Source organism: Paenibacillus sp. FSL W7-1332 (assembly GCF_037969785.1).
GTDB lineage: Bacteria > Bacillota > Bacilli > Paenibacillales > Paenibacillaceae > Paenibacillus_AQ.
On the sequence record NZ_CP150209.1, the window covers coordinates 15,001 to 72,671 of the forward strand.

Here is a 57,671-nt window from a genome sequence, read left to right on the forward strand (position 1 = left end):
AACACACTTCGAAGGCGGAGTGAAGTCGATTCAGGGGTAGGGGAGCGTTGTATGCAGGTTGAAGGTGTACCGTAAGGAGCGCTGGACAGCATACAAGTGAGAATGCCGGTATGAGTAACGAAAAGATCAGTGAGAATCTGATCCGCCGAAAGCCCAAGGTTTCCTGAGGAAGGCTCGTCCGCTCAGGGTAAGTCGGGACCTAAGGTGAGGCCGAAAGGCGTAATCGAAGGACAACAGGTTGAAATTCCTGTACCACCGTAAACCGTTATGAACGATGGGGTGACGCAGGAGGGTAGTGACGCGGACTGATGGATGTCCGTCCAAGCAGTGAGGCTGATGTGTAGGCAAATCCGCACATCGATAAGGCTGGGCTGTGATGGGGAGTGAAAATTATAGTAGCGAAGGTCATGATCTCACACTGCCAAGAAAAGCCTCTAGTCAGGTGAAGGTGCCCGTACCGCAAACCGACACAGGTAGGCGAGAAGAGAATTCTAAGGCGCGCGGAAGAACTCTCGTTAAGGAACTCGGCAAAATGACCCCGTAACTTCGGGAGAAGGGGTGCCTCGGTAGGGTGAATAGCCCGAGGGGGCCGCAGTGAAAAGGCCCAAGCGACTGTTTAGCAAAAACACAGGTCTGTGCGAAGCCGTAAGGCGAAGTATACGGGCTGACGCCTGCCCGGTGCTGGAAGGTTAAGGGGAGCGGTTAGGAGCAATCCGAAGCTGTGAACCGAAGCCCCAGTAAACGGCGGCCGTAACTATAACGGTCCTAAGGTAGCGAAATTCCTTGTCAGGTAAATTCTGACCCGCACGAATGGCGTAACGACTTGGGCGCTGTCTCAACGAGAGATCCGGTGAAATTTTAATACCTGTGAAGATGCAGGTTACCCGCGACAAGACGGAAAGACCCCATGGAGCTTTACTGCAGCTTGATATTGGATTTGGGTACGATCTGTACAGGATAGGTGGGAGCCTAAGAAGCATGAGCGCCAGCTTGTGTGGAGGCGACGTTGGGATACCACCCTGATCGTATCTAGGTTCTAACCTGGTACCGTGATCCGGTACGGGGACAGTGTCAGGCGGGCAGTTTGACTGGGGCGGTCGCCTCCTAAAGAGTAACGGAGGCGCCCCAAGGTTCCCTCAGAATGGTTGGAAATCATTCGAAGAGTGCAAAGGCATAAGGGAGCTTGACTGCGAGACCTACAAGTCGAGCAGGGACGAAAGTCGGGCTTAGTGATCCGGTGGTACCGCATGGAAGGGCCATCGCTCAACGGATAAAAGCTACCCTGGGGATAACAGGCTTATCTCCCCCAAGAGTCCACATCGACGGGGAGGTTTGGCACCTCGATGTCGGCTCATCGCATCCTGGGGCTGAAGTAGGTCCCAAGGGTTGGGCTGTTCGCCCATTAAAGCGGTACGCGAGCTGGGTTCAGAACGTCGTGAGACAGTTCGGTCCCTATCTGTCGTGGGCGTAGGAAATTTGAGAGGAGCTGTCCTTAGTACGAGAGGACCGGGATGGACGTACCGCTGGTGCACCAGTTGTTCCGCCAGGAGCATGGCTGGGTAGCTACGTACGGACGGGATAAGCGCTGAAAGCATCTAAGCGTGAAGCCCCCCTCAAGATGAGATTTCCCAATTAGTAAGACCCCTTGAAGACGACGAGGTAGATAGGTTGGAGGTGGAAGTGCAGCAATGCATGGAGCTGACCAATACTAATCGGTCGAGGGCTTATCCAAATGACCCCAAAAAGTGAAGCGAAGCTTTGGAGCAACGCCGAATACTTTTCGGGGACCCCGATACCACATCGGGTAATGCTACGGATTCTAATCAACGCAAATTTCGTTTCGTATCTAGTTTTCAGGTGATCAAGCATCTGAGCCGTTTGGTGGCGATGGCGGAAGGGTTCCACGCGTTCCCATACCGAACACGACCGTTAAGCCTTCCAGCGCCGATGGTACTTGGACCGAAGGGTCCCGGGAGAGTAGGACGTCGCCAAGCGAAAAACCACTGTCGATGTAATCGATGGTGGTTTTTATTTGTGTTCATCGAAGTTTTGATGAAGTGCAGATTTAGAGATTGTCCGACTAATGATAGATGCTGCAGCGTGATGTCAGCAGCTTCTCTGTTATATAACATGATCCTAAAATTGACGTAAACAGATGAAGATTTTGTTACCGATACCATGCCAAAAATCAGTATAATAGAATTAGGTATAATCGGGAATGTGATTACCGATATGCGCAGGCAGTAGGAAATAAGGCCTGATTGGAAGGTTCTCCATTAACCAACCAACTATGAATACTCATCTGGAGACCGGTTATTGTGGGGGAAGGAGGACAATTACATGTTGTGTAAACGTGGTCTGCATGTGGCAGGGATGATCTGTGCGGTTACGATCGTGTTGATCGGATCCGGATGTGGGGCATCCACAAAACCAAGCTGGGAAACCTTTGACGGCGCGGCGAATGTGAAGTCATTCCCGGTTCCGAAGGAAGCGAATAAAACGGAGCAAACCACAGGCATTAGTGACTTGGATTATGTACGGTATGCGCTTCCGGGCTTAAAGGGAGACGACAGCATTCCTGAAGCCTACCTGGAAGAGATTGAGTCGTGGGGATGGAAGCAGAAAGAAGTTGAAGATAACGGTTCTTCTTTAGTTTTTGAAAAAGGTAAAAGTATCGTCCACCTATCGGTGCATGACGATTTTCTTATAATCACGGTTCCGGCACAGCTAAAAAAACAAGCCATACAAGGATTGGAAAGCAATAAAGCAAATGAATAAAGACCTCGTTCCGACTTCGGAATGAGGTCTTTATTTAGTTTGAAACGGAAAATCGGGTTTATAGCGCTATGTAGTGATGGATGCAGAAGCTTCAACATTATTGCAGGTAGTAGGAGATGTCCTGTTCATTCATTTTCAACATGCCATCTTTACGCTGGCCGCTCAGACGCAGCATCGTATAGCCGCGCGGGAGAAGGAGCCAAAGATGCCAGAACAGAAGCGTAATGGCAAAAGGCAACGGAGACCAGAAGGCCATGATAGCGCTTAAGACAATCCCCACCCAACAGGTATAGAACTGCACTAAATTAAATACGCGACGGCTGACGTGTTGATCCGGAATATAACCAAGCCAAGGCAACCTCAGACGGAAGCGCCAACGTTTACGGTAGCTTGCTCCCAATAGGACGAGCACGGTATGTCCGACGACATACTGGATCCATAACATAAGCGGAAAGGCGATTAGCAGATAGAGCAGGAAATACGGTGACACCCAAAATGCACCTGCAGCCGCTGCTAGCCAAGGCAAACTTAAGTAGAGGATGAGCAAGCTTTTGGGAATTTGGATTTTCTTAATTAATCGATAGTGATAAAAGGTGGCTTGACCATGTGGATCTGCCATTGGGCTATGCCGTCCCCCTTTAAGTAGAAGTGAATTTCGATAGACGAGAAGATTAAGTCTTTTATGTCTTTATCGGACAAAATCATATTTTTATTAAGCTGAAAAAAAAGGTACAGACACAAGGGCACCAAGGGGTACATATACATAAAGCGTAGACCGATATCCTATGAAAAGGTTTAAAATAATAGAAACTGTGTCATACTAATAGGAAAAGGATCAAGGTGGGATGGTTATGGAAGAATTGACCGAACACGTGTGTATCATATGCAATCAGACGAAGACAGAGGGAATCACCATTGTCTCGCAATTCGTATGCGAGGAATGTGAGTCCGAAATCGTTCATACCAGTGCGGAAGATGCCAAATATCATTTTTTTATTCGTCAATTAAAACAGATTGCCATGCCGAAAAATGCATAGATGCGGGTACACGCGTCAAATGGGCCTGAATGAAAGGCCTTTTTTTGTTTAGAGGGGGCTTTCCGTGCATGGAGACGTAGGCGTAGGTTTCAAATTGCGTTAAAATAGGTTAGAGAATGTAATCCGAAGGGATATGTCGATGACTACACATAGAGAGCGTGCCCCACTTGCAGAAGCTTTAATATGGTATCGAGAACGTGGGGCTTCATCTTTTCATGTACCTGGTCATAAAAATGGCAGGGCATATGCAGAAGAAGGTAACGCTGCGGAGATGCTGCAAGAGGCCATGCGCATTGACGTGACGGAAATTACCGGAACCGATGATTTATTTCATCCGGAAGGCGTTATTCAGGAAGCACAGGAGCTGGCTGCAGATTGTTTTGGCGCAGAGGAAAGCTTCTTCCTGGTGGGGGGAAGTACAGCCGGCAATTTGGCGCTAATCCTGACGGTTTGCCGTGAACCGGGCGATATCGTGCTTGTACAGCGGAACGTACACAAGTCTGTGTTGAACGGATTGATGCTGGCGGGTGCAAGGGCGGTGTTTCTTCAGCCAGAGATGGACAAGCCAAGCGGTTTAGCCATTGCTCCATCTGCGGCTACGCTGGCAGCGGCTCTTGAGGCCTACCCTGAGGCACGTGGGGCGATCGTCACGATGCCGAACTACTACGGGATGGGGAGCGACTTAAGGCCGCTCGCGGAAGCGTGCCATAAGCGCGACATTCCACTGCTGGTGGACGAAGCGCACGGAGCTCATTACGGACAGCATCCCCAGCTGCCGATGAACGCTTTGTCATGCGGGGCGGATGGTGTGGTTCAATCCACACACAAGATGTTAGCCGCCATGACGATGGGAGCCATGCTGCATGTACAGGGCGGGCTGCTGGACCGAAGCCTGCTGCGCCAGCGGCTGGCCATGGTGCAGAGCTCCAGCCCCTCGTACCCGCTCATGGCTTCGCTGGATCTGGCGCGGCGGTTGCTGCACACGCAGGGCGCAGGCGCCTTTACGGCTGGCCTGGCCGCCGTGGAGACCTTCCGGCGCGGCCTCGCGAAGCTGCCGCGCTTCGGGCTGCTGCAGCCACCGCAGCCCGGGGGCCACGCCGCGGGCACGGCCGCTGCGGCGTATACCCGCCAGGACCCGTTCAAGGCGGTCATCTATGACCGCACCGGGTCCCTGAGCGGGTATGCACTCCAGCGCGCACTAGAGGCGTGCGGCTGTGTGCCGGAGATGAGTGACGAGCAGCGCGTCGTCTTATTGTTTACGCTGGCATCGACTCGGGAAGATGCGAATCACGTCTTATGGGCTCTTGTGCATATTGTAGAGCAGGGGGAGAAGACAGAAGGGATCGGAACCGAACCAGGCGCTACGGCAGAGAGCACGGAATTACTGATCCGGACACTGCGGGATCAGGGGGATTTCATGAGCTATGAGCCGCGAGAGGCCCACGAGGATATGGATTCCAATCATTTCGATACCGATGATAAATTGTTAACTGACGCAAGACTGATCTCCGATGTTTCCACGTGGAACAATTTGTCCGCAGAGACTCCTTATTCGGCCCCAATTCCTTTCTCACTCAAGCCGATTGACAGGGGGAGGTTGGAATCGGTGCCGTTAGCGAAGAGCGCTGGGCGAAAGGCGGCGGAGATGGTTATTCCCTACCCGCCAGGCATACCGATCTTATACCCAGGCGAAGACATCACAGCGGAAATGGAACAGAGGCTCCTGGTATTAAGGCATGCAGGGGCGAAATGCCAGGGGATATCCGATCCAACGCTGCAAACCATTGTCGTTTATAAGGAAACGTGAAGGAAGGAACTCCACTTTACGCTGGTATACCGGAGTGTATAACTTAGAGCTCCTCGATCAACAAATGATGAAAGCAGGATACGCTATGAATAATCGCAGACCACTATTTATTACCATCGAAGGAGGAGACGGATCCGGAAAAACGACCATGATGGGCAGACTCGCTGCCTTTATGCAGAACCATTCGATTCCGTATCTGATTACACGGGAGCCCGGCGGCATTGAGATTGCGGAGAAGATCCGCTCCATTATTCTCGATCCGGAGCATACCGCGATGGATGCACGCACCGAAGCATTGTTGTATGCGGCAGCCCGCCGTCAGCATCTTGTGGAGAAGGTGGAGCCGGCTTTGAGCCAGGGCTTGACTGTACTGTGTGACCGGTTCGTGGACAGCAGTCTGGTTTACCAGGGATATGCACGCGGACTGGGCATGGAGGAGGTATGGAACATCAATCAATTTGCGATTGATACCCGCATGCCGGATCTAACGCTGTTGTTTGATGTGGAGCCGAAGATTGGCATGTCCCGGATCACGGCAAATGCAGAACGGGAATTGAATCGGCTGGATATGGAGACCATGGCATTTCACGAGAAAGTTAGGGAAGGCTATCTATTGGTAGCAGAACGTAATCAGGATCGAATTCGCATTGTGGATGCTTCCAAAACGCCGACTCAGGTGGAAAGAGAAATGATTCGTCACTTGGAAGACGCGATATTAAAGGATTTTTGAGGTTGTTTGTCAAATAAGTACTGTTAAGGACATACGATGTCCAAATAAACAAGGAGGGTTTACCATGAAATTGATAGTTGCGATTGTCCAGGATAAAGATAGCAACCGTCTCTCCGCCGCATTGGTCAAAGCTAATTTTCGGGCAACAAAGCTTGCAAGTACAGGCGGCTTCCTGAAGGCGGGGAACACCACCTTTATGATCGGGGTAGACGATTCACAGGTTGAAAGTGTGCTCAGTGTCATTCGCACAAGCTGTAAAGTTCGTGAACAGCTGGTCACCCCGGTAACCCCTATGAGTGGTACAACCGATTCCTACTTGCCGCTTCCGGTCGAAGTGCAGGTTGGTGGCGCAACCGTGTTTGTTCTCCCTGTAGAACGATTCGAGCATTTCTAAATTCATTTTCTGGATCTGCGATAGATACGTAACGGATGTTTTTATTGGGATATTTGACGGCTGTGTTCTCCTGTCACCAAAGTCTTCTGAACCACTTCTGTATCATAATAAAAATAGTTACCGTAGATCGCCGCACTCGGGAGATGATCTTAATAGATGGATGATTTCAATGAATTCCGGATAATCGTCCAATTTATCGATAATTGTTAGTAAATCGCTTGACAAGCAATCCATTTCAAGGTACGTTCACGTGAGGCACAGGTTTGTTCGATATGAACGTACCGATGCCTCCGTTTTATTAGATGCAAGAAATAACGCAATAGGCGGTGGATTCAGGTGAAGATCAATCCGGGCTTTCGGCCCATGAAAAGCGAACTCACGGTGCCGGATGGCAACGCCAGACCGATTCAGAAGCGATCGTTCTCGGATATGATGCAGCAGCAGGGAGAACGTGCGACCCATGAAGAGCTGAGTCGTCAAATGCGTGAAATTGCAATGCAAGGTGATCGATTGGCTAAGGCGATGACCGTTCGAGAGCTCAAAGCGTATAAATTGATGGTTCGCCGATTCCTGGAGGAAACGGTACGTCGCGGTGTGAAAATGAAAGAAACGCGCGGCTGGGACCGCCGGGGACGCGGAAAGCGGTATAATGTAATCGATGAAGTCGATTCTGCGCTGCTCGCAATGGCGGATGAACTGCTGGATACGGAGCAGGGGAGAATTGATCTGCTGAACCGAGTTGGTGAAATTCGAGGCATGCTGATCAATCTTGTATTCTAGCTGCAAAAAGCAAGGAAGCGTATCGTAATTCATGACTGCTCCACATGGAGGAGGATCATGAAGGATTGATAGAAAGTGAGGACTTATGTCTTTTAATGATATCGTAGGTCAAGAGACTGCGAAGCAACTGCTGCAAAATGCCTTGCGCCGTAATGCGGTCAGTCATGCCTATCTGTTTAGCGGCCCTCATGGTGCCGGACAGATGCAGACGGCGCTTACGTTTGCCAAGGCTTTGTTTTGTACGGAACTTGAAGACGATGCCTGCGGCCAATGTTTGGAATGCCGCAAGGTAGATCATGGCAACCATCCCGATCTTACATTGGTTGAGCCTGATGGAGCAAGCATTAAGATCGATCAGATTCGCGATCTTCAGCGTATATTCTCTTATCGATCGGAGAATCGCAATCCTAAGGTTTATATCATTGACCGGGTGGAGAAGATGACCACACAGGCAGCCAACAGCCTGCTGAAATTTCTGGAGGAACCCCAAGCGCCGGCTGTAGCGATTCTGATTGCCGAGAACGGACAGGCCCTTTTGCCCACCATTCAATCGAGATCCCAGCAGGTTCCGTTCAGGGCTTTAGATCCGCAGATGATGGAGAAGGTTCTTGTAGGGGAGGGTTATCCTGCCGCACTTGTACGCTGCGCAGTTCACCTTTCATCAGGACTTGATGAGTGCAGGAAAATATTGAGTGAGAATTGGTTTGCAGAAATTAGAAACGTAGTGTTACAATTAGGGAAGGAGTCTTTGAACCGCAGCGGCTCAGCGATCATCACAGCGAGTCAAAAAGTGTTCAAAACCGAACTCTCAGATCATCTGGACCTATTGTTCAGTATGTTTCATTTATGGTTTAAGGACATGATCCATGTCCAGTATGGAAGGAAAGAGTCTCTCGTTTTCATAGATCAGGCAGAGTATATCTCTGGTCATGCATCAGCCCGCAGCACAGCACAGTGGGTGTCATACATGGATTTGGCCGCAGAGTGTCAGAAGAAGTTACGCTATAATGTCAATGGACAGCTCAGTTTAGAGCAGTTATTGATGGGTTTGGGCGGTAACACTCCGGCGTGAGAAGACCCCCAGGCCCGCAGAATGGCCATTATGTACAGGCACAAGGGGGTTTATTTTTGTACAGTGTAGTAGGTGTCCGCTTTAAGAAGGCGGGCAAAATATATTACTTTGATCCGCTCGACCTGCCAGTGGAGAAGGAACAATCCGTCATTGTGGAAACCGCGAGAGGTATTGAGTATGGTCAAGTTGTGATAGGAAAGAAGGAGGTCGGTGAATCAGACGTTGTCCTTCCGCTCAAGAAGGTCATTCGGATCGCTGGTGATTCTGATGCCCGTGTGGTTGAAGAGAACAAACAAGCGGCTAAGGATGCATTCACCACCTGTTTAAATAAAATTCGGGATCACGAACTGAAAATGAAGCTGGTCGATGTGGAATTTACCTTTGACCGCAACAAAATCATTTTCTACTTCACGGCGGAAGGCCGTGTGGATTTCCGTGAGCTGGTCAAGGATCTGGCCAGTATATTCCGTACAAGAATCGAACTTCGCCAGATTGGAGTTCGCGATGAAGCAAAAATGCTCGGCGGTCTTGGACCTTGCGGACGCGTACTGTGCTGTTCCTCATGGCTTGGTGATTTTGAGCCGGTATCGATCAAGATGGCAAAGGATCAAAGCCTATCGCTCAATCCGACTAAAATTTCCGGGCTATGTGGAAGATTGATGTGCTGCCTGAAGTTTGAGCATGATAATTATGAAAGCGTGAAAGAAGAGCTTCCATCCGCTGGGAAAATGGTCGTTACTTCGCTTGGAGAAGGCAAAGTAGTCGGACTGAATGCGGATAAGCGGACGGTTCATGTTCAGCTGTTTGAAATTGGTAAGGTTAAGGAACTTCCAATGGATGACGTTGTCATCAAATAGTCCAATAGAATGTTTATTTTCGGGGTGTAGACTTGGAGAAGAAAAACATTTTTGTGCTCATTCAAGAGTTGGAAACACAGATGGGACATATACACAGTGAACTGGGTGGACTTAAGCTGGTCATCAAGGAACTGCTGGAAGAGAACCATCGCCTCAGTCTTGAAAATGAACAGCTCCGGAAAATTTTAAAGCGGGAAGTCAATCCGGCAGAATTGGAAAACCCAGTGGCTTTACAACCTCAGCCTCATGTGAAGGATGAGGAACATGAAGATGTGGTCGGCGAGGGATATGATAACCTGGCTCGGCTGTATCATGAAGGCTTCCACATCTGCAATGTCTATTACGGACATCTGCGGACGGAAGGGGATTGCCTGTTCTGCTTATCTTTTTTGAATAAATAAGAAGCCGTAGGAGAAACTGCCTACGGTTTTTTTCTAGAATGGAAAGGTTATACTGTAAGGATCGCGATTGAAAAAATACCATACGGCTGCTTGTCATGCAATGTGAAGAGCAGCCTTTTATGTATTTCATTTTATCAGGTACTATGTAGAGAGCCGATACACCAGAAGAGCGTGTTTGGAATTATGGAGATAAAGGGTTGAAACTATGAAATTGAAAGAAGTGTTATTGCAACCATCCGAGCGGATTGATGATCTGCTTACCCATGAGCTTGGCATCATCCAGAGTGAGGAGGTATTCAGCTTTTCCATGGACGCCGTCCTGCTCGCCAGGTTTGCCAGCATTCCGCGCAGGGGCCGTATTTTGGATATGTGCACGGGAAACGGAGTTGTTCCGATCCTGCTGTCAACACGTACAGGAGCGCCGATCGAGGGGATTGAGATTCAGCCCAGACTTGCAGACATGGCCAGACGGAGCGTCGAGATGAATGATCTGCAGGATCAGATCACGATTCATGAAGGAGATCTGCGGGAACTGTACAAGGAAAAAGGGTATGGAGCGTACGACCTGATTACGGTCAACCCGCCTTATATGCCGATGAACGGCAGCGACTTGAAGCTGAATGAGCACCAGGCGATTGCCAGGCATGAAATTCACTGTACGCTTGAGGAAGTAATTGAATCCTGTGCAAGGCTGCTTCGCCAAGGCGGGAAGATGAGCATGGTCCACAAGCCCCTGCGGCTGGCAGAAATCATTACGCTGATGAGCAAATACCGGATTGAGCCCAAAGTCATCCGTTTTGTCCATCCGCGCGTGAATATGGAAGCGAACATGGTGCTTATCGAGGGGATTCGGGACGGGAAGCCTGAGGTTCGGCTGAAGCCCCCGCTGATCGTGTATGATGAGCAAGGAAACTACGGACCGGATTTTATGGAAATTTACTACGGAACACATAAGGATGAGACGAACGAATGAGAAATCTTGTACAGCAAAGTTATGCCGACCAGGGAGAGGGAAGCCCGGGTTCTCTGTATTTGGTGGCAACGCCGATCGGTAATTTGGAGGATATGACCTATCGAGCCGTGCGCATCCTTCAGGAGTGCGATATTATCGCGGCAGAGGATACGAGGCAGTCACGCAAGCTGCTGACCCATTTCGAAATTCCGGCTAAACCGCTGTTTAGTTATCACGAGCATAATAAGGCGGCCAGCGGGCCTGAAATCATACGTTATATAATAGAAGGAAAAAATGTGGCACTCGTCAGCGACGCCGGTCTGCCGGCGATTTCGGACCCTGGCAGTGATCTGGTTTCACTTGCGATTGAAGCGGGCATTTCGGTCATTCCGATCCCGGGGGCCAATGCCGCTCTTTCCGCCCTAATCGTTTCGGGTTTGCCGACCGAACGGTTTACGTTTATCGGCTTTTTGCCGCGGGAGCGCAAAGATATCGTCCAGCAGCTGCAAGCTTTGCAATCGGCGCAGGGAACGTTATTATTTTATGAATCTCCGCATCGCGTGAAAAAGACCCTGGAGATCTTGCAGGAGGTACTGGGAAATCGGAAGGTGACCTTGGCTCGCGAACTAACCAAGCGCTACGAGGAGTTCTTGCGCGGAACCATCTCCGAATGTCTGGACTGGCTCACGGAGCATCCGCCGCTGGGAGAATATTGTTTGGTGGTTGAAGCCGGCAGTGCAGAAGAGGAGCTTAAAGAGAAAAATGCCTGGTGGCAGGAGCTTTCGCTCCAGGAGCATGTGGAACATTACGAGCGGGAAGGACTAAGCCGCAAGGATGCCATGAAAAAAACCGCGAGTGATCGCGGTGTATCGAAGCGGGATATTTATAATGCACTCCTGACGGAGTCGTGATCTAGCGTAACTTGGCGCAGGGGGATAACAAATAGCCCCACAAAGTGGGGCCTATGCTTCGATGTTTATTCAAATCCTTTGCGGGGACCCCAAAACATATAAATAAATGCGATTAAAGAATTGCTCACTTCGCTGAAAACTTATAAATTCTTTAATATCAAAAAAAGACCCTCCTGCGGCCGGGTTCATAGCCGAGGAAGGCACCAAGGAGATATGAAAAAGGTTAGAATTAACAAAATGTAATAATGCTATTATATACTAAAAATCTTAATTTGTCACAGGTGTAGGGATTTCCGAGATACATTCATGGCAAACAATTTTACCTTTGAAGTAAGTGACATTCTCAGCGTTACCACAGAAGATGCAGGCAGGCTCATATTTCTTAAGCATGATGCGTTCGCCGTCTACATAAATCTCCAATGCATCTTTCTCACCAATTCCGAGCGTACGGCGTAACTCAATTGGAATGACGACCCGTCCAAGCTCATCGACTTTCCTTACAATTCCTGTTGATTTCATCATAACTTATAAATGCCCCTCTCGCCATAATTTAAAAAAGTCATAATTCGACATAGTTCTAGTTTTTATGTTATTTATAGTACCAACGATTCCCAAAACAGTCAACCTATATTTTTGAAAAATCGGAACCTATTTACGAAAGTATAGTGAACGAAACCCTTGTATAGCAACGTAATTACCATAAACGAACCAATTTTTGCTGCGGTTTTCTATTTGTCGATTTGGAAAGCGTAATTTTACCTTATTCGACATGGTTCGACATTAGATGTCAAAAGAAGTGTTTATCGGCAAAACCCAAATCAAAACGATAAGGAGTTGAGATGGAATGCATTCACCAATTTCGGAAGAAAAAGTGTTTAAGGATCCCGTCCACAATTATATTCATGTGCAAGACGATATCATATGGCGATTAATCGATACCCCGGAATTCCAGCGGCTCCGCCGGGTGAGACAGCTCGGGACTTCATTTCTGACCTTTCACGGGGCCGAGCACAGCCGATTCTCCCATTCACTGGGAGTCTATGAAATTACGAGAAGAATCATCTCTCAATTCGAACGAAGGGGGTACTCCGATTGGCCTGCCGAGGAAAGGCAAGTTGCCCTCTGCGCGGCCCTGCTACATGATTTGGGGCATGGGCCCTTTTCTCATTCTATAGAAGAAGCTTTTCATATGAATCACGAGGATTGGACATGCCGGATCCTGCTTGGGGATACTTGCGTCAATCAGGTACTGCGGGAGCTTGGAGCGGATTTCCCCGAGAAAGTGGCTTCGGTTATTAACAAAACCTACGACAAGCCGATTGTGATAAACCTGGTCACTAGTCCGCTGGATGCAGACCGGATGGATTATTTGTTAAGGGATGCGTATTATACGGGAGTCAATTACGGAACGATTGATATTGACCGGATCTTGCGGATGCTGCGGCCGTACCGGGATCGGGTCGTCGTGAAGGAATCGGGTATGCATGCCGTAGAGGATTACCTGATGTCAAGGTATCAGATGTACTGGCAGGTGTATTTTCATCCTGTTACCCGAAGCTCCGAAATTATCCTGCGCCAAATTTTCCGCCGGGCCAAGGAACTGCATGACCGTGGATATGCTTTTCGGTTCATGATCGAACCGCTTCCTGCGTTGTTTTCGGGGGATATCGGGGTGAATCAATATCTGCGCCTTGATGAAGCTCTGATCCAAACGGCCTTTCTGCAATGGACGGAGGAGGAAGATCCTCTTCTTAGCGAATTATGCGGCCGTTTCATGCACCGAAAGCTCTACAAATATGTAGAAATCGACAACATCGATCTGGAGACCATCGACGGGATACGCCACGCATTCAGTGCCGTTGGATTGCATCCGGAATATGACCTGGAGATTGATTTTCCAACGGATCTTCCTTATGATAAGGTTCATTCCGATATGCCGCTTAACGAGAAGCAAATCCTGCTTCTGGATCGGCATGATGAGCTGAAGGAAATCTCGGAGGTATCCGATATTGTACGCTCGATCAGCGGCATTCATAAAGGACGGTACCACCTTTATTATCCGGAGGAGAAGGTAAGTCCGCTGCTGGCTCAAATGCCGGAGAAGATAGCCAGTGTTTTCAAACAACAACATTAGCTAGGTAGAATACAGGAACATTTGGTTTATCTGCAATTTACCCAGCTAATGGAATATATACGACACAGAAACGACAGGAAGGAGAGTGTGGATTTTATGTTGTTCGACACGCACACTCATATGGATGCTCCCCAATTCGACGAAGACCGGGAAGAGGCAATCCAGCGGGCGCTCGAAGCCGGCGTGACCCGGATGATCAATATTGGATTTAACCGGGAGACGATTCCGACTACGATGAAGCTGGCAGAAACTTATGATTTTATATATGCAGCGGTAGGCTGGCATCCTGTAGACGCCATTACCATGGAGGATCAGGACCTGGATTGGATCGCCTCTTTGTGCAGTCACGAGAAAGTGGTGGCTATAGGAGAGATCGGTTTGGACTATTATTGGGATACGTCTCCGAAAGAAGTTCAGCACCGAGTGCTTCGGCGTCAGATCGGACTGGCCCGGGAATTGAACATGCCGATTGTCATTCATAATCGGGATGCGCATGAAGATATCGTGAGAATTTTGCGCGATGAAAAAGCCTCCGAGGTGGGCGGTGTCATGCATTCCTTCTCCGGAAGCTGGGAAACGGCCAAAATATGTCTCGATATGGGATTCCATATTTCGTTTGGCGGGCCGATTACCTTCAAAAATGCAAAGCAGCCCAAAGAGGTTTTGGCGCAGGTTCCGCTTGATCGATTATTGATCGAAACGGACTCCCCTTACCTAACACCTCATCCCTTCCGCGGGAAACGAAATGAGACCGCTTATGTAAAATTGGTGGCGGAGGCGGCAGCCGAAATTAGAGGGTTGTCCTATGAGGAATTGGCCCAAATTACCACCCAAAATGCGCTGGAACGATTTGGTATTTAACGAAAACGAGAGCAAAAGCGATGAAAAAGGGAGCATTTTCGATTAATTAAAGTTTTTTAATCAGAAAAGGCGTTGATATTACAATATTTTAACCTTTTACATGAGAAAATGTGGTTGAATGTTGCTTTACAACCTGCATACAAACAGGATATCATCTTTTCAGTGATAAGAAGCTGCGATGTGCAGATCGCGGCCGAATATTTCATGAACCGTCTCGCTTAATCTCCGAAATTTTGGGGAACGGGGGAACCGATACCGCCGTGCATACTGGTCTGAATGCGCGCAGCTGTATTTGATTTCTTTTTCGGGTCTTTGGGGTGAATTTGAAGGATCTCGCCATGAGCGGGTATCCGGATCTAGGGCGTCTCTCTTACGTCCGAACCCGACAGCTAACTCCGTAAGCGAAATAAGAGGGGAATTCTCGTGCATACCATTTCCATGATTCTAATCATCAGGAAGCCACGTTAGAGCCTCTAGTACTCTTTCAATGGCTTTCTTTTATTTTTGAATAATGGAGAGGGGATCATCATACTCTTGGTAAACAAGGGGTGGTGGTACATGGACGAAAAAGACGGGAATTGACGCAGGGTGTAGATAGATAGCAGGGCGCCTTGTGAGAAAAATTGCTATAGTCACGTCAAATGCATTCATGCGTTTACCTAGACGGCGGGACTATGAAGGAGGATGGAATAGTGGGCATTTTTCAACCTGAAGAAACCCATGAATCACAATCATCCAGCATGTCTTACGCATTGAGATGGAAGCATGACAATTTGCGTCAACTGATGTTGCTCGGTGCCATGGGTGCCGTTACGGTATCACTTCTCATATCGTTGGTCGTACATGATCAGGCAGGCAAGGAGGTTCAGCTTGTCGTCGATGGTCGTGTCACCACAGTAGAAACACGTGGATCATTGCTGCAGGAATTGCTGGATGAGCAAGCGATCACGTTGAGTCCTCAGGATCAGATTTCGATGCCTTTAAACGGCGCGATCCAGGATGGAGACCGGATCATCATTGACCGGGCAATTCCAGTCAAAGTTACAGTAGGCAGCACAACCAAAACCATATTTACATCCCAGGATACGGTTGATCATGTACTTAAAGAGGCTGGTATTACGATCCAGGGTGAAGATATAGTACAACCGGCACAGAACACGAAGCTGACCAGCAATATGAATATCGATGTCGTTCGCGTCACGAAACAAAAAGTTAAGGAGACGGAGGATCGCAATTTCCGCGTGATCAAAACAGCCGACCCATCGCTTGAGAGAGGGGATAACCGCGTTATTCAGCGGGGCGAGCCTGGTCTCATGGTGAACCATTATGAGAAGGTCTACCACAATGGCAAGCTGGTTTCCAAGACGAAGGTCTCCCAAGAGATTGAACGCAGAACGAAGGATAAAATCATTGCCGTTGGCACGAAAAAAGTAGAGAAGCCTGTCATCGTTCAGGCGGCAGCCACCGATGTAAAGGCTAAACCGGCTAAATTGACCGGCACGAAAAAAGTAACGACCGCCAAGGCTGTCGAGAACAACGTGGTTTCTCGGGCAGGCGTTGATTTTAAATACAGCAAGGTATTGAACAACGTGTCGATGACGGCGTATTCCGCTGAGCAGCAGGGAATCGGTACACGCACTGCATCCGGTACACGCGTTACAGAAGGACGCACCATCGCCGTTGATCCTAACATCATCCCGATCGGCTGGTGGGTCTATATCGAAGGCATTGGCTTCCGTCGTGCAGAAGATACGGGCGGTGCCATCAAAGGCAACAAAATCGATGTGTATTATGATTCACTGAAATCGGCCATAAACTTCGGCCGGAAGAGCGGCCGCACCGTTTACGTGATCGGTCCGGTTAAACCTGAATTGAACTAGACGCATGAATTCCAATTTACAATACCATTCTAATGCTATACTATTTAGCTTATAATATATAATGATGAAGAAGAGGGAATATTTCCTCTTCTTTTGTTTTGTTAAGAACGGAGTATATAGGGCTAAGTTGGTAGAACCTAGAGGTTGTACAAGCCTGTTTTCTTGGGAAGGAAGAGAACAAACGCATGATTAAAGAAGTGATTGTTGTGGAAGGCAGAGACGATACCGTTGCCATTAAACGGGCCGTAGAAGCAGATACGATCGAAACGGGCGGCTCAGCGATCAATAAACAAATCCTGAAACGCATAGCGCTTGCTCAGGAGCGCAGAGGCGTTATTATATTAACCGATCCTGACCATGCAGGGGAGCGGATCCGCAAAATTGTGGATCAGGGTGTCCCTGGCTGCAAGCATGCCTTTATTCCGGAAGCGGATGCTACCCGCAAAGGGGATATCGGCGTAGAGAATGCCTCGCCAGAAGCGATACGGCGTGCGCTGGAGCGGGTACATACCTCCTTTGAGGGCGGAGAGAGCCTGATCAGTCTGGAGGACATGCTGGAGGCAGGATTATCAGCCCATCCGGAGGCTGCTGCAAGGCGTATGACGATGGGAAACCTGCTCGGGATCGGATATTGCAACAGCAAGCAATTCCATAAACGATTGGCCATGTTTCAAATATCGCGGGAAGAATTTCTGGCCGCACTTTCACAGCTGGAAGAAGGGGGCGTAAGCCAATGAATCGGATCGAGGATATATCAACACCAAGACGGACGAAGGAGATCATCTCACGGCATGGATTCTCCTTCAAGAAGAGTCTGGGTCAAAACTTTCTCATCGATCAGAATATATTGTATAAAATCGTGGAGGCTGCAGGACTGGATGAAGATAAGGGAGCGCTTGAGATCGGTCCTGGGATCGGTGCGTTAACCGAGAAGCTGGCACAGACGGCAGGAACCGTCACCGCGGTCGAAATTGATCAGCGCCTGATTCCCATCTTGCGGGAGGTCCTGGAGCCCTATGAGAATGTGAAGGTGCATCATGGGGATGTCCTGAAGGTGGATCTTCATGAGCTGTTCCGTCAGGATTTTGCGGGCGTATCGAAGGTAAGTGTGGTTGCGAATCTGCCGTATTATGTGACGACGCCGATTCTCATGAAGCTGCTGGAGGAGAAGCTGCCGCTGGAGAATATCGTGGTGATGATTCAGAAAGAAGTGGCAGAGCGGATGGCGGCCGCACCGGGAAGCAAGGATTACGGCAGCCTTAGCATTGCCGTTCAATATTACAGTGAGCCTAAGCTGGTCTGTATTGTGCCGCATACGGTGTTTATTCCGCAGCCGAATGTCGCTTCGGCCGTTATTCGCTTGGCGGTACGGGAACAGCCTCCTGTCAGCGTAGAAGATGAAAGCTTCTTCTTCGAGGTGGTCCAGGCCTCTTTCGCACAGCGGAGGAAGACGATTGCCAACAATCTGAAGAGCCGGTTCTTTCCGGGAGAAGGCCGTGAACGGCTGGAGCAGCTGCTGCAGGAGGCGGGCATCGAGCCTTCACGGCGCGGCGAGACCCTTAGTATTGAAGAGTATGCCCGGCTTAGCAACATATTGTACAACGCGGATATTCGTTAATACAGCCATTAGAGCGCCCATAGACCCGCGGAAGGTCTCGACGCGATAAATTGATGTTTCCAAGAACCAATAGTCACAGTGGCCCATACCATAGGGTAGGGGTGATGTTGTGATGAACTTGGGAGACTTGGTCGTTCGTAAATCCTACGGCGGCGATGTAACGTTCCGGGTAGAAGGCATGCGGCAAAATAACAATATCGTCATCAAAGGGACGGAATTCCGGTTACTGGCCGATGCTCCCGTTGATGATCTGGTCACGGTCCCGCATCCCACCTTAAGCGAACGAACAAAGCAGGCACAGATCAAAGCCAATGAGTCGCTGGACCGCCTGCAGAAGCACAGACAGGAGCAGAGCGAGCGTCAACTGGCCAGCCTGCGCAATATCGAAGGCGGCCAGCTTGCGGATAAAGGATATTTTGACGTGCCGGGCAAAGTGCTGCATTTGGATGGGGATCCCCAATACCTGAAGAAGAGTTTGACCTTGTACAATCAGCTTCGGGTCCCAGCGGAAGGCCATTATATCAATGAGTCGGGGATGGCCGATTCATTATATCGTCTTCTTCCGCGGGTAAGACCTGATATCGTGGTCATTACAGGTCATGATGGAGTTCTGAAGAGACGACAGCCATACGATTTATATAGCCTGGACAGCTATAAAAATTCACACAACTTTGTCACGGCCATTCAGGTAGCACGTCAATATGAGCGGAATCTGGATTCCCTGGTCATTGTAGCCGGAGCGTGCCAATCGCATTTTGAAGCGCTGCTGCAGGCAGGAGCCAATTTTGCCAGCTCGCCGGGGCGAATCCTCATTCATGCCCTGGATCCCGTCTACGTTGCCGCCAAGGCAGCCTATACGTCGGTCAGGGATACCGTGAACATTCATGATGTCGTTCATCATACGATCAGCGGCAGCCAGGGCGTGGGCGGAATCGAGACGAGAGGCAGCTACCGGATCGGTCTGCCCAAGCTGCAGGATTTGTCCACATTGAAGGTTACGCCTTCGGTCAGTTAGGCTCATACTGTGTGCTGAAAGAGGCTTATCGGCCGTTGAAGAAAGACCCGAGAAGAACCCCACAAGCTGGGGTTTTTTATTTTTTGTTTCAATTCTTTAAGAATGTTGTCAAAAAAAATACATAAAGCTTGTCAATTTAGCACATATTAAAGCAAATGCACACGAGAAATACAGGGTCAAAAAAAATACGTTGACAATATATTTTTGATGCTGATATAATTAATGTTTTTGAATTGACAAATGACTGAATCTTTTGTATAATGGACAAGGAAAGAGGTGGTCGTCGACAATGGCTAAAAACGCGCTGTTGGAAATCAAACGCAGTCTCGATGCCCATTTAGGGCAAAAAATTACGCTTCGGGCTAACGGTGGCCGTCGGAAGACCGTCGAGCGTACTGGTGTTTTGGAAGAAACGTACCCTTCTGTTTTCATTGTGAAGCTGGATCAAGACCAGCAAACTTTTAAACGTGTGTCCTACAGTTATGCCGATATTCTGACCGAAACCGTGGAAATCATGGTAACCGGTGATGACAACGAGATGCGAATCACCTATATCAAGTCATAACGATATGTCATGAGAGAGCAGTCTCCACTTACAGGGAGGCTGTTTTTTGTTGCCATCGAACCGGGGAGAATGACAAGCGAAAATTAAACGCATACTAAGGCTGCGCGAGGCCTTCTTTATCCGTTCCATATGCGGAGATGAAGGTTAAGCTTGCAGGGGGTCGTAAAAGGTCACTGCATCGCGCCGGATGCTGTTCATGCCATACTCAATACATTTTCCAAGGAGGCGGGATTGATGAGCAGGAGAAGACGAAGCATTATGTCCGATCAATTGAAGACCGAATTGGCTAAGGAATTGGGATTCTACGATACCGTGGAAAAAGAAGGCTGGGGAGGCATTAAGGCCAAGGATGCCGGCAACATGGTAAAACGGGCGATTGAGCTCGCCGAGCGGGCAGCCCGCAAATCCGATCTGTAAGAGAAAGACCCTAACGCGGCAGGGGCTTCCGGTTAAGCGGAAGCCCCTGTTTGTTTACCTCCATCAAACGGTCCCATGACTTCAAAGCCTGAGTTTGTTAATATAGAGGCATTAGATGTTTTTCCTCGAATATGTTAAGTTCAAGCATATGGGAAAAGCTAAGGATAGGTGAACGTTCTTGAAAATATACGAAAAAGCACCGGCCAAAATCAATTTGATGCTGGATGTACTTCATAAACGTCCTGACGGCTTTCATGAGGTAGAGATGGTCATGACGATGATCGACCTCGCCGATCGGCTCGAAATGTCCGAACAGAAGCGGGACACCATCATCATCACCTCACAGGCAGGGTACATACCGTTGGACGAGAAGAATTTGGCCTTTCAGGCAGCAAGACTAATTAAAGAGCGCTACGACGTGAAACAGGGTGTACATATTCACCTGGACAAAAAAATTCCCGTTGCCGCTGGGCTGGCAGGAGGCAGCAGTGATGCAGCGGCAACACTGCGCGGCTTGAACCGCCTCTGGGGACTGGGTATCCCCCAGGAGGAGCTGCTCGCGCTGGGGGCAGAGCTCGGCTCGGATGTGCCGTTCTGCGTAACGGGCGGCACCGCACTGGCTACAGGGCGCGGCGAGGTACTCACGCCGATCCCGAATCCGCCGCAGTGCTGGGTGATCGTGGCGAAGCCGCCGATCAACGTGTCGACGGCGGAAGTGTACGGCCGTTTGCGCAGCGAGCAGATTCAGCGCCACCCATCGGCAGAGCGCATGGTAGAGGCGCTTACGCAAGGCAGCTTCCAGCAGATGTGTCAATCGCTGGGTAACGTTCTGGAGGAGGTTACCTTGAAGATGCACCCGGAAGTTCAGCAGCTGAAGGAAGGAATGCTGAAATTGGGAGCTGACGGCGCGCTCATGTCCGGAAGCGGTCCTACGGTCTTCGGCTTGGTCTCCAAGGAATCCAAGGTAGCCCGAATTTATAATGGCCTGCGGGGGTTCTGCAAGGAAGTGTATGCCGTTCGCCTGCTGACTTAGAAACGGTTATGTTTGACAATTCGGGGTCGAATTTCAAACAAAGTTGTATAAATACGTACAAAGGTGTTATATTTAACATATAATATTCGGATTTAGCGAGGAACCCTAGGTGAAAAAATTAAAACGAAGCGAACGATTGGTCGATATGACCCAATATTTACTATCTAAACCGCATACGCTGATTCCGCTGACGACGTTCGCCGAGCGATATGGAGCAGCCAAGTCATCCATCAGTGAGGATTTGGCGATTATTAAGGACGTGTTCGAGAGTGAGGGACTCGGAGAGCTTCAGACCCTGGCCGGCGCAGCGGGAGGAGTCAGATACATTCCGAAGCTGCGCAAAGATCATGCCTTGCGGTTTGCGGAGGAGCTGTGCCAGCAGCTTCAGCAATCGGATCGGATTTTGCCGGGCGGATATTTGTACATGTCTGATCTGCTTGGACAACCTTCACTGATGAACGAGGCGGGCAAGATCATTGCCACGGCGTTCGCCGACCGGGATATCGATGTGGTCATGACCGTAGAGACCAAAGGGATTCCACTGGCTTATGCGACAGCGGCCCAACTGAACCTGCCGGTCGTACTAGTTCGCCGGGACCATCAAGTGACCGAAGGGTCGGCCGTAAGCATCAATTATGTGTCGGGCTCGCACAAGAGCATCCATACCATGTCATTATCCCGCCGGGCGCTCAAGGAACGCTCCCGCGTGCTGATCGTGGATGATTTTATGAAGGCAGGCGGGACCATTCAGGGAATGGTTGACCTGCTGGGTGAATTTAATGCTGAAGTCGCAGGTGTCGGTGTGCTGGTAGAGTCGGGAGCGGTGGAAACCGAGGAAAGACTTCTGGAGGACTATATTTCACTGGCCATCTTAAGCGATGTGGACTCCAAAACGAAGAGAATTACCGTCAACCCTGGTAATTATTTCGAAAAATAGAGTCGCGATATTTGTCGATATAATAGCGTTTTCATTCGAATTAGCCCGAAGTCTGTCGAAAATATCACATTCTAAAAAAAATTCCTGTTTTTAGGACATTTTGTATTAGAAAAAGAAGGATTTCTGGTTTGCTGTGTGGAATTATACACCAAGTCTCTGATGGAAAAAGGTGGTGAACACATATGCAAATTACGGATGTCAGACTCCGCCGTGTTAACTCTGAGGGGAGAATGAAGGCAATCGCATCCATTACCATCGATAATGAGTTTGTCGTTCACGACATTCGCGTCATCGACGGAAATAATGGAATGTTTGTTGCAATGCCGAGCAAACGCACTCCTGATGGAGAATTCCGCGACATTGCCCATCCCATTTCTTCCGGTACTCGCGAGAAAATTCAATCGGCTGTATTGGCCGAGTATGAGCGAGCGGCTACTGAAGAAGAAGTGATTGAAGAAGGCGCTTAAGATTTACAATTGGGGTTCAAGGAAAAGAGAGCCATACCTGTGGCTCTCTTTTCTTTTTTTGTAGAATGATATATATTCAGTAGTGAGTTCAAGAGGAGGAGGCATGGCCCTTGAAAAGATTTGCTATTGTGCTCGCCGCTGGGCAGGGCAAACGTATGAAATCCAAACTATATAAAGTGCTGCATCCTGTTTGTGGCAAGCCGATGGTCGGACATGTATTGCAAACCGTACAACAGGTAAACTGTGAACGCAGTGTTGTGGTCGTCGGCCACGGCGCGGAAGCGGTTCGCACCTATCTGCAAGACGCAGCCGAGTATGTACTGCAGGAGCAACAGCTCGGAACGGGTCACGCCGTGAAGCAAGCCAAGGAATTACTTGGCGGCGAAGAAGGCTCCACGATTGTCATTTGCGGGGATACTCCTCTGGTGACGTCCGAGACACTGGAGAATCTTTTGAAGCTGCATGAGAGCAACAATGCGGCCGCTACGGTGCTTACCGCGCATATGGATAACCCGAAAGGCTACGGCCGGGTCATTCGAGGCGAGGATGGCAGCGCACTTCGGATTGTTGAGCAGAAAGATTGCAGTCCGGAAGAGGACGCCGTCACTGAAATTAATACCGGTACCTATTGTTTTGACAATAAAAAGCTATTTGCTGCACTGGACAATGTAACCAACCAGAATGCGCAGCAGGAATATTACCTGACCGATTGCATCGGTATTCTGAAACAAGCCGGCGAGACCGTGCTTGCTTATCAGACGGATGATTACGCGGAATCGATTGGCGTCAACGACCGTCTGGCGCTGTCGGAAGCCGAAGGCTTCATGAGAGAACGCATCAACCGCACGCACATGTTGAACGGTGTTACGATCATTGACCCGTCATCAACCTATATCGGGGCTGATGTTAAGATTGGTTCAGATACCGTGCTATATCCCGGTACCGTCCTGAAAGGAAATACGGTGATCGGTGAAGATTGCGTGATAGGACCGGATTCCGATATCGAGGATTCCGTTATTGCGGATGGTGCCAGCGTCAAACATTCGGTGCTCAGCAGTGCTGAAGTCGGCTCTCGGACCTCTGTAGGACCGTATGCTTATCTTCGTCCAGGCGCCAAGCTGGGGGATGATGTAAAGGTGGGGGACTTCGTTGAAGTGAAGAACGCCACGATTGATAACGGCTCTAAAGTATCTCATCTCAGTTATGTGGGTGATGCCAAAGTCGGCAAAAACGTTAATATCGGCTGCGGTGCGATTACAGTCAACTATGATGGTTATAATAAGTCCATTACCGAAATTGAAGATGATGCATTTATCGGCAGTAATGTGAATTTGATTGCACCGGTGAAGGTGGGCAAAGGCGCATTCGTTGTTGCAGGCTCTACCATAACGGATTCCGTTTCGGATAATGATCTGGCCATCGCCAGACAGCGTCAGGAGAACAAGCCAGGGTACGCAGAGAAGATCCGGGAACGCGCTATCGCCAAGAAGAACAAGAAATCGTAATTATCCCTGCTTCCTTTACCAAGATATGAAGCGGTGATCGGATACCTAATTCAACGAACCAGCACGGAGGGTTTTTATTCTATGACTTATCTTGATTCTAAATTAAAAATATTCACGTGTAATTCCAATCCTAAACTTGCCCATCAAATCGCCGATTATATCGGCATTCCGATGGGGGAATCGCATACAACCAGCTTTAGCGACGGCGAGATTCAAGTAAAGCTCTCCGAGAGCGTGCGGGGCTGCCATGTTTATATTGTGCAGTCCACCTGCTTGCCGGTGAATGATAACCTGATGGAACTGCTGGTTATGGTGGATGCGCTCAAGCGGGCATCCGCGAAGAGCATCAACGTGGTTATTCCGTATTACGGATATGCCCGTCAAGACCGCAAAGCGCGTTCGCGGGATCCGATCACCGCTAAGCTGGTTGCGAATCTGATCGAAAAAGCAGGAGCTCATCGTGTCATTACGATGGATCTGCATGCGATGCAGATTCAGGGATTTTTCGATATTCCGGTGGATCATCTGCTCGGGGTGCCGATTCTTGCCCAATATTTCCGTTCAAAGCAGATCGAGAACCCTGTCGTTGTATCTCCGGATCATGGCGGTGTCGTTCGCGCGAGAAAGCTTGCTGATTTCCTGAATGCACCGCTGGCGATTATCGATAAACGCCGCCCTGAGCCGAATGTCAGTGAAGTCATGAACATTATCGGGAATATCGAAGGCAAGACCGCCATTCTGATTGATGACATTATCGATACCGCCGGTACGATTGTGCTGGGTGCCAATGCGTTGATGGAAGGCGGCGTTAAGGAAGTCTACGCGTGCTGTACACATCCGGTTCTCTCGGGCCCTGCCCATGAGCGCCTGGAAAACTCCCCGCTGAAGGAAGTTGTTGTAACAGACACCATTCCGATCACCAATCCGAACCCGAGCAGCAAGCTGACGGTATTGTCGGTTGCTCCGTTGATGGGTGAAGCCATCATCCGGGTTCATGAGGAATTGTCGATTAGTAAATTGTTTGAAATAGAATAATAAACCGTGTAAAGGCAGGGTTACATCTCCTCATGAGGAGATGTAACCCTTGTCGGCTATGGCGACTTTGTAGCTTGGATTAAGCAAGAGCAGGTGAACAGCCTGGGAGAAAACGTTTTCATAATTTCAGCCTGATAATACGTGCTGCGCAGGCTATCAATATCCGGGCCTGGAGATGAAAGTGAACGTGTTCCGGTTGTATAGCGTCCCCTCAAGCTCGACAAAGTAGGCGTCGACTGCAGTGATCAGACCCACGTCGATGTGACAACCCAGTTCATAGACTTGAACAGGGATGCCATGCTTCATATGGTATTGAAAATGACTGTGGTGCGTTAATTTCTGTTCGAAAGCTTTCAATGCCGATTCACCTTCTTATGAGGGCATAACGCCGATAGGTTTTGTTCATATTGTACTCAGAAATGCGCAAAGAAGAAAGTATAAATCGTGAAAGGAATCAACCTGTGATGAAATGGATTGTCGGACTGGGCAACCCCGGTTCAAATTATGAGAAGACACGCCATAATGTTGGGTTCATGGCGCTGGATGCTCTGGCAGAGCGACACGGCATGAAGTTCAATCAGAATAAATGCAAATCGGTCATCGCGGAAGGGATGATTGGCGGCACTAAAACGGTCCTGATCAAACCGATGACGTTCATGAATCTTTCAGGCGAGGCCGTGCGTGCTTATATGGATTATTATAAAGTGAGTCTTGAGGACATGATTGTGGTCTATGATGATTTGGATACCGTCGTCGGTAAGATCCGCCTGCGATATCAGGGCAGTGCCGGAGGACATAATGGCATTAAATCCATTATTCAGCATACCGGGACGCAGAGCTTCAACCGCGTCCGAATGGGCATATCGAGGCCTGAGCCAGGTTATGCCATTGTGGATTATGTGCTGGGTACATTTCCGAAGAAAGAACGCGAACAACTGCAGAGCATGGTTGAGGAGACCTGTGACGCGCTGGAATTCAGTCTGGATCATACCTTTGAGCAGACGATGGCGAAGTTCAACAAGTCCTAGAGAAGCATTATAGGATGGAAGCAACCTGCCGGAAGATCGAAGTCTTAAACGAGGGAATTCCGGGCATACTGAAGGTATATACGACCTTCAGGAGGCATATGATGGCGATAACCTATGTTTGCAGACACTGTCGGGCTTTTCAGGGCCGCATCGATTCCAATCAAGTATCCGAAGCCCGTCTCGGATTTGATTCCTTGACCCCTGAGGAACGCAAGGATATAATAGCCTATGATTTTAACGGAGAAGTGATGGTACGGGTAACCTGCGATCATTGCAGAGAAGCCCTCGAAGCCCATCCGGAACTTAGCCTTTTGGCAAATCCCCTGCAATGAGAGTATAATGGGGTTAACGACGTTTTTTGGTAGAAGACATACAGCGGCAGGCCCTGCCGCTGCTCTAGCCTTGGCAGTTTTGCTCAAGGCTTCTTTTCGGTTATAATTTTTTGGCAATCGTCTAAAATTCCATGAGAAATAGAGTCTAGGAAATTCATTTCTTTTGCATAAGAGAGGTGCCCCCTTTTGTTACAAGCACTTATTGATGTATTTTCGAAGGATTCGGACTTCAAATCCATAACCGCTGGCGTTCAAGCCGGCATGAGGGAGCAATTGATCTCCGGTCTTTCCGGGTCGTCCAGACAGATCTTAATGGCTGCATTGCACCAGGACCAGCAGCGCCCGCTGCTCGTGGTCACTCATAATATGTTTTCAGCCCAGAAAATTGCGGATGATTTACAGGAAGCGCTCTCACCGGATCAAGTGTTATTATACCCGGCGAATGAGCTGGTAGCAGCCGAGTCGGCCGTTTCAAGCCCCGAGACTCTGGCGCAGCGGATTGATGTTCTCGTCCGTTGTGCAAGAGGCTTCCGGGGTATTGTCGTTGCGCCATTTTCCGGCGTGCGTCGCCTTCTTCCCGCTCCCGAAGTGATGTCCGATGCCCGAATCGTGCTCCATGACGGCGGTACACTCGTGCTGGAATCCTTTCTGAACCAGATGATTGAGATGGGATATGAACGGGTGGAGCGCGTCGAGAGCCGCGGCGAGATGAGTGTCCGCGGCGGTATCATCGATTTTTATCCGATGACAACGACCATGGCGTACCGCGTAGAACTGTTTGATGAGGATATCGACTCGATTCGTACCTTCGACCCGGCGGATCAGCGCTCGATTGATAAGGTCCGGGAAGTCACCATTACACCATGCAAGGAAATTATTGCCGATTCGGAGCGGCTTAGTCGCACAGCGGATACGGTGGCCCGTCTGCTGGAGACGCAGCTCGAACGCATGAGTGATCGTCAGGCCAAGCTCCGTTTGCGGGACGAAATACACCGGGAAGTTGAGATGCTGCGCGAGCGGATGTATTTCCCTGAAATCTATAAATATATCTCCCTGTTGTATCCGGAGAAGACCAATTTATATGATTACTTGCCGAAGGATACGATTCTGATTATGGATGAGCCTGCTCGCCTGTTAGAAACAGCCAAGCAGCTGGAGCGGGATGAAGCGGAATGGAATTTGCATCTGATGCAAAATGGCAAATCACTGCCGGATCTGCCGCTGTCGCTGGATACGGAAGAACTGATCTACCAGCATCCCTACCAGAGCCTGTTGATCTCCATCTTCCTGCGTCAGGTGCCAAGAATGCAGCCGCAAAATATCGTCAATATGATTACGCGCGGCATGCAGGATTTCCATGGACAGATGAACGTGCTCAAGGCCGAGATGGAACGCTGGAAGAAGTCGGGCGTTCAGGTCATGATGCTGGCAGGCGATGCAGAGCGGATGGACCGTATGCGGCGGGTGTTGCTGGACTATGGTATCGAAGAACCGGTGATGTATGAAGGGCATTTGCAAAATGGCTTCGAGATGCCTTCGGTCCATGCTGCTATTATTACAGAGAGTGAGATGTTCTCCTCGAAGCAGCGTAAAACACGCAAAACCACGAAGAATATGGACAACGCCGAGCGCATCAAGAGTTATACGGAGCTCAAAGTCGGCGACTATGTGGTGCATCAAAACCACGGTATCGGGAAATATATGGGGATCGGGACGCTCGAAATCAACGGAATCCATAAGGACTATATGCATATTTTGTATGCCGGGGGCGATAAGCTGTCCGTTCCGATTGAGCAGATCGATCTCATTCAGAAATATGTCGGTTCCGAAGATAAGGAGCCGAAGGTTTACAAGCTGGGTGGAAATGAATGGACACGGGTTAAGAACAAGGTTCGTTCTTCCGTTCAGGATATCGCCGACGATCTGATCAAGCTGTATGCCGAGCGTCAGTCTGCGCCTGGATACGGTTTTGAGAAGGATACGTCGGAGCAGCAGGAATTCGAGGACATGTTCCCATATGATGAAACACCCGATCAGCTTCGGGCCATTACCGAAATCAAAAAAGACATGGAACAAAACCGACCGATGGACCGGCTCCTGTGCGGTGATGTCGGTTACGGGAAAACGGAAGTGGCGGTTCGAGCTGCCTTTAAAGCGGCGATCGAAGGGAAGCAGGTTGCGGTGCTGGTACCGACAACGATTTTGGCCCAGCAGCATTACGAGACGTTCCGGGAGCGCTTCGCCAATTATCCGATCAACATTCAGGTGCTGAGCCGTTTCCGGAGCCGTAAGGAGCAGAATGAGACGATCAAGAAAGTAAAGCAGGGCTCCGTCGATATTCTGATCGGAACGCATCGACTGCTTTCGCAGGATATTGTGTTCAAGGATCTGGGACTGCTGATCGTGGATGAAGAGCAGCGATTTGGCGTTACGCATAAGGAGAAATTGAAGAAGCTGAAGACCAATGTCGACGTGCTGACGCTGACGGCAACGCCGATTCCGCGCACGCTGCATATGTCGATGCTCGGTGTTCGGGATTTGTCCGTGATCGAGACACCGCCGGAGAATCGTTTTCCAGTGCAGACTTATGTCGTAGAGCATAGCCAGACCCTGGTGCGGGAAGCGATCGAGCGGGAGCTGGCCCGGGGCGGTCAAGTTTACTATCTTTACAACCGGGTTCAGGGCATTCAGGAGATGGCAGCCCAGATATCCATGCTGGTACCGGAGGCCCGAGTGGGTGTGGGACACGGCCAAATGTCGGAAACGGAACTGGAGAAGACCATTCTCGACTTCCTCGACGGCGAATACGACGTATTGGTGAGCACAAGCATTATTGAGACGGGCGTGGATATCCCGAATGTCAATACGCTTATCGTGCATGATGCGGACAAAATGGGCCTCTCCCAGCTGTATCAGCTGCGCGGACGCGTCGGACGTTCCAACCGAATCGCATATGCTTATTTCACGTACCAACGGGATAAGGTGTTGACCGAAGTGGCCGAGAAGCGGCTGCAGTCCATTAAAGAATTTACGGAGCTTGGCTCCGGATTCAAGATTGCGATGCGGGACCTGTCGATTCGCGGTGCGGGCAACCTGCTCGGAGCGGAGCAGCATGGTTTTATTGCTTCCGTCGGGTTCGATTTGTATTCACAAATGCTGGCGGAGGAGATTCAAAAGCGCAAAGTCAGCATGTTGGGTGAGCCGCCATTGCCATCGAAGGACTGGAACACCTCCATCGATCTGGGGATTGATGCTTACTTGCCGTCTGATTACATTTATGACAGCATCCAGAAGATCGAAATTTATAAAAAAGTGGCTGTCGTTTCGTCTATCGACGAATCGGCTGAGCTTGAGGACGAGCTGCTTGACCGCTTTGGCGAGCTGCCGCTTGCGGTAAGTAACCTGCTTGCCGTATCCCGCTTGAAGGTATATGGTCGTACGTACGGGATCGACTCCATCATCCAGCGCGGCGATGATGTGCTGCTGCAGTTTTATGAAGGGCAGGACAAAGCGATTGATACAACAGGGCTTGCGCAAATTGGAAATATGTTCGAAAGACGTGTACAATTTGAACAAGGGCCGACTATGGCCATTCGAATCAAAGGCAAGGGACTTTCCGATCAACAACTGTTAGAATTGCTGGAGCAATTCCTGGAGGCCGCAAAAGGGCCATTCAACCTGAAGGGAGAACTACAAAATGCCGTCAAGAAATAACAAGGCATGGAAGACGTTTATTGTATCCATCACAGCAGTACTATCCATGTCGATGATCGCTGCGTGCGGAAACGACAAGACTAAGGGAACCGAAGATGATAATAGCAAAGTTATCGTCAAATATAAGGGTGGAGAAATTACCGAGAAGGAATTTGATCTGGAACAGCGCATGATTCAGTTCATGTCCCCGGAATACGCCCAATTTTTACAAATGGATGAATTTAAGGAGTATTTGGCGAAACAGGGGGTAGCCTATGAATACCTGTACGCCAAAGCTGACGATAAAGCGAAGGAAGCTGCCGGGAAGCAAGCGGATGATTTGTTAAAGCAGCAGAAGAGCGGAATGGGCGAGGAGCAGTTTAAAGCTGCTCTGGAATCGCAGAAATTGACGGAAGACGACCTCAAAAATTATATGCTTCGCGTCATGACCGTCATGGAGCACGAGAAGAATCAGGTAAAAGAAGAGGATATCAAGAAGGAATTCGATGCGAACAAGAAGGATTATACCAACATTAGCGTTCGTCATGTCCTGATTGGTTTTAAAGATACCGAAGGCAAGGAGAGACCTGAGGGAGAGGCGCTCAAAATTGCCAAGGAAGTACAGTCCAAGCTGAATAAAGGGGAGGATTTTGCTGCTTTGGCGAAGGAATACTCCCAGGACCCGGGCTCCAAGGACAGCGGGGGTCTGTACGAGAACAAACCCGCAGGCAGCTGGGTGCCTCAATTCAAGGAAAAGGCCTTAACGCTGGAACTGAACAAAATCAGCGATCCGGTAGAAACCGATTACGGCTACCATGTCATGAAAGTGGAGAAGCGTGAGGAAGTGTCTTACGACAAACTGCCTGCCGATCAGAAGGAAGGCATTCGAAATGAGCTGGCTTCGGCGAAGATTGACAACTTCATGCAGAATGAGCTTAACGACCTGATTGAGAGCATGAATCTTCCGAAAAGCGAGAATGCGGACAAGCCTGCCGAGGGCACGGGAGACCAGAAGACAGACGGTACAACCGACAAACCGGCGGAAGGTGATCAAACACCGGATGCAGGCAAGGACGACACAGGTAAATAAGCCCGCAGACAAGCGGTCGGGCAATGATATTGTAATGCGTTGGGGCAATGCCGGATGTATGGCCAGCGCACGCAAGAAATGGTGGGATCTTCGAATCCATAACGTGCGAAATCGCGCGTTATGGATTTTTTCTCCCCTGACGTCAGTCTCTTTCGAATGATATTTATTTTGGATTTCGCAACCAACAGAGGGTAGATGATGTATAAGGAATTGGGAATGGATGAATACTATGGTCAGACATTAACTCTTATATACCTGGGGACATCCTCTTCCCGAATGGAACAGTAGTTGAAAAATCTTCTTATGAAAGTGGGGCAACAAGTGACATGAAAGCTACTGGTATCGTCCGCCGTATTGATGACCTCGGGCGCGTGGTCATTCCAAAAGAAATTAGACGCACACTGCGGATTCGCGAAGGCGACCCGCTGGAAATTTTCGTTGACCGGGATGGAGAAGTCATTCTGAAGAAATATTCACCGATCGGTGAGTTGGGTGATTTTGCGAAGGAATATGCAGAGTCCCTTTATGAGAGCACAGGTCACATCACGATCATATCGGACCGTGATACATTTATCGCCGTAGCAGGCGGCTCCAAGAAGGAGTATTTGGACAAGCCAATCGGCAACCTTCTAGAAAACTGCATGGAAAATCGCAAGACAGTGCTGGAAAGCAACAGCGGTACGTATGAGATCAGCAAAGACAATCCGGAAACTCTGTCCGCATTTGTCGCTGCGCCTATCATTGCTGGTGGAGACCCGATTGGCAGTGTTGTGCTGCTGAACAAGGACGAATCCGTGAACATGGGTGAGATGGAAGTGAAGATGTCTGAAACTGCTGCAGGCTTCCTCGGCAAACAAATGGAACAGTAAGACGAGGACATGAATCCTTGGATGGAGACTCCCGCTGAACGTTGATCACAGGTCAATCGGCAGCTGGGAGTTTTTGTTGTCCGGTTTCTTTTTTTGTACCACGCTCACACCCTTGGTTATAATGATGTACATATGGCAGCATCTGAATGATGATGGGTCTATATTTACGGAAAAAGAAACTAGGGGATTGGAAGAGGATATGAAACCAGATCAAACAGGGGCAAGGCTTCTACAGGGAGCGTTTATTCTCAGTGCGGCCGCGCTTTTGTCCAAATTGATTGGCACACTGCAAAAAATACCGCTGCAAAATATGGGCGGGGATGCCGTCTTTGGCATCTACAATACGGTTTATCCGTTCTATATGATGATCATTACGATAGCGGCCGTCGGTTTCCCCGCAGCGGTCTCCAAATATGTGGCAGAATATGAGGCTGAAGGGCGCACAGAGGACGGTCATCGCCTGCTCCGCCTGTCATCCGCCTCGTTGGTGCTGTTCGGTCTGATTCTCGGCTTGCTGATGTATGTCTGCGCTCCGTGGATCGGGATGTGGATCGGAAGCAGTCAGGTTGTACCCGCCCTCCGCGCAGGCGCGTTGGCGCTGGCATTCGTGCCTTGGATGTCGGTCCTCCGCGGTTATTTTCAAGGGCTGCACAATATGGTGCCGACGGCGATTTCCCAGATTACGGAGCAAGTTGTCCGTGTCGGGGTTATGATTGTGCTGCTCCTTTACATGATACGGGCCGGCGCCGATTCCGACATGATTGCCGCCGGGGCCCTGCTAGGATCTGCTGCCGGTGGTGCTGCCGGTCTGGTGGTGATGGGAATCTACTGGCGCAAGCATCTCCGGGGAACTCGGAGTAAAGCACAAGGAAAAGTTGTCTACGGAATCAGAGCAGCGGGTATGAACGAAACGAGGATGCGTGCCGATGTATCTAGAGAGGGAGCAGGTGTTCTGCTTGGACGCCTGCTTGCTTATGGAATTCCGGTCTGTCTTAGTCTGCTCGCGGTTCCGCTGATTGGACTGGTGGATACCTTCACGGTGCCCCGGTTATTGACATCCGGCGGACTGGGCGAAGCAATGGCTATGGCAGAGTTTGGGGTCTATAACCGCGGACTGCCGCTTGTCCAGCTGGTTACGATGCTGGCTACTTCGTTGTCGGTTCTGTTTATCCCTGCCCTGGCAGAGGCCAAGTTCAAGGGAGAGTCCAGCCGGGTTGCAAGCCAAACCCGCATGGCCCTCCGCTGGTTTTGGCTGATCGGGATGACGGCCTCCGTAGGCTTGGCAGTGCTGGCTGAGCCGATTAACGTTATGCTGTACGAGGATGCCGCAGGAACGGTGACGATGCAGGTGATTGCCTTTACAGCCGCCGGGGGTACGCTGAGCACGATTACAGCCGCGCTGCTTCAAGGCATCGGCATTGTAAAGGCCCCGGCGGTTCATCTGCTGGCTGCGGCAGGGCTCAAGCTGCTGCTCAACCTGCTGCTGGTGCCGCAGTTTGGCATTACCGGCGCAGCTATCGCCGGCGTGGCCGCGCATCTGACCGCCGCCGCGCTCAACCTCGCGCTGCTCTCGCGAAGCGCCGGCGCCCGCCTTGACGCCGGCGGCATGCTCGCGAGGACGCTGCCGGTCCTCGCCGCGGTGGCGCTGGCCGCCTGGGCCGCAGGTGAGGCAGCCGGCGGCATTCTGGCGGCGGCCGGCTTCGCCCCAGGCCGCCTCACCCACGCGGCAGCGGGCCTGAGCGGCGTCGCGGCCGGATGCGGCGCCTTCCTTATCGGCGCCGCGCTCACGAAGCTCCTCACCGAGGAGGAGCTTCGGATGCTGCCGAAGGTCGGAAGACCACTGGCAGCCTTCTTGCGGGCCCTGCGTGTGCTGCGCTGAACCGGGCCGATTGTGAGATGTTTGATCTTCTGTGCTATAGTAGTGTACGATAATGACGTCGACAAGGCGGACGAAGACGAAAGGAAGTAGCGTATGAGTGCATCCATTACGGTGGTCGGCTTGGGTTCTGGCAATCCGGATCGATTGACGATAGGTATCATAAAAACCATGCAGCGGGCATCGAAGGTGTATGTGCGTACATTATCTCATCCCGTCATTGCTGCGTTGAATGAATTCCAGATTGAACCGGAATCGTTTGACCATGTGTATGAAGCGTATGACACCTTTCCCGAGGTGTACGAATCCATTGCATCCGCGCTAATCAACTTGGCCAAAGCTGCTGAGGAGGATCGCGAGATTGTCTACGCGGTGCCCGGGCATCCCATGGTAGCGGAGGCAACGGTTCGGTTATTACGGGAACGCTGCCCGGGAGAGCATGTGACGCTTACGGTGCTCGGCGGTGAGAGTTTTCTGGACGAGGCCTTCGTTCGCCTTGGTTTCGATCCCATTGAGGGCTTCCAGCTTCTCGATGCGGCTGAGCTTCGGGCAAGCGTCATCCAGCCGCAGCTGCATACCCTGATCGGCCAGGTGTATGACATGTTTACGGCTTCGGAAGTTAAACTGGCGCTGATGGAGCTGTATCCGGACGATTATCCAGTCATTGTCGGCCATGCGCTGGGCGTTGAGGGCGAAGAAGCGATACAGCAAGTACCGCTCTTTGAACTCGATCGCATCGACGGCTACGGGAATTTGTCGCTGATCTACGTACCCCGAAGCGATGACAGCACGTTAAGGCAGCGAACGTTTGCCCGGCTCCATGAGATCGTTGGCATTCTCCGCAGTCCTGAAGGCTGTCCGTGGGACCGCGAGCAGACCCACGAATCCATCCGCAAAAATCTCATCGAAGAAACCTATGAGGTATTGGAGACGATTGATGAGGATGATCCTGAGCATATGCAGGAAGAACTTGGGGATCTGCTGCTGCAGATTATGCTGCATTCCCAGATGGAAGAGGAGCTCGGTACCTTTACGGTGTATGATGTCATTCAAGCGCTGAATGACAAGCTGATCTTCCGCCACCCGCATGTCTTTGGCGAGAGCAGCGCCAAAGACGCGCAATCTGCCCTGCAGAACTGGGAGCAGATGAAAGCGGAAGAGAAGCGTCGCAAGGGGCTCTCACCTGAGAAAGCCTCGGCGCTGGATGGCATCCCGCGGGATCTTCCCGCCTTGATGAAGGCGTACAAGCTCCAGAAGAAGGCATCCAAGGTTGGTTTCGATTGGGATAATATCGAAGGTGTGTTCCAGAAGATTGAAGAGGAACTCGGTGAACTGAGGCAGGCGGTGACCGAGGGCCAGTCTGATGAGGACACAGCACTAGAGCTCGGCGATCTGCTGTTCGCGGTCTCCAATGCGGCAAGATTTATCGGTGCGGATCCGGAAGAGGCGCTCTCGAGAACGAACCGAAAGTTTGTCAGTCGCTTCAGCTACATAGAGGAGAAGCTTGCCGCCCAGGGGAAAACCTTGCAGGAAAGTACTCTGGACGAGATGGAAGCCCTATGGCAGGCCGCTAAATCGGGATCGGCACAAAACGGCGGTATCGACGTGTGAAAAGGGCAACTTTTCACGTAAAAAATAAAAAAATAGGGATTTGCGGCAGGAATTCCGCAAGGCATCCAGAATAATCATTAATGGTGAAATCTTGCAGGTTGCAAGGCGGTTTAACCGAATAACCGTAAAATCTTATATTTTTCTGATAATTGGGAGGATTTAATTCATGAACAAAACAGATCTGATCAACAACATTTCCGGTAAAAGCGGTTTGACAAAAAAAGACGTAGAGAACGTCCTGAACGGCTTCCTTGGTGAAATCACTGAAGCTTTGGCTAATGGCGATAAAGTTCAATTGATCGGCTTTGGTACATTCGAAACTCGCAAGCGCGCTGGACGTACTGGCCGCAACCCGCAAACGGGTAACACGATCGAAATTCCAGAATCCAACGTTCCTGCGTTCAAGGCAGGTAACAAGCTTAAAGAAGCCGTAAAATAATGCGCGTCGATAAATTCCTGAAAGTATCGAGGTTAATCAAGCGGCGTACCGTAGCGAAAGATGTATCGGATCAAGGTCGGGTGCTGATCAATGGCCGCGAGGCCAAGCCGAGCAGCACGGTTAAATTGGGCGACGAGATCACCGTCCAGTTTGGCCAGAAGCTGGTGACCGTCCGGGTCGAGCGTCTTACCGAGACAACCCGTAAAGATGAGGCGACCAGCCTCTACACCTTGGTCAAGGAAGAACCGATCGTTAAAGATCGCGGATTGGACTGGTAAGCAGCCCAAAGCCGTTCCATCAAACGTCCCTCTCACCATATGGTGTGGGGGGCGTTTTTATGTTTATCATGGATGTATAAACGATTGGAACTCCTGCTCTCTTTCTTTCGCCTGGCTTTCGTCGCAGCGTCACGATCATTCCTGAGGCGGTTGTTCTTCTTCCGGTTCTAAAGACAGGCACCTTCCCATAAGCTATTGTTAAAGGAGGGGTACATGCCATGATCGACCAAGGGAAGGGTAAGTTTCATGACCTGCGGATGCAGAACCGGAAGCTGCTGGACATAACGGGTGTCCAAAATGTGGAGAGCTTTGACAGTGAAGAATTTCTGCTTCAAACCGAGCTTGGGCATCTCACCATTCGGGGGCAAAATTTACATATTAAAAATCTCAGCCTGGAAGAGGGGCTTTTGTCGATTGAAGGTCAGGTGCATTCACTGATTTATTTGAATCCCGGTTCGCAGACCAAGAACAAGAGTCTGCTGGGTAAGCTGTTTAAATGAACCCCAGCGTACAATGGATCACGCTGCTCTGGATGCTCTTCTCCGGAGCAGCGATGGGAGTCGCCTTCGACAGCTACCGGGTGCTGGCAGGGCAGCTCCGTTTCCCGCGATGGTCCAAGCATACCCTGGACTTCCTTTACTGGATTGCGGCAGCCTTCTTCATTTTTCGCATGTTGTACGTGACCAATGACGGTCAACTGCGTTTTTATGTGTTTGTGGGCTTGTTTATAGGGGTTTGGATCTATTTTTTATTATGGAGTGTCATAACCCAGCGTTTTGTGGTAATGTTAATTCAAGTGACAAAAGGCTTAATGGCCTTTTTGTACAAGCTGTTCCGTATGTTAGTGTGGAATCCCATCAAAGGACTCCTAATGCTCATCTTGGGATTGTTAAGGTTTCTATGGAAGTTTCTCCTGTCGCTGTTGCGTTTAGTCCTTAAATGCCTCATGCCTTTTTGGCGACTCTTGAAATGGATGCTGAGACCGATCACATCCAGAGTCAGGCTGCCGGCATGGAGCAAGCAACTCGCGGACAAGGTTATTAAGGCGTGGAAGCGCTGGTTTTAGGAGGTATGGTCATGGGAAGATTTGCTGATCCGTCGAAGCAGGCTCCCCAACAAACCAAGACAAAGAACAAGGGCGCACGCCGGCGTAAAAAAATGTTTGTGGCGATGATGGCGCTGTTTTTGATCTGGGCAGGTTCAACGCTCTGGTCCCAGAATGACCGCATCCGTAATCAGAACGAAGCGCTTGCTCAAAAGCAAGAGGATTATAAGTCCATTGAACAGTCGCTAATCCAGATTACTCATGAAGTGGAGCGATTGAAGGACCCTGAATATATCGGGCAGATTGCCCGCAAGAAGTTTGGACTGTATCTGCCAAATGAGACGCCGATCATTCAGCCCCAAAATTCGGGCGAAAAGCCGTAATTAGGCATGACAGACGTCTGTTGACCTTGTTTAGGTCATTATCGTATAATCAAATCACCGCAGCGCGATTTCTAAATCGGACTGTATATTTTTAAGGGAGGATCATTTTATTCTATGGCAATTGAAGTGGGCACCAAGTTAGAGGGCAAGGTGACAGGCATAACGCATTTTGGAGCATTTGTGGATCTGTCAGGAGGTGTCACGGGTCTCGTTCACATCTCGGAGATCGCCGACAATTACGTTAAGGATGTCAACGATCATTTGAAAATCAACGACGTCGTTACCGTGAAGGTGATTAATGTCGACAAGGACGGCAAGATCGGTCTTTCGATCAAGCAGGCTGTCGACAAGCCGGCTTCCGAAAGTCGTCCACCCCGCGCACCGAGACCGGAACGCAGTGGAGGCGGCGGAGAACGATTCGGAGGTGGCGGTGGTGGAGGATTCAACCGTGAACGCGGCGGACGCCCGTTTAAGCCTGCGGCCAACAAGCCTTCATTTGAGGATAAAATGTCACGCTTCCTAAAAGACAGTGAAGAACGGATCTCTTCGCTTAAGAAGAATACGGAAGGCAAACGCGGTGGACGCGGAGCCAAACGTATGTAATTCGATAAAATATAAACTGACCGCAGAGGGAAATCGCCTTCTGCGGTTTTTTTGTCGTTGCATCCAAGGGTACGACAGGTTCCTACGCAATTTACGGCGCTGTCGTATGGAATGAGCACGGAATGTCCGCCTCAATTCGGGAAATGATCCGCAAGAATGCTGCAGGCTTGACCCGTGGAAACACCGCTGGGCGCGGGGGATGGACGCTCTTTTCCCGAACGTTCGCAAGACACGTTGATTTTGTCGGAAATTTCTTTCGGGCTTGTCCGGTGTTCTGACAAACTTTCCTGAACAGGGGTTTTATAATGAGACCAACAAATTCGTGAAGAATGGGGTGCCAGCGTAATGGATAAAAGAAATCTGGTGATGTTTCCGGGTACTGAGGCGGTTAAAGGGGGAGCGGGTTCCATTCGTGCCCGTGTAACAGAACGGTTAGGGCAGCTGCCTTTCCTGCAGCGTCCCATCCACTTCCTGGCCGCTAAGAAGTGGATGATTCTGCTAACCTTCATGGGTTTTCTGCTCGGACGAGCTATGATTCTGGGGGAGCTGTCTCCATTTGCAGTCGCTTATTTTGCAGTTATTGCCTTTATGCGTCGTGATGTTTTGCTGCCGGTAGGCGCAGCGATCGTTGCAGGTAGTTTATTTGCGTCCTTTCCGGTGGCATGGATGGTACCGGCAGAAATCTTGATCTTTTACTTTATGATGCGGGGATTGGAGACCTATGATCGGGCAGAATTGTCGTATGCGCCGCTGATGGTATTTGTCTCCACCTTCTTCGTGAATCTGTTCAGTGTTCTCATCGGACCTAGCATTACCTGGTATTCCATGATGATGCTCACCCTGAACGCCGTACTCAGCTTTGTACTGACACTGGTCTTTATCCAGGCGATTCCGGTGCTGACCCTTCGTAAAAAAACACATGCTCTTCGAAATGAAGAAATTTTATGTATCATCATTTTGCTGGCGTCGGTCATGACAGGAGCCGTTGGCTGGACGATCCAATCCCTGTCGGTAGAGCATGTCCTATCCCGATACTTAATTCTATTGTTTGCTCTAGTCGGGGGAGCTCCACTAGGCGCCTCGGTTGGTGTAGTAACAGGCCTCATCCTCAGTCTTGCCAACATTTCGGCATTCTCCCAGATGAGTCTGCTCGCCTTCTCCGGGATGCTCGCCGGTATGCTGAAGGAAGGGAAGAAAGGCGGCGTTTCGCTGGGAATGCTGCTCGGGGCTACCATTCTCTCCATCTATTTCAGCAATCCTGGAGAAGTGATGATCTCCACTTGGGAAACCTGCGCGGCTATTGTGTTATTCCTCATTACGCCCAAGAGCGTGATGCAGGCTATAGGCAAATATGTGCCAGGCACGCAGGATCACACCCGTTCACAGCATGAATATGCCAAGCGGGTCCGGGATCTTACAGCGGATCGTGTTACCCAATTTTCCCGGGTGTTCCGGCAGCTCTCGCAAAGCTTCGGACAAACGTCCGGGGTTATACAGCCTCCGGGCAAACAAACGGAGGAGATGAATCATTTCATGAATGCCGTGGCGGAGGGCAGCTGTGCCACATGCTTTAAACGGAATCAGTGCTGGGACATGAAATTTTACCAGACTTATAAATATATGACCGATATGATGACCTCCATCGAGGAGAACCCTGAGATGGAAGCAGATGATCTGCCACCGGAATGGAGCCGGATCTGTGCCAAGAAGGAGGAGGTGCTTGGCATCCTCAAGCAGCAGTATCATCTTTACCAACATGATATGCAGTGGAAACGCCAAATATACGATAGCCGACATCTGGTAGCGGAACAATTATCCGGGGTTTCTCAGGTTATGGAAGATTTGGCACGAGAGATTAAGCGGGAAAGCCAGACGATGCACATTCAGGAAGAACAGATTCGGGAAGCGCTTCAGCAGCTGGGTTTATCGATTCAAGGCATTGATATCATCAGTTTGGACTCCGGGCAGGTTGAGATTGAGATCGTTCATGCGTATACCCGGGGTTATGACGAATGCAGGAAGATTATCGGACCGCTGCTGTCCGACATTCTCGGGGAGCATATCGCCGTAATGGAAGAGACCTTGACCCATCCAAGGGATGGATTGGCCACCGTGCGATTCGGCTCAGCGAAAACATATGAAATTATGACAGGCGTAGCCGCAGCGGCTAAGGGAGGAGATATTTTATCAGGTGACAGCTTCAGTACGGTCGAGTTGGGGAACGGGACGTTTGCGGTAGCGCTTAGTGATGGTATGGGCAACGGGGAAAGGGCTCGGCTTGAGAGCAGCTCGGCTCTGAATATATTAGAACAACTGCTTCAATCCGGGATGGATGAGAAGCTGGCGATCAAATCGGTGAACTCCATCCTTATGCTGCGTTCACCGGATGAAATCTATGCTACGGTCGATATGGCCCTAATTGATCAATATACGGCTCAAACCACCTTTATGAAGATCGGTTCGACGCCAAGCTTTATCAAGCGGGGGAATGATGTCATACCGGTCTCGGCCAGCAATCTCCCGATCGGGATTATTCAGGATATCGAAGTGGATCTGGTGTCGTTACAGCTGCAAGCCGGTGATGTTCTCATCATGATGACGGATGGCATATATGATGCGCCGGGTTATGCGGTGAACAAGGAGCTATGGATGAAACGAATGATTCAGGAGGTGAACAGCGAGGATCCGCAGGAAATAGCCGATTGTTTGCTGGAGAAAGTGATTCGCTATCAACAGAATCAAATACATGATGATATGACGGTGGTGGTCGGGCGTGTGGATCACTTCCATCCGGAATGGTCGAATGTGCATGTTCCGGGCTTCGCCCGAATGGAGCGGCCGCGAACGGTTAGCTGATGCGATAGATAAAATAGATAAACTAAGTGATTACCCGGGAAATGGAGGACCCCGGAGAGGGTAAATCTTTTCCGTCGATTCTTCTATATATCGTTTGAACTCTCTTGAATGTGGAAATGATAGAGACAGAAGTCAAATCGATAGGATGAGACGGAGGCGATCATTTATTATGAAGCAAATTCTACTGATTACGGACGGATGCTCGAACGTGGGAGCCAGTCCGGTTCTGGCTGCAGCCCATGCGCTCCAGGATGGTATTGTCGTGAATGTGGTGGGGGTCCTTGATTACGGAACGATCGGTGAGCTTGGGGGATTGGAAATTCAGGAGATAGCCAAAGCGGGAGGGGGTATACACCGGATCGTAGGTACACCGCAGCTGGCGCAGACGATACAGATGATGACTCGGAAAACGGTGGTTCAGACGATCCAACAAGCGGTAAATAAGGAGATACAGCATATTTTGGGGGGCGGGTCGCTGGAGGAACTTCCGCCGGACAAGCGATCGCAGGTCGTTGAAGTTGTGGATGAGCTGGCTGAGACGTCATCTCTGCAGGTCGCGTTGTTAATCGATGCAAGTGCTAGCATGAAACCCAAGCTGGCTGCCGTTGAGGAAGCGATACGTGATTTAATGCTGAGTTTGAAAGCGCGCGCAGGCTCAAGCGAATTGTCCGTATTCCATTTTCCTGGAAAACACAGCGGCGAGGATATCGTGATGGACGTGAATTGGACCTCGGATCTGGACGGCGCCCGGGGAATGTTCAGCCGCCTGCAGATGAGAGGGGCTACGCCGACGGGACCTGCCTTGTTAAAGGTGATTGAATTTTACCGATATGGTACACTAGAGGGTAATCAATCATGGCAGGGTCATTCCAGCCAAGAGGAAGGGATGCTCGGTGACTACGTTGTCTAACCCGGGTTATCCGCCAGGAACCGTAATTAAGGGCAAGTGGCGGAACAGCCGGTACATCGTGGAGCGTATGCTCGGCAAAGGGGCTAACGGCAAGGTGTATCTGGTCCATCGGGCAGGAGTACGCGAGCGTTATGCTCTAAAAGTTGGGTATGACGCTCTGGATCTTCAATCCGAAATTAATGTCCTGAATGCGTTGAAAGAACAGATGCCGAACCCTTATCTCGTGGAGGCGGACGATCATCATGACGGCAGTGGGGAAGTGTCCTTCTATGTCATGCGTTACATTGAAGGGAGTCCGCTGCATCATTTTATTCGCAAGCGTGGTGCCGATTGGATCGGATTGATCGGACTGAAGCTGCTCGAGAAGCTGTCCGTTCTGCATGCATCCGGTTATGCATTTGGTGATTTGAAGCCGGATAATGTGATGGTCTCGGCATACGGAAGAGTGGAACTGATCGATTATGGAGGCGTAAGCCCTTTCGGACGCAGCGTCAAGCAGTTTACGGAATGGTATGATCGGGGATACTGGAATGCCGGAAGCCGGACTGGCGACGTATCCTATGATTTGTTCTCGTTTGCCGTGATGTGTATCGGCCTGCTGGATGAGAAATCATTACGGGAGGCGTCTTGTCAGCTTCCCCAGACCCGTAGTGTTGCCGATCTGCAGCTGGTGCTGCGAAGAAACCTCCTGTTTAAGCCATACGCTGTGTGGCTGAACAAGGCTTTGTCGGGAGATTTCGCGGATTCACGGGAAGCGTTGAACGAGTGGAGAAAACGAATATATGAAGGTTCGGGCCGGAGCGTGCGTCCTAAACCGGGACGAACTCCGCGTTGGCTGAAGAACGCGTTTGGTTTGTCGTTAGTCATCATGGCCCTTACTGTTTATTTTTTCTTCCGCTCATGAAGTTGTTACCTTGTTACTGGGAGTTCATAAAGGTGCGAGTTCAAAAAGGTCGGTTTTCAGCACCGAAGCTTATGCTCCCGATGTGCGTTTTTTCAAAACGCTTCAGTTGGATGAAGCTAGGGACGTCAGGAGTGGAGCTACACGTTTTCGCAGAAAACGCCTTCGAAAGCATCTGCTTAGGCCCGGCTGAATTCAAGATTCGATGCCGAGTGGCTTCCTGATTCACTTCGTGTTAGATATAGAATTTATGAGTTATCAGTGGAACTGATGAAATTCTATATCGCAAGAAAATCTACCTATGCATCGCGGTCGCTCATCCTTGAAGTGGCCTCGATAGGGGTTTTCTTATCAAAAGCGGGCTTTTTGAACAACCTCTAAAGGGGACCTGGAAAGTGAAACAGGATTATTTACGGACATTCGTCAACCATGTCGAGCGTACAGCCGCAGAGTTTGATCTGTGGTCAGAAGGCGATAGCATCGTGGTCGCCGTTTCCGGCGGGCCTGATTCCGTTGCGCTCCTGCACGTACTGCATGAAATTTCTATGCACCGGACGCCGCTCCGATTGATCTGCGCCCATGTGCATCACGGGTTTCGGGAGGAATCAGACCAAGAGGCAGAAATGGTGCGTGAACTAGCGGAGCGGCTCGGACTTCCATTAGAAACGGCGTTTATCGATATTCCTGCTTATATGGAAGAGAGCGGTAAGGGTGGGCAGGAGGCTGCAAGAGAGAAGCGTTATGAATTTCTGCTGCAAACAGCCCACAAATACAATGCGCGCTCCGTAGCTCTGGCTCATCATGCTGACGATCAAGCCGAGACGGTGCTCATGCGGCTTCTGCGCGGGAGCGGCCTGTCCGGACTTGCCGGAATAAAATTTAAGCGAACGGAAAAAAAAGTGGAACTTATCCGTCCGTTTCTTCGTATGTACAAGGCGGATATCGTGGAGCTGTGCCGTATATGCGGATTCCAGTATGCGGTGGATAACAGCAATCTGCAGACGAAGTACCGCCGTAATGCGATTCGCCTGGAAGTATTGCCTTTTCTGGAACGATACAATGGGCAGTTCTCCTCCTCACTCAATCAGCTGGCCGAGATTGTCCAGCAGGAGGATGATTTTGTGGAGCTTGAAGCTGCGAAGCAATTTCGGAGTATGGTACAGGAGAACGATGGGAGGCTCGCTTTCGACGCGCCTTCCTTTTTGGGCTTACATGTCGCTTTACAACGGCGTTTGATTAAACTAATATTAAATTACCTGCCCTCAGACCAGGAAAACACCGATTTTGTCAAGATTGAAACGGTGCGCCATGGCATTCTTAACGATCAGCGAAGCAACTGGCGTCTGGATCTGGGTGACGGCATTACCTGTGTTCGTGAGTACGGAGTGATCCAGTTTTGGCCTAAGCCTCCGGAAGAACAGGGACAGTACATATACATTCTTGATTCTCCTGATGTTTCGCAGCAGTATGTTAAGGAAATCGGAAAGATGCTGAAATTGTCGTTAAAGACAGGAAGCGAAAGCCGGAGCGGCTCCAGACCATCGGCCTTTGTGGCGGATTTTGATGCGGATGAGCTTAGGTTTCCTTTAACCTTGCGTAACAGACAGCCGGGGGACAAGATGAAGATCATGGGATTAAACGGAAGCAAAAAGGTGAAAGATATTCTCATTGATGAGAAAATCCCACCGTCTGTCCGTGCCCGGATTCCTATTCTTTGTGACGGTTCCGGCAGCATTGTGTGGATTCCAGGTGTACGACGTTCCGTTCACGCCGCTTGCGGGCGGCACACATCACGAGTTCTCCGGATGGAGCTATCGGATGCTTAAGGCAAGTGTAAAACGAAGAATGGCCCGTTTCACGCTTTCATAGTATAAACGTAGGAGGTCCACTTAAGTTGCAGAATGACATTCAGGAAATACTCATCAGTGAAGAAGAGATTCACGCAAAGATTAAGGAACTTGGTTCCAAACTCAGCGCCGAATATGTGGGACGCAATCCACTCGTTATTTGCGTTCTTAAAGGTGCGTTTATTTTTATGGCCGACTTGGTTAAATCCATAACAGTACCTCTTGAGTTGGATTTCATGGCTGTATCCAGCTATGGGGCATCAACCAAATCCTCCGGCGTGGTGAAGATCATTAAAGATCTGGACGCATCCGTTGAAGGCAGGGATGTGCTGATTGTGGAGGATATTATCGACAGCGGTCTTACGCTGAGTCATTTGATTGAGCTTCTGAAAAGCCGCAAGGCAAACTCGGTGTGCGTTGTCACCTTGTTTGACAAGCCGGCACGCCGTACGGTGGATTTGCAGGCCGATTATACCGGATTCGTGCTGCCGGATGCATTTGTTGTCGGATACGGACTTGATTATGCCGAGCATTACCGGAACCTCCCCTACATCGGGATTTTGAAGCCGGAAATCTACAGCAGTTAAACCGCGCCAATGGGCCGCTATCACAGTTCAGGGCCCTTTGTTGAGATGGCCAGACAGGCTGTGGTAAAATATCTTATGTGTCTTGAGAGGAGGTAGGGGATGAGTCGGTTCATCCGGAATTCTGGTTTTTATTTGATTCTATTTTTAGTCGTGGTGGGCATAGTACAATTCGTTACTAATGGCGGCGAGCAAGCCGATGCCCCTAGTTATAATGAACTGCGGCAGGAAGTCAAAGCTAACAACATAGAGGAAATGACGGTACAATTTGACGGTTACGCTTATCTGGTGACCGGTAAGTATAGGGAGGTTTCCGAAGAGAAAAAATCGGAGAATTTCTCAGCCTATATTCCTGCCACGGATGCAGCGATGCAAGAGCTGACTGCAGCCAGTGAGAGCAACAAAGTCAAACTGTCCGTGTTGCCAATGGAAGGCCAAAGCATTTGGCTGACATTGCTTTCATCCTTTATTCCGCTCATCATTATGTTTGTACTGTTCTTCTTCCTGTTTAATCAGGCTCAAGGCGGCGGCGGCAAAGTGATGAACTTTGGCAAGAGCAAAGCCCGCTTATATAATGAAGAGAAGAAACGGATTACATTTGAAGATGTAGCCGGAGCAGATGAAGAGAAGCAGGAGCTTGTTGAAGTTGTTGACTTCTTGAAGGATCCGCGCAAGTTCAACACGGTTGGCGCTCGCATTCCGAAGGGCGTTTTGCTTGTCGGTCCTCCGGGAACCGGTAAGACGCTCCTGGCTCGTGCCGTTGCCGGTGAAGCGGGAGTGCCGTTCTTCAGTATTTCCGGTTCCGACTTCGTTGAAATGTTTGTCGGTGTCGGTGCTTCTCGTGTACGTGACTTGTTCGAGAACGCGAAGAAGAATGCACCATGTATCATCTTTATCGATGAGATTGATGCAGTAGGTCGTCAGCGTGGCGCTGGTCTTGGCGGCGGTCATGACGAGCGTGAACAGACACTCAACCAGTTGCTGGTTGAAATGGACGGTTTCGGAGCGAACGAAGGCATTATCATCGTTGCTGCGACCAACCGCCCGGATATTTTGGACCCGGCGCTTCTTCGTCCGGGACGTTTTGACCGTCAGATTACCGTAGATCGCCCGGATGTGAAGGGCCGTGAAGCCGTACTGAAGGTTCATGCACGCAACAAACCATTGACGAAGGATGTTAAACTTGACATCATCGCCAAACGTACAACCGGTTTTACAGGCGCCGATCTGGAGAATCTCCTGAACGAGGCTGCCTTGCTTGCAGCTCGCCGCAACCGTAAAGATATTTCCATGCGAGAAGTGGATGAGGCGATTGACCGCGTTATCGTCGGTACGGAGAAACGCAGCCGCGTGATCAGTGACCGCGAGAAACGCATCGTGGCATACCATGAAGCGGGTCATACCATTGTGGGTTACTTCCTCGAGCATGCGGATACGGTGCATAAGGTAACGATTATCCCTCGTGGCCGTGCCGGCGGATATGTCATTATGATGCCGAAGGAAGATCGGATGCTCGTGACGAAGCAGGAATTGCTGGATCGCGTAACCGGTTTGCTTGGCGGACGTGTCGCTGAGGAGCTGTTCATCGGTGAAATCGGGACCGGGGCATACAGTGACTTCCAGCAAGCAACAGGCATTATCCGCAGCATGGTTGTGGAATACGGTATGAGTGAGAAGCTCGGACCGATGCAGTTCGGTACATCCCAAGGACAAGTGTTCCTTGGACGTGATATCGGACATGAGCAGAACTATAGTGATGCAATCGCTTATGAGATCGATCAGGAAATGCAGCGATTCATTAATGATTGCTATGAGAAATGTAAAGAGATCCTGAATAAGCATGCTAAAGAGGTTCATCTGATTGCGAATACGCTCCTCGAGATGGAAACGCTGGAGCTTGAGCAAATCAAGAATCTCATTGAGACCGGATCAGCTGAAGGCAACGGCAGTGGCGACGGTGAAGGAGAGGGTTCTTCCGAGAATGGTGAACCGATCATCGACAACATTGGCGACGTGAAAGTTCGCATCCAAGGGAAAGAAGACGGCGAGCAGCCGACTTCCACGGAGGAAATTCCGAACAACCCGATGGATTCGAATGATCCAGGGCCAGAGCGCAAAGATTCGGAGCGCAAGGATCCTCCAGGCGGATCGGACAACGGTAACAGCAGCTTAACGTAATATTTGCTGATAAAACCTCGAATACCGAATAAAATTGAAGAACCGGAGAACGATAATTCGTTTTCCGGTTCTTTTTGTGCTTTCTATCACATTGACAGGGGGCAGAACGAACGTGTACATTAGTTGTTAAATAAGGATGCGAATCCTTTCACAAAGGTGGAAACCATCCTGAAAGTCACATGGTCATCAGCGGCGAACTGCCGGACTATATAAGGGGAGAGGGTCGATCATGGAAGCGTTGGCACTGGAGCGTAAGGCGGAACAGAACCGTGAGCTGCGCGAGCGGTTAATGCAATTGAAGAAGGAACGTAACGCAATCATTTTGGCACATTATTATCAACGGGATGAAATACAAGAGGTCGCTGATTTCCGGGGGGATTCCTTCCTGCTCGCGCAGAAGGCAGCACAAACGGATGCCGAGGTTATCGTATTTTGCGGTGTGCATTTTATGGGCGAAAGCGCTAAAATTCTGGCACCGGGCAAGACGGTTCTTATACCGGATGAGCGGGCCGGCTGCCCTATGGCGGACATGGTGAACGTTGACGGACTGCGGAAGCTGAAAGCGCAGCATCCGAATGCCAAAGTGGTCACGTACATCAATTCATCGGCTGAGATCAAAGCTGAGACGGATATCTGCTGTACTTCATCCAATGCCGTGAAAGTGATTCAGTCGGTGGATTCGGATGAAATTATATGGGTGCCTGACAAAAATCTGGGGCATTATGTTCAGCAGCATACCGACAAGAAGCTCATTATCTGGGAAGGGTACTGCAACACGCATGACATGCTGACGGTGAAGGATGTCGTCGAGATGAAGGCCAAATATCCTCATGCTGAATTTGTGGTGCATCCGGAATGCCGTCCGGAGGTTGTTGCGATGGGGGATTTTGTAGGAAGTACCACCGCCATCCTGGAGTATTGCAAGAATTCATCGGCCAGGGAGTTTATCGTGGGTACTGAGGACGGAACCGGTTATCAGCTTCGACTGGATAGCCCGGATAAATCGTTCCATTTCGCTACGAAATTCCTGGTGTGTCCGAATATGAAAGTGAATAACCTCAAAAAGCTGGTTAAAGCGTTGGAAACGATGAAGCCGCAAATTTATGTGCCGCCGGTCGTTGCAGAAAAAGCCAGAACTTCATTAGAGCGCATGTTACAGGTTAAGTAGCATGCGCTACTCTTTCGTGAAAAGACAGGTGAGGCATCGTGATACCGCAGTATTTAATTGATTTTGATCTGAACGATCTTCCTGCAGTTGAGACGGACGTCATCGTGATCGGTTCAGGCATTGCGGGTTTATATACGGCGATCATGGCAAGTGCGACTCAGAATGTGCTGCTGATTACGAAGAAATCGCTGCTCGAAAGCAACACGCGTTATGCGCAGGGAGGAATTGCAGCCGTAACAGCTGAGGATGACTCCCCGGCCTATCATCGGCAGGATACCCTCTTGGCAGGGGCGGGCCTATGTTCATCTGCCGCGGTGGATGTCCTTGTAAACGAGGGGCCGGTTGGCGTTCAAGAGTTGATTCGGCTCGGCACGATGTTTGATGTGGAGAATGGCGAGCTCGCGCTGACCCAAGAAGGCGCACACAGTCACCGCCGGATCCTTCATGCCAACGGGGATGCTACCGGATATGAAATTGTGCGTGCCCTTTCCATTCAGGTTGAAATGCTTCACAATATAGAGGTGTGGGACGATCATTTTGTCATTGACCTGATTACCGAGCAGGGAGAATGTCATGGCGCTTTGGTACAAATGCCTGATGGAAAACGGGTATTCGTTCGTGGACGGGCGACGGTTATGTGTTCCGGCGGCGCCGGTCAATTGTACCGGTATACGACCAATCCGGAGGTTGCCACAGCCGATGGCGTTGCCATGGCTTATCGGGCAGGCGCAGAAATTCGGGATATGGAGTTTATACAATTCCACCCGACGGCGCTTAGCTATCCGGGTGCGCCCCGATTCCTAATATCAGAGGCGGTGCGGGGTGAAGGCGCCGTTCTTCGGAATATACAAGGGGAACGCTTCATGCCCAAATACCATGATTTACTGGAGCTGGCACCGCGGGATATTGTAGCACGGGCTATTGTCAGTGAGATGGAAGCAACGGGGTCTACCTTTGTTTATCTGGATATTACCCATGAGTCGCCGGAAATGGTCAGACATCGATTCCCAACGATTTATGAAACCTGCATGCAGTATGGACTCGATTTATCGTCAGATTGGATTCCTGTCTCCCCGGCTGCGCATTATATGATGGGGGGCATCAAAACCAATCTGCACGGCGAGAGCAGCGTGAAACGTTTATTTGCTTGCGGGGAGGTATCGTCTACCGGTGTCCACGGGGCGAACCGTTTGGCCAGCAATTCGCTGTCGGAGGCGATTGTGTACGGTAGTCGTATTGTCGAGCGCATTAAGAGCCTGCCGGAACCTTCAGGCGATCCGCTTCATGTATCATTCCACCTCGGTCGCAAGGACGCTCCGTCCCAAGCGATGGTGGAAAAACGCTTGAAGCTACAGAAGGTAATGGTACGTTATGCAGGACTTCGGCGAAATCGGGATACTCTATTAAGAGCAGCGGAAGAGCTTGGCCGTCAGCTGCCATTGTTCCAATCCGTGCTCACCAAGCGTGAGGAATACGAGTTTGCTAACATGCTCACAGCATCCCTGCTCGTGGTTCAGGGTGCGCTGGGTCGTGAAGAAAGCCGGGGAGCCCACTATCGTGAGGATTTCCCGGAACGGAATGACAGCGTATGGCAGAAACATATTGTCCATACACGGGATCAAGAAATGACGGAGGAATTAAGCGATGATGTTTAACGGATACAACGATGGCCTTCTCCAGAGTATACGGACTTGGCTGCAGGAGGATATCGGGTCGGGGGACATTACGACCCTCACCACCATTGAGCCGGGTCATGAATCCAAGGGTGTTATTCATGCCAAGGAGGCAGGAATCGTAGCAGGTATGCCGGTTGCAGAGCTGGTATTCGAAACGGTTGATCCGTCGCTGACGTTTACGGCATTGGTCCGTGATGGAGACGAGGTTGAAAAAGGAACGGTTCTCGCTGAAGTGGAAGGAAGCACGCACCGTATTTTGACAGGCGAGCGTCTTGCTTTGAATTTGCTTCAGCGTCTGTCGGGTATTGCAACAAGAACACGTTCTTTTGTTGATGTGCTTGAGGGATTGCCAACAAGGCTGGTGGATACCCGCAAAACAACGCCAGGCCACCGAATGCTTGAGAAATATGCTGTTCGGGTTGGCGGCGGCGCGAACCATCGTTTCGGCCTGTACGATGCCGTCATGATTAAGGATAATCACATTAAGGGTGCAGGCGGAATCGCGCAAGCGGTCAGCCGTGCAAGAGCCCATATTCCACATACCATGACTATAGAAGTTGAAACCGAGAGCTTGGCGCAGGTTGAGGAAGCACTGGCTGCAGGCGCAGATATTATTATGCTGGATAATATGAGTCATGACATGATGGCGGAGTCTGTTCGAAGAATCAAGGCCAAGGCCCCTCATGTTCGCGTCGAAGCATCGGGGAACGTGACGCTGGAGACCGTGCGCGGGATTGCCGAAACCGGGGTCGACGTCATATCCGTTGGACGGCTGACTTATTCTTTCCATAGTCTCGATATCAGCTTGGATCTAAATGCGAAGAAAGGAGGGACAGAGAGTTGATTCTGGTTGTGGATGTAGGGAATACCAATATTGTACTGGGTGTGTATCAGGGAAAGAAGCTGCTGCATGATTTTCGAATCAGTACATCGCGTCAGTCCACCGTGGATGAATACGGTGTATTGATTCATAATTTGTTTCAAATGTCCAATATACTGGTAAGCCAAATCGAAGGCGTTATTGTTTCTTCCGTAGTTCCTCCTCTTGTGCGTGTGGTCGAGGAGATGTGCAATAAATATATTGGCAAGGCGCCCCTGATCGTAGGACCAGGCATCAAAACCGGACTTAATCTGCGGTATGAAAATCCGCGCGAGGTTGGCGCTGATCGGATTGTGAATGCAGTAGCAGCCGTCGAGCAGTACGGGGGGCCGCTGATTGTGGTGGATTTCGGTACGGCGACGACGTTTGATTGCATCGATGAGGCAGGCAATTATCTTGGCGGAGTCATTGTGCCTGGTATTGGCATTGCCACGGAGGCTCTTGTACAGCGTGCTTCCAAGCTTCCTCGCGTAGAGCTCGAAAAGCCGAAAAAGGTAATCGGGCGCAATACCGTACATGCCATGCAGGCCGGTATCGTTTTTGGTTATGCGGGACAGGTCGATGGCCTGGTCAAGCGTATAAAAGCCGAGATGGGTACGGACAATGTTAAGGTTATTGCTACGGGGGGACTGGCCGAGCTGATTGCCGGCGAAACGGAGTCCATTGAAGAGATTTCTCCCCTTCTGACATTGGAAGGCTTGCGTATTATTTATGAGCGTAACTAGAACCAATATAAAACCGTTAGATATTACAAACAACTAGAAAGACAAGGAGGCCTCAAGATGGGTAATCAAAAAGACCGTTTGCTGCGGGGAACTGCATTAAACGGGAAAGTACGGACATTTGCCGTGCGGACAACCGATTTGGTCGAAGAGCTTCGCCAAAGACATGATACGTTCCCTGTCGTCACAGCCGCTTTGGGCCGCACCGTGTCAGCAGCAGCGATGATGGGAGCTATGCTGAAAGGAGACGAGCGTCTTAGCATTCAAGTGCGCGGCGACGGACCGATCGGTTTGATTGCAGCGGAGAGTAATGCCAACGGCGAGGTACGCGGATACGTCAAAAATCCGCATGTGGAGCTGACGAATATCCGTCCGGGCAAGATGGATGTAGCCGCTGCTGTAGGTACCACCGGCCATATTGATGTGATCAAGGATTTCGGATTGAAGGAGCCTTACCGTGGCAGCGTACCGATTATTTCGGGCGAGCTTGCCGAAGACTTCACATATTATTTTGCCGTGTCCGAGCAGACCAACTCGGCGGTAAGTCTGGGAGTGCTGGTTTCCCCGGATTATTCCGTGGCGAATGCGGGGGGCTTCATCATCCAGCTTCTCCCCGGCGTTACGGAGGATGAGATTACGGAGCTTGAGCTTGCGCTAAGCAAGATTCCACCGATCACCGAGATGCTGGAAGAAGGATTGGAACTGGAAGACATCCTGAAACGAGTCGTTCCGGATGTAACCATTTTGGAGGAAATGGAAGTGTACTTCAGCTGTGACTGCTCGCATGAGCGGGTAGAGCGCGCTTTGATCAGCTTGGGGCAGGATGAGCTTGAGCAGATGATCGAAGAGGATGGCAAAGCCGAAGTTTCCTGTCATTTTTGCAATGAAAAATATACGTTCGATAAAGAACAGCTGAAATCCGTGCTAGAGCGGGCCAAATCTTAACGTTGGGATGAGCGACCGTGATGACGAGACAAGAGAAGGGATTGTGGGCGACCGTCATTGTCTTGACAGCATGCGTATTGGGTATGGGCGGCTGGATGCTGTTTTCCGGGAATTTTTCGCAAGAGGCTTCACCACCGTGGAAAGAGGGCTCCCAACCAGTTGCATCCATCCAGGACAGGGCGATTACCGAAGACGAGTGGGTTGACGAGCTAAAGAAGCGTTACGGCCGCGAAATGCTGATGACCATGCTGAATCGGCACGCTGTGGCCCTGGAAGCCAAAGCGAAGGGTATTGATGTTACGGCGGCTGAAGTCGATGCAGAAATCGAAGTCATGAGCCGCAGCTACGGTTCTATGGAGCGTTTCTTATCGGAAATGGAAAATCAGCTAGGCATTACGGAGAGTGAATTAAAGACAGAGACGACGTATCGGCTGCTGCTTGAGAAAATTGCAACTTCCGACGTGCACATCGAGGAGCAGCAGATCGATTCGTATCTGGAACAGTATCCTGACCAATTTCGTCCCAAGAAGCAGCTGAATTTATCCATGATCGAAGTCGCTTCGAAAGATGAGGCGGAACGGGTGATGGATCGGCTGGAGAATGGAGAAGCTTTTGCGGATCTCGCATCCCAGGTATCACTCGATGAGTATACTCGCGAAGACGGCGGGCAGATCGGACTGGTCGAGGAGGATGATCCCTTTTTGCCGCCGGCACTGCTGGATGCAGCTTTAACGCTGGAGCCCGGGGATATTGCGGGGCCAATCTCGCTCACAGACACCTATGCCATTGTTTATGTGAAGGACATTATCGAGCCTCAGGCCCCTAGTGAGGAAAGTGTCCGCGAGGCGGTTCGCAAGCAGCTGGCGCTGGAGCAGGCGGTGTCTTTATCCGAACTGGAGCGTCAGCTTCGTGAGAAATACGAGGCACGGATTAGTGCGGGTACGGTCACGTTGTAAAAAGAGGAAGAACAGGGAAAGCTCGCTGTGGCGGAGTAAGATGTAGCTGCAGGAGCTTTTTTTGCGTTAAAGGATGCAATAGGTTACGTTCACTGAAGGATGATGGCTTTTTGAGCGTGTATACCTTGGAGGCGAGTCCCCCGTTATCTCGTTCGGGAGGCGCAGGAAAATCCACCTAGAAATGTTGATTTTCGAGGTGTGGGATATTGACAATGACTCGTAACGTTGTTAAGATGAAGGTATAAAAACCTACCTTTTTACTCGGATATCAGAGACCTCAATAATCAAGGAGTTTGCGTCTATAAGCTGGCTCCGTTTTTCTTTCAACATCCAGACACTACAAATTTAATGATTCAACATTAAATGTATAACACCATTATGGACTTACTAGTTTATCTAAGATTCATATTTAGAGGAGGGCTTCATTCATGGCAAAAGTCGTAAATAATGTGACAGAATTAATCGGTGGAACTCCACTCGTCCGTTTGAACCGGATCGTACCGGAGGATAGTGCAGAGATCTATCTGAAGCTGGAATACCAGAACCCGGGCGCAAGCGTTAAAGACCGGATTGCGATCAGCATTGTGGAAGAAGCGGAGAAGGACGGACGTTTGAAGCCGGGCGATACCATTATTGAAGCAACCAGCGGTAATACCGGCATTGGTTTAGCTATGGTGGCAGCTGCCAAAGGCTACAAAGCCGTTATCGTTATGCCTGAAACCATGAGCTTGGAGCGCCGCAACCTGCTGCGTGCCTATGGTGCGGAATTGGTACTGACACCGGGATCGGAAGGAATGAACGGTGCGGTTAAGAAGGCAGAAGAAATTTTGAAGGAAAATGCCGGATTCTTTATGGCCGAGCAATTCAAGAACCAAGCCAACGTGAAGATTCACCGTGAAACAACAGGTCCGGAAATCGTTGAAGCGATCGAATCCATCGGTGGTTCCCTGGATGCGTTCGTTGCTGGGATCGGAACAGGCGGAACGATTACAGGGGCTGGCGAAGTACTGAAGGAGCAGTTCCCTGACATCAAGGTTATTGCGGTTGAGCCTGCTGCATCACCAATCCTTGCAGGTGGCAAACCGGGTCCTCACAAAATCCAGGGCATCGGCGCAAACTTCATTCCTGAAATTTTGAACCAAGAAGTCTACGATGAAATCATTCATGTTGAGAATGACGATGCCTTTGAAACTTCCCGCCGCGTGGCGAAGGAAGAAGGCGTTCTTGGAGGTATATCCTCCGGTGCGGCTGTATATGCTGCATTGAAGGTTGCCAAGGAGCTTGGTAAAGGCAAGCGGGTAGTAGCCGTGATCCCAAGTAACGGAGAACGTTACCTGAGCACACCGCTTTACAACTTCGAGTAAGATGATATCGTAATATGCACCTATCTCCTTACCTCATCTGGTTGAGGTAACAGGTGGCAAGGAAGGAGCTCTCAATGTATTTATAGCATTGAGGGCTTTTTGCGTATACTACTCCCTAAGATAACGCACGCTTTATTAGAATCCGCCTGATGACCGCTCCAAAAATTATTGTTGGACGAGCTTCTATTTAGGGTTTTCAAGAGAAGCGGGATACAGTATACTGACAGGCAACAGTAAGGCTTTTGATGACTAAGGGAGGATCGGCATGGAGAGAAGAGTGGAGCTGGCCCAGTGGCAGGCATGGGCTGAAGAGGGCTGGTCCGTCGTTCCCTATCTGGTTCAATATAAAGGAGCAACAAGTGGGTTACCCCTGTCATGGAGACATGCATGGAACGCCGCATCACCATATGCCTTTGTGCTGGAGAGTGGTAAGGGCGGACGCCATACGTATCTTGGATTGCGGCCGGTGTCCATTCTGCAAGGGAAGGGATGCCATGGTGAGATCATCGAGCTGTCTGACGGTCTGCGAACGCAGGTAACGGGAGAGCCGCTGCACCTGTTAGAGCAGTGGATGAACAAATGGAAGGCTCCCCGTGTACCGGGGTGGCCGGACTTCCGCGGAGGCTGCGCCGGATTCCTGAGTTATGATGTGATTCGGTCGATTGAGAAATTGCCCACGATGGCCAAGGATGAGCCGGGGTTCCTGGATTATATGTGGATGCGGATGGAAGAGATTTGGATCTATGATCATTCAGATGACAGCATCTACTGTTCGGTGCATGTCCCTCTGCCTTGGGCATTCGGGACCGGGGGAGTTTCGAAAGAAAAGAAAGCGCCCGGTGCTTCTAGTGATGAATCCAGTGGTTCGGTGCTTTCAACCGACCAAGAGAAGTTATTGCAGGAGTTATATGATCGGGCTGTCATAAGGGCTGAATCGATGCTGTCCCAATGGAATCAAATGTTCGGAACGGGCTCAGGGAACGACTCGAGTTCCGAAGATGAGCGCGTGCGGCAGGAACGATGGAAGAAAGCGCAGGAGCTGTCAGGGCCGAATGTCGAAATCTGGGATCGGCTGGAGATTGATTTTACGCAGGAAGCGTTCGAGCAGGCGGTGCTCTCGATTCAAGAATATATTCGGCAGGGTGACGTATTTCAAGTCAATTTGTCTCTTCGCCGGCACTTGCAGCTGCATGCGGACCCTGCCGATATTTATGAGTGGCTGCGCATCCTGAATCCGTCGCCATATATGGGGTATATCTCTTCACCGGGCTTCAGCTTGGCCAGTGGCTCGCCGGAATTGCTGGTGAAGCTGGATGGCGATGTCGTGTCTGCACGGCCGATCGCGGGAACGCGGCGTCGTGGAAGCAATCCGGAAGAGGACGCGGCAATGGAAGCGGAGCTGCTTGGCAGCGAGAAAGAACGGGCGGAGCATATTATGCTGGTTGATTTGGAACGTAATGACATTGGCCGCATTGCCGCATACGGAACCGTGCATGTTCCGGAGTTGATGACGGTTGAGAGGTACTCGCACGTGATGCATCTGGTGTCGCAAGTGGAAGGGCGGATTGCAGAGGGCAACCATGCGTACGATGTCATTGCGGCAGCGTTCCCCGGCGGCACCATTACAGGCGCACCCAAAATCCGGACGATGGAGATCATCGAGGAGCTGGAGCCTGTGACGCGAGGGCCCTATACCGGCTCCATGGGCTGGATCGATTATAATGGTGATATGGAGCTTAACATTATTATTCGGACCCTCGCCGTGAAGGATGGGGTTGGTTACATTCAGACGGGTGCAGGGATTGTTATTGACTCCGATCCGTACCGGGAATACAGGGAGTGTCATAACAAAGCAAAGGCTTTGATTGCCGCACTGATATGCAGTGAAGAGGAATCGGCAGCAGTGGCTGCGAATATAGGGGGGAAATAACATGATACTTGTCATCGACAATTATGATTCGTTTACGTATAACCTGGTTCAATATTTGGGTGAGCTCGGCGAGGAAGTGAAGGTTTACCGGAATGATGAGATCGACATCGCCGGCATCGAGGCTTTGGCTCCGGACCATATCCTGATATCGCCGGGACCGTGCACGCCGAATGAAGCCGGCGTCAGTCTGGATGTGATTTCGCATTTCAAGGGTGTCATTCCGATCTTCGGCGTCTGCCTCGGCCATCAGGCGATCGGGCAAGCCTTTGGCGGCAACGTGATTCGTGCGGAGCGCCTCATGCATGGGAAAACATCCGCGAT

Annotated in this window: 55 protein-coding genes, 2 rRNA genes and 1 riboswitch (2 of these 58 only partly in view); of the genes, 54 read left to right on the forward strand and 3 right to left on the reverse strand. The window is 50.3% G+C overall.

Annotated elements, in window-relative coordinates:
* The 3 genes from MKX98_RS00055 to MKX98_RS00065 form a co-directional block, all read left to right on the forward strand.
* A 23S ribosomal RNA gene (locus MKX98_RS00055) occupies positions 1-1,732 on the forward strand (it extends 1,314 nt beyond the left edge of the window).
* Between the two features lie 145 nt (positions 1,733-1,877).
* Positions 1,878-1,994 (forward strand): 5S ribosomal RNA (rrf, locus tag MKX98_RS00060).
* 346 nt (positions 1,995-2,340) lie between these two features.
* On the forward strand, positions 2,341-2,778 hold the full coding sequence (locus MKX98_RS00065; protein WP_194540285.1) for a hypothetical protein: 438 nt from the start codon (positions 2,341-2,343) through the stop codon (positions 2,776-2,778).
* Between the two features lie 97 nt (positions 2,779-2,875).
* On the opposite strand, the gene MKX98_RS00070 is transcribed toward MKX98_RS00065, so the two are convergent.
* Positions 2,876-3,397 (reverse strand): hypothetical protein, encoded by a 522-nt coding sequence (locus tag MKX98_RS00070; protein ID WP_194540286.1) that lies wholly within the window; start codon positions 3,395-3,397, stop codon positions 2,876-2,878.
* A 232-nt stretch (positions 3,398-3,629) separates the two neighbouring features.
* Here MKX98_RS00070 and MKX98_RS00075 point away from each other — a divergent pair, with 232 nt between their 5' ends.
* The 10 genes from MKX98_RS00075 to rsmI all read left to right on the forward strand — a co-directional run bounded on the left by MKX98_RS00075 (position 3,630) and on the right by rsmI (position 11,719).
* Positions 3,630-3,815 (forward strand): sigma factor G inhibitor Gin, encoded by a 186-nt coding sequence (locus MKX98_RS00075; protein ID WP_071221101.1) that lies wholly within the window; start codon positions 3,630-3,632, stop codon positions 3,813-3,815.
* A 139-nt stretch (positions 3,816-3,954) separates the two neighbouring features.
* Complete coding sequence (locus tag MKX98_RS00080; RefSeq protein ID WP_220687043.1) at positions 3,955-5,622, forward strand: aminotransferase class I/II-fold pyridoxal phosphate-dependent enzyme; 1,668 nt, start codon at positions 3,955-3,957, stop codon at positions 5,620-5,622.
* Positions 5,623-5,707: 85 nt separating this feature from the next.
* Positions 5,708-6,352, forward strand: coding sequence for a dTMP kinase (gene tmk, locus MKX98_RS00085; protein WP_071221099.1), 645 nt, complete (start codon positions 5,708-5,710; stop codon positions 6,350-6,352).
* A gap of 64 nt (positions 6,353-6,416) precedes the next feature.
* Positions 6,417-6,746, forward strand: coding sequence for a cyclic-di-AMP receptor (locus MKX98_RS00090; protein ID WP_006207400.1), 330 nt, complete (start codon positions 6,417-6,419; stop codon positions 6,744-6,746).
* Between the two features lie 336 nt (positions 6,747-7,082).
* Entirely contained in the window at positions 7,083-7,526 is a 444-nt protein-coding gene (locus tag MKX98_RS00095; protein ID WP_071221098.1) for a YaaR family protein, read from the forward strand.
* 85 nt (positions 7,527-7,611) lie between these two features.
* Entirely contained in the window at positions 7,612-8,598 is a 987-nt protein-coding gene (gene holB / locus MKX98_RS00100; protein WP_220687042.1) for a DNA polymerase III subunit delta', read from the forward strand.
* Positions 8,599-8,654: 56 nt separating this feature from the next.
* On the forward strand, positions 8,655-9,455 hold the full coding sequence (locus MKX98_RS00105; protein ID WP_071221096.1) for a stage 0 sporulation family protein: 801 nt from the start codon (positions 8,655-8,657) through the stop codon (positions 9,453-9,455).
* A gap of 32 nt (positions 9,456-9,487) precedes the next feature.
* Positions 9,488-9,856 (forward strand): DNA replication initiation control protein YabA, encoded by a 369-nt coding sequence (yabA, locus tag MKX98_RS00110; RefSeq protein WP_009591928.1) that lies wholly within the window; start codon positions 9,488-9,490, stop codon positions 9,854-9,856.
* A 205-nt stretch (positions 9,857-10,061) separates the two neighbouring features.
* A complete protein-coding gene (locus MKX98_RS00115; RefSeq protein WP_194540289.1) occupies positions 10,062-10,829 on the forward strand; it encodes a tRNA1(Val) (adenine(37)-N6)-methyltransferase in 768 nt (255 codons plus the stop codon).
* Positions 10,826-11,719 carry a 16S rRNA (cytidine(1402)-2'-O)-methyltransferase gene (rsmI, locus tag MKX98_RS00120; protein ID WP_220687041.1) on the forward strand — a complete coding sequence of 298 codons (894 nt, stop codon included), beginning with the start codon at positions 10,826-10,828 and terminating at the stop codon, positions 11,717-11,719. Before MKX98_RS00115 ends, rsmI begins: the two co-directional genes overlap by 4 nt.
* Positions 11,720-11,986: 267 nt before the next feature.
* Here rsmI and MKX98_RS00125 read toward each other — a convergent pair whose 3' ends face one another.
* Positions 11,987-12,241, reverse strand: coding sequence for an AbrB/MazE/SpoVT family DNA-binding domain-containing protein (locus tag MKX98_RS00125; protein ID WP_006207408.1), 255 nt, complete (start codon positions 12,239-12,241; stop codon positions 11,987-11,989).
* A 322-nt stretch (positions 12,242-12,563) separates the two neighbouring features.
* Here MKX98_RS00125 and MKX98_RS00130 point away from each other — a divergent pair, with 322 nt between their 5' ends.
* The 13 genes from MKX98_RS00130 to MKX98_RS00190 all read left to right on the forward strand — a co-directional run bounded on the left by MKX98_RS00130 (position 12,564) and on the right by MKX98_RS00190 (position 25,186).
* On the forward strand, positions 12,564-13,853 hold the full coding sequence (locus MKX98_RS00130; protein ID WP_220687040.1) for an HD domain-containing protein: 1,290 nt from the start codon (positions 12,564-12,566) through the stop codon (positions 13,851-13,853).
* Positions 13,854-13,949: 96 nt separating this feature from the next.
* Positions 13,950-14,714 (forward strand): TatD family hydrolase, encoded by a 765-nt coding sequence (locus MKX98_RS00135; protein ID WP_220687039.1) that lies wholly within the window; start codon positions 13,950-13,952, stop codon positions 14,712-14,714.
* A 205-nt stretch (positions 14,715-14,919) separates the two neighbouring features.
* A riboswitch (cyclic di-AMP (ydaO/yuaA leader) is annotated at positions 14,920-15,134 on the forward strand.
* A 272-nt stretch (positions 15,135-15,406) separates the two neighbouring features.
* Positions 15,407-16,594, forward strand: a complete 1,188-nt coding sequence (locus tag MKX98_RS00140; RefSeq protein ID WP_220687038.1) for a 3D domain-containing protein — start codon at positions 15,407-15,409, stop codon at positions 16,592-16,594.
* Between the two features lie 185 nt (positions 16,595-16,779).
* Positions 16,780-17,331 carry a ribonuclease M5 gene (rnmV, locus tag MKX98_RS00145; protein WP_194540294.1) on the forward strand — a complete coding sequence of 184 codons (552 nt, stop codon included), beginning with the start codon at positions 16,780-16,782 and terminating at the stop codon, positions 17,329-17,331.
* A complete protein-coding gene (gene rsmA, locus MKX98_RS00150) occupies positions 17,328-18,212 on the forward strand; it encodes a 16S rRNA (adenine(1518)-N(6)/adenine(1519)-N(6))-dimethyltransferase RsmA (RefSeq protein WP_194540295.1) in 885 nt (294 codons plus the stop codon). Before rnmV ends, rsmA begins: the two co-directional genes overlap by 4 nt.
* A 112-nt stretch (positions 18,213-18,324) precedes the next feature.
* Complete coding sequence (yabG, locus tag MKX98_RS00155; RefSeq protein WP_071221088.1) at positions 18,325-19,227, forward strand: sporulation peptidase YabG; 903 nt, start codon at positions 18,325-18,327, stop codon at positions 19,225-19,227.
* Positions 19,228-19,516: 289 nt separating this feature from the next.
* The gene (locus MKX98_RS00160) at positions 19,517-19,792 is read left to right on the forward strand and encodes a Veg family protein (protein ID WP_006207415.1); all 276 of its coding nucleotides are present in this window, start codon (positions 19,517-19,519) and stop codon (positions 19,790-19,792) included.
* Between the two features lie 234 nt (positions 19,793-20,026).
* A complete protein-coding gene (locus MKX98_RS00165) occupies positions 20,027-20,209 on the forward strand; it encodes a small, acid-soluble spore protein, alpha/beta type (protein WP_009591920.1) in 183 nt (60 codons plus the stop codon).
* A 178-nt stretch (positions 20,210-20,387) separates the two neighbouring features.
* Positions 20,388-21,242, forward strand: a complete 855-nt coding sequence (gene ispE / locus MKX98_RS00170; RefSeq protein ID WP_216535570.1) for a 4-(cytidine 5'-diphospho)-2-C-methyl-D-erythritol kinase — start codon at positions 20,388-20,390, stop codon at positions 21,240-21,242.
* Positions 21,243-21,351: 109 nt separating this feature from the next.
* Positions 21,352-22,179 carry a pur operon repressor gene (gene purR, locus MKX98_RS00175; RefSeq protein WP_071221086.1) on the forward strand — a complete coding sequence of 276 codons (828 nt, stop codon included), beginning with the start codon at positions 21,352-21,354 and terminating at the stop codon, positions 22,177-22,179.
* A 182-nt stretch (positions 22,180-22,361) separates the two neighbouring features.
* Complete coding sequence (spoVG, locus tag MKX98_RS00180) at positions 22,362-22,646, forward strand: septation regulator SpoVG (protein WP_006207419.1); 285 nt, start codon at positions 22,362-22,364, stop codon at positions 22,644-22,646.
* A 110-nt stretch (positions 22,647-22,756) separates the two neighbouring features.
* Positions 22,757-24,151 (forward strand): bifunctional UDP-N-acetylglucosamine diphosphorylase/glucosamine-1-phosphate N-acetyltransferase GlmU, encoded by a 1,395-nt coding sequence (glmU, locus tag MKX98_RS00185; RefSeq protein WP_194540297.1) that lies wholly within the window; start codon positions 22,757-22,759, stop codon positions 24,149-24,151.
* A gap of 81 nt (positions 24,152-24,232) precedes the next feature.
* Positions 24,233-25,186 carry a ribose-phosphate diphosphokinase gene (locus tag MKX98_RS00190; protein WP_006207421.1) on the forward strand — a complete coding sequence of 318 codons (954 nt, stop codon included), beginning with the start codon at positions 24,233-24,235 and terminating at the stop codon, positions 25,184-25,186.
* 156 nt (positions 25,187-25,342) lie between these two features.
* On the opposite strand, the gene MKX98_RS00195 is transcribed toward MKX98_RS00190, so the two are convergent.
* A complete protein-coding gene (locus MKX98_RS00195) occupies positions 25,343-25,543 on the reverse strand; it encodes a hypothetical protein (RefSeq protein ID WP_071221084.1) in 201 nt (66 codons plus the stop codon).
* 107 nt (positions 25,544-25,650) lie between these two features.
* On the opposite strand from MKX98_RS00195, the gene pth reads away from it, so the two are divergent.
* The 28 genes from pth to pabA form a co-directional block, all read left to right on the forward strand.
* Positions 25,651-26,214, forward strand: a complete 564-nt coding sequence (gene pth, locus MKX98_RS00200) for an aminoacyl-tRNA hydrolase (RefSeq protein ID WP_076326543.1) — start codon at positions 25,651-25,653, stop codon at positions 26,212-26,214.
* Positions 26,215-26,315: 101 nt separating this feature from the next.
* The gene (locus MKX98_RS00205) at positions 26,316-26,546 is read left to right on the forward strand and encodes an anti-sigma-F factor Fin family protein (protein ID WP_339224257.1); all 231 of its coding nucleotides are present in this window, start codon (positions 26,316-26,318) and stop codon (positions 26,544-26,546) included.
* Between the two features lie 186 nt (positions 26,547-26,732).
* Positions 26,733-30,260, forward strand: coding sequence for a transcription-repair coupling factor (mfd, locus tag MKX98_RS00210; protein WP_194540298.1), 3,528 nt, complete (start codon positions 26,733-26,735; stop codon positions 30,258-30,260).
* Positions 30,244-31,329: a peptidylprolyl isomerase gene (locus MKX98_RS00215; RefSeq protein ID WP_194540299.1), complete on the forward strand. Its 1,086-nt coding sequence runs from the start codon at positions 30,244-30,246 to the stop codon at positions 31,327-31,329. The genes mfd and MKX98_RS00215 overlap by 17 nt, the downstream gene beginning before the upstream one ends.
* Before the next feature lie 326 nt (positions 31,330-31,655).
* Positions 31,656-32,198, forward strand: a complete 543-nt coding sequence (spoVT, locus tag MKX98_RS00220) for a stage V sporulation protein T (RefSeq protein ID WP_071221080.1) — start codon at positions 31,656-31,658, stop codon at positions 32,196-32,198.
* Between the two features lie 199 nt (positions 32,199-32,397).
* Positions 32,398-34,077, forward strand: a complete 1,680-nt coding sequence (locus MKX98_RS00225; protein WP_339220811.1) for a polysaccharide biosynthesis protein — start codon at positions 32,398-32,400, stop codon at positions 34,075-34,077.
* A 93-nt stretch (positions 34,078-34,170) separates the two neighbouring features.
* Positions 34,171-35,685, forward strand: a complete 1,515-nt coding sequence (gene mazG / locus MKX98_RS00230; RefSeq protein WP_194540301.1) for a nucleoside triphosphate pyrophosphohydrolase — start codon at positions 34,171-34,173, stop codon at positions 35,683-35,685.
* Positions 35,686-35,851: 166 nt separating this feature from the next.
* A complete protein-coding gene (locus MKX98_RS00235; protein WP_009591918.1) occupies positions 35,852-36,124 on the forward strand; it encodes an HU family DNA-binding protein in 273 nt (90 codons plus the stop codon).
* Positions 36,124-36,402 (forward strand): RNA-binding S4 domain-containing protein, encoded by a 279-nt coding sequence (locus tag MKX98_RS00240; protein ID WP_076326537.1) that lies wholly within the window; start codon positions 36,124-36,126, stop codon positions 36,400-36,402. The genes MKX98_RS00235 and MKX98_RS00240 overlap by 1 nt, the downstream gene beginning before the upstream one ends.
* Before the next feature lie 218 nt (positions 36,403-36,620).
* The gene (gene yabP, locus MKX98_RS00245; RefSeq protein ID WP_009591926.1) at positions 36,621-36,902 is read left to right on the forward strand and encodes a sporulation protein YabP; all 282 of its coding nucleotides are present in this window, start codon (positions 36,621-36,623) and stop codon (positions 36,900-36,902) included.
* A complete protein-coding gene (gene yabQ, locus MKX98_RS00250; RefSeq protein ID WP_194540302.1) occupies positions 36,899-37,468 on the forward strand; it encodes a spore cortex biosynthesis protein YabQ in 570 nt (189 codons plus the stop codon). Before yabP ends, yabQ begins: the two co-directional genes overlap by 4 nt.
* A gap of 11 nt (positions 37,469-37,479) precedes the next feature.
* Entirely contained in the window at positions 37,480-37,830 is a 351-nt protein-coding gene (locus MKX98_RS00255) for a septum formation initiator family protein (protein WP_220687034.1), read from the forward strand.
* A gap of 114 nt (positions 37,831-37,944) precedes the next feature.
* Positions 37,945-38,433: a S1 domain-containing RNA-binding protein gene (locus tag MKX98_RS00260; protein ID WP_009591896.1), complete on the forward strand. Its 489-nt coding sequence runs from the start codon at positions 37,945-37,947 to the stop codon at positions 38,431-38,433.
* 345 nt (positions 38,434-38,778) lie between these two features.
* Positions 38,779-41,289: a stage II sporulation protein E gene (spoIIE, locus tag MKX98_RS00265; RefSeq protein ID WP_220687033.1), complete on the forward strand. Its 2,511-nt coding sequence runs from the start codon at positions 38,779-38,781 to the stop codon at positions 41,287-41,289.
* 169 nt (positions 41,290-41,458) lie between these two features.
* Positions 41,459-42,199 (forward strand): vWA domain-containing protein, encoded by a 741-nt coding sequence (locus tag MKX98_RS00270; RefSeq protein WP_076326532.1) that lies wholly within the window; start codon positions 41,459-41,461, stop codon positions 42,197-42,199.
* Positions 42,183-43,103 (forward strand): serine/threonine protein kinase, encoded by a 921-nt coding sequence (locus MKX98_RS00275; RefSeq protein WP_194540303.1) that lies wholly within the window; start codon positions 42,183-42,185, stop codon positions 43,101-43,103. Before MKX98_RS00270 ends, MKX98_RS00275 begins: the two co-directional genes overlap by 17 nt.
* Positions 43,104-43,495: 392 nt before the next feature.
* Positions 43,496-44,926, forward strand: a complete 1,431-nt coding sequence (tilS, locus tag MKX98_RS00280) for a tRNA lysidine(34) synthetase TilS (RefSeq protein ID WP_220687031.1) — start codon at positions 43,496-43,498, stop codon at positions 44,924-44,926.
* 68 nt (positions 44,927-44,994) lie between these two features.
* A complete protein-coding gene (hpt, locus tag MKX98_RS00285) occupies positions 44,995-45,534 on the forward strand; it encodes a hypoxanthine phosphoribosyltransferase (protein ID WP_071221070.1) in 540 nt (179 codons plus the stop codon).
* A 99-nt stretch (positions 45,535-45,633) separates the two neighbouring features.
* Positions 45,634-47,709 (forward strand): ATP-dependent zinc metalloprotease FtsH, encoded by a 2,076-nt coding sequence (ftsH, locus tag MKX98_RS00290; protein WP_194540305.1) that lies wholly within the window; start codon positions 45,634-45,636, stop codon positions 47,707-47,709.
* Between the two features lie 229 nt (positions 47,710-47,938).
* Complete coding sequence (nadA, locus tag MKX98_RS00295) at positions 47,939-48,877, forward strand: quinolinate synthase NadA (RefSeq protein ID WP_339220816.1); 939 nt, start codon at positions 47,939-47,941, stop codon at positions 48,875-48,877.
* A 38-nt stretch (positions 48,878-48,915) separates the two neighbouring features.
* Positions 48,916-50,532 (forward strand): L-aspartate oxidase, encoded by a 1,617-nt coding sequence (gene nadB / locus MKX98_RS00300; protein ID WP_194540307.1) that lies wholly within the window; start codon positions 48,916-48,918, stop codon positions 50,530-50,532.
* Positions 50,522-51,397 carry a carboxylating nicotinate-nucleotide diphosphorylase gene (nadC, locus tag MKX98_RS00305; RefSeq protein ID WP_194540308.1) on the forward strand — a complete coding sequence of 292 codons (876 nt, stop codon included), beginning with the start codon at positions 50,522-50,524 and terminating at the stop codon, positions 51,395-51,397. The genes nadB and nadC overlap by 11 nt, the downstream gene beginning before the upstream one ends.
* Positions 51,394-52,158, forward strand: coding sequence for a type III pantothenate kinase (locus tag MKX98_RS00310; protein WP_071221065.1), 765 nt, complete (start codon positions 51,394-51,396; stop codon positions 52,156-52,158). The genes nadC and MKX98_RS00310 overlap by 4 nt, the downstream gene beginning before the upstream one ends.
* A 57-nt stretch (positions 52,159-52,215) precedes the next feature.
* A complete protein-coding gene (hslO, locus tag MKX98_RS00315; RefSeq protein ID WP_339220818.1) occupies positions 52,216-53,100 on the forward strand; it encodes an Hsp33 family molecular chaperone HslO in 885 nt (294 codons plus the stop codon).
* A 20-nt stretch (positions 53,101-53,120) separates the two neighbouring features.
* Complete coding sequence (locus tag MKX98_RS00320) at positions 53,121-54,056, forward strand: peptidyl-prolyl cis-trans isomerase (protein ID WP_194545003.1); 936 nt, start codon at positions 53,121-53,123, stop codon at positions 54,054-54,056.
* Positions 54,057-54,484: 428 nt separating this feature from the next.
* Entirely contained in the window at positions 54,485-55,420 is a 936-nt protein-coding gene (gene cysK / locus MKX98_RS00325; RefSeq protein WP_194540311.1) for a cysteine synthase A, read from the forward strand.
* Between the two features lie 265 nt (positions 55,421-55,685).
* Positions 55,686-57,350, forward strand: a complete 1,665-nt coding sequence (locus MKX98_RS00330) for an anthranilate synthase component I family protein (RefSeq protein ID WP_339220820.1) — start codon at positions 55,686-55,688, stop codon at positions 57,348-57,350.
* 1 nt (position 57,351) lies between these two features.
* Positions 57,352-57,671, forward strand: partial view of an aminodeoxychorismate/anthranilate synthase component II gene (gene pabA / locus MKX98_RS00335; protein WP_220687026.1) — the 5' portion only. Its footprint extends 262 nt past the window's final position; only the first 320 of its 582 coding nucleotides appear in the window; the start codon lies at positions 57,352-57,354; its stop codon lies off the right edge, out of view.

Coding starts and splice junctions, on each gene's coding strand:
- nadC (WP_194540308.1), top strand. CDS start 50,522: ATGATGTTTAACGGATACAACGATGGCCTTCTCCAGAGTATACGGACT.
- spoVG (WP_006207419.1), top strand. CDS start 22,362: ATGCAAATTACGGATGTCAGACTCCGCCGTGTTAACTCTGAGGGGAGA.
- pth (WP_076326543.1), top strand. CDS start 25,651: ATGAAATGGATTGTCGGACTGGGCAACCCCGGTTCAAATTATGAGAAG.
- spoIIE (WP_220687033.1), top strand. CDS start 38,779: ATGGATAAAAGAAATCTGGTGATGTTTCCGGGTACTGAGGCGGTTAAA.
- MKX98_RS00080 (WP_220687043.1), top strand. CDS start 3,955: ATGACTACACATAGAGAGCGTGCCCCACTTGCAGAAGCTTTAATATGG.
- MKX98_RS00225 (WP_339220811.1), top strand. CDS start 32,398: ATGAAACCAGATCAAACAGGGGCAAGGCTTCTACAGGGAGCGTTTATT.
- MKX98_RS00090 (WP_006207400.1), top strand. CDS start 6,417: ATGAAATTGATAGTTGCGATTGTCCAGGATAAAGATAGCAACCGTCTC.
- MKX98_RS00320 (WP_194545003.1), top strand. CDS start 53,121: ATGACGAGACAAGAGAAGGGATTGTGGGCGACCGTCATTGTCTTGACA.
- yabP (WP_009591926.1), top strand. CDS start 36,621: ATGATCGACCAAGGGAAGGGTAAGTTTCATGACCTGCGGATGCAGAAC.
- rsmI (WP_220687041.1), top strand. CDS start 10,826: ATGAGAAATCTTGTACAGCAAAGTTATGCCGACCAGGGAGAGGGAAGC.
- MKX98_RS00135 (WP_220687039.1), top strand. CDS start 13,950: ATGTTGTTCGACACGCACACTCATATGGATGCTCCCCAATTCGACGAA.
- MKX98_RS00330 (WP_339220820.1), top strand. CDS start 55,686: ATGGAGAGAAGAGTGGAGCTGGCCCAGTGGCAGGCATGGGCTGAAGAG.
- MKX98_RS00125 (WP_006207408.1), bottom strand. CDS start 12,241: ATGATGAAATCAACAGGAATTGTAAGGAAAGTCGATGAGCTTGGACGG.
- rsmA (WP_194540295.1), top strand. CDS start 17,328: ATGAATCGGATCGAGGATATATCAACACCAAGACGGACGAAGGAGATC.
- MKX98_RS00165 (WP_009591920.1), top strand. CDS start 20,027: ATGAGCAGGAGAAGACGAAGCATTATGTCCGATCAATTGAAGACCGAA.
- cysK (WP_194540311.1), top strand. CDS start 54,485: ATGGCAAAAGTCGTAAATAATGTGACAGAATTAATCGGTGGAACTCCA.
- tmk (WP_071221099.1), top strand. CDS start 5,708: ATGAATAATCGCAGACCACTATTTATTACCATCGAAGGAGGAGACGGA.
- MKX98_RS00205 (WP_339224257.1), top strand. CDS start 26,316: ATGGCGATAACCTATGTTTGCAGACACTGTCGGGCTTTTCAGGGCCGC.
- nadA (WP_339220816.1), top strand. CDS start 47,939: ATGGAAGCGTTGGCACTGGAGCGTAAGGCGGAACAGAACCGTGAGCTG.
- MKX98_RS00160 (WP_006207415.1), top strand. CDS start 19,517: ATGGCTAAAAACGCGCTGTTGGAAATCAAACGCAGTCTCGATGCCCAT.
- MKX98_RS00255 (WP_220687034.1), top strand. CDS start 37,480: ATGGGAAGATTTGCTGATCCGTCGAAGCAGGCTCCCCAACAAACCAAG.
- spoVT (WP_071221080.1), top strand. CDS start 31,656: ATGAAAGCTACTGGTATCGTCCGCCGTATTGATGACCTCGGGCGCGTG.
- MKX98_RS00075 (WP_071221101.1), top strand. CDS start 3,630: ATGGAAGAATTGACCGAACACGTGTGTATCATATGCAATCAGACGAAG.
- MKX98_RS00130 (WP_220687040.1), top strand. CDS start 12,564: ATGCATTCACCAATTTCGGAAGAAAAAGTGTTTAAGGATCCCGTCCAC.
- MKX98_RS00065 (WP_194540285.1), top strand. CDS start 2,341: ATGTTGTGTAAACGTGGTCTGCATGTGGCAGGGATGATCTGTGCGGTT.
- ftsH (WP_194540305.1), top strand. CDS start 45,634: ATGAGTCGGTTCATCCGGAATTCTGGTTTTTATTTGATTCTATTTTTA.
- MKX98_RS00215 (WP_194540299.1), top strand. CDS start 30,244: ATGCCGTCAAGAAATAACAAGGCATGGAAGACGTTTATTGTATCCATC.
- MKX98_RS00235 (WP_009591918.1), top strand. CDS start 35,852: ATGAACAAAACAGATCTGATCAACAACATTTCCGGTAAAAGCGGTTTG.
- mazG (WP_194540301.1), top strand. CDS start 34,171: ATGAGTGCATCCATTACGGTGGTCGGCTTGGGTTCTGGCAATCCGGAT.
- MKX98_RS00115 (WP_194540289.1), top strand. CDS start 10,062: ATGAAATTGAAAGAAGTGTTATTGCAACCATCCGAGCGGATTGATGAT.
- yabQ (WP_194540302.1), top strand. CDS start 36,899: ATGAACCCCAGCGTACAATGGATCACGCTGCTCTGGATGCTCTTCTCC.
- MKX98_RS00190 (WP_006207421.1), top strand. CDS start 24,233: ATGACTTATCTTGATTCTAAATTAAAAATATTCACGTGTAATTCCAAT.
- yabG (WP_071221088.1), top strand. CDS start 18,325: ATGAACTTGGGAGACTTGGTCGTTCGTAAATCCTACGGCGGCGATGTA.
- hslO (WP_339220818.1), top strand. CDS start 52,216: ATGGGTAATCAAAAAGACCGTTTGCTGCGGGGAACTGCATTAAACGGG.
- MKX98_RS00070 (WP_194540286.1), bottom strand. CDS start 3,397: ATGGCAGATCCACATGGTCAAGCCACCTTTTATCACTATCGATTAATT.
- rnmV (WP_194540294.1), top strand. CDS start 16,780: ATGATTAAAGAAGTGATTGTTGTGGAAGGCAGAGACGATACCGTTGCC.
- MKX98_RS00260 (WP_009591896.1), top strand. CDS start 37,945: ATGGCAATTGAAGTGGGCACCAAGTTAGAGGGCAAGGTGACAGGCATA.
- holB (WP_220687042.1), top strand. CDS start 7,612: ATGTCTTTTAATGATATCGTAGGTCAAGAGACTGCGAAGCAACTGCTG.
- MKX98_RS00240 (WP_076326537.1), top strand. CDS start 36,124: ATGCGCGTCGATAAATTCCTGAAAGTATCGAGGTTAATCAAGCGGCGT.
- MKX98_RS00270 (WP_076326532.1), top strand. CDS start 41,459: ATGAAGCAAATTCTACTGATTACGGACGGATGCTCGAACGTGGGAGCC.